We start from the raw sequence: 57671 nt of genomic DNA, 5'->3' as shown, positions 1-57671 counted from the left end.
TACAAAAAGATAGTGTGGTCGAATTAAAAGAAGTAATTGTAACAGCGAAATCTCCTCCATTTGTAATAAAAGAAGACACTGTAAAATTTAATGTTGCAGCCTACCGAGATGGTAGTGAAAGGAAAATAGAAGATGTAATAAAGAAACTTCCTGGCGTTGAAGTAAATGATAAAACTGGCGAAATTACTTACAAGGGAAAGTCAATAGAAACCGTAAAATTAGAAGGAGATGATTTGTTTGGTTTAAATTATTCTATAGGAACTAAAAATATCAATGTTGATATGGTAGAACAAGTGCAAGCAATTGAAAACTATTCTGCTAATCCTTTACTAAAAGGTATTGAAGGGGGAGAAAAAGTTGCACTAAACTTAAAATTGAAAAAAAGTAAATTTGATTTTTCTGGTAATATTGATTTAGGAAATGGCATTACAGAAGGAAGCAAATCTGTATTTAATAGTGCATTCAATATTTTAGGAATTTCAAAAAAGTATAAATCTTTTGGTACACTATCTTTTAATAATGTAGGCGTTAATAATTCTCCTTTTGATTATTTCTCATCCACCCCAAGTGTTGAACAAATTAAAGAAACAGATTTTCTTGCCAAAAAAATCATCCCTGAAACCATCTACGCAAGTTCATTAGATGAAAAAAGGACTAATATAAACAAAGCTTTATTTGGTAGTTACAATAGTGTGTTTAAAATTGGCAAACATATCAGTGTTAAAAGTAATCTTTACTATCTTCATGACAACATATCATCAAACCAAGTATTTGATAATAATAATTTGATAAGCAATCAGCAAATTTTGTCTTCTGATCGTTATGATTCAAGAAAAGTCCCTCAGCAATATCGTAGTGATTTTGAAATTAAAAGTAGCTTCACTGAAAGGTCTCTGTTAGAATACAAGCTAACAATAAGCCGAGAAAACTTAAATACATCTACGAATATTCTACAAAATAATTCAAAAAAATATCAAGCAATACTAAGAACTAATGATTTCGATTTTAAACAATCATTGTTATTTACACAAAGGCTTTCCGATAAAGAAGCTTTCCAAGTATTACTAACTCAATCTTCAAATAATATACCTCAAAATTACTTTTTAAGTCCATCTTTAATGGATTCATTAGTGTACTTTGTTGATAATCAACAAAGTAATGACAAAAAAGATATTGTTGATTTAAAATCTACATTACTTGGTCGAATAGGTAAAAGTAAATATACTTTTAGTGTTGGTAGTAATATTGAAAAAAGTAATTTTCAATCAAATTTAATGAATAATGATAATGCTGATAAGCTAAAAAATGATTTTACCTACAAAAAATATTCTTTAAATAACAAAGTAAGTTTTGAATTCAATTTAGGAAACTTTAAGGTATTACCTTCATACACTTTAAGTTATATGCAGCAGGAATTAACAAATGATTTTAAAAATTCGAGTAAAAATATCGTAATCTTTGAGCCTTCATTTTCACTAAAATACAGATTCAGTAGTTCTTCTGGTATTTTATTCAGAAGTAATTACATTCAAAAACCTTTTTCTGAAGAGTATTTTTTCGACAGACCTATCTATGTGTCCAATCGAATGACCATCAAAAATATTCCTACTTTAGCCCTTCAAAAGACTTCCTTAGTGGGGCTTATCTATTTAATAAATAATTTGTACGAGCAATTTAGATTAAACTTGGGTATTAGCTATTCAAAAAGTGAAGGGAATTATTTGCCTAATATTTTTATCAATGAGAATATTACTCAAATGGAATATTTTTACTCTCCAAAATCAAACCAGAATATAAACTTTAATTTTTTGATTGAAAAATATTTTCCGATACTACAAAGTACAGTAAGATTAAAGTCTAATTACGCAATTGCTTCTTACTACAATATTGTCAATAATTCAGACTTGAGACAAAATGAAAGTCATTTACTTTCCTCAGAGTTATTTATCAAAACAGCTTTTGATACAAAGATTAATTTTGAAAATATATTCACTTTTGGACAAACCACTTCCAAAAGTACCAATAGTCAAAAAAATCGTAATAGTTCGTTCAATAACTCATCCAAAGTAATTATTAAGCCTAATAAACAATGGTTTTTTATAACAAATGTTGATTATTTTCTACCCAACATGAATAATACAACTGAAAGTTTATTTTTTTGGGATACTGCATTAAGATATAGTCCTAAAACCAAGAACATTGAATTTAGTCTAGCGGGGAAAAACATTACTAATAACAAGTATTTTACTCAATTAAGCACTTCAGACTTTTCTATTAATAGTTTTAAGACAAATCTTATTTCAAGATATTTTATTTTAAATGTAACGTATAGTTTTTAACAGGCTGGATTCGAAACCTTCAAAAGCTATGTTATCTGTTGCTCAACCCTTGAAAAGGGATATAAAAGATTTAAGAAGGATTGTTCAAATTTTTCGTGTTCAGAGTGTTACAGTCCACAAAAAATAGTTTAGAAAATAATAGGTTCTCTCAGAGATTACCCCACAGCCCCCTCAAGATTCTTTCATAAAATCCAGTATAAAAATTATCTTACATTCTTTTGTCAATAAATCTAATTTTATAATAAAACGATGAAACAAAAGTTTTTAAGTATTTTCTTTATTATCAGTATTTTATCTTTTTCTTCATTTGGTCAGAAAGAAAAATGGACAAATTTATTTGATGGAAAAACCCTAAAAGGATTCAAACAATTAGGGGGTAAAGCTAAATATACTGTAAGAAATGGTGAAATTGTAGGAACTACAGTAAAGGATACTCCTAATTCATTTTTAGCTACTGAAAAGGATTATGGCGATTTTATCTTGGAACTTGAGCTTAACGTAGCCGATGGGATGAACTCTGGTATTCAGTTCAGAAGTCTTTCAAGTCCAGATTATCAAAATGGTAGAGTACATGGTTATCAAGCAGAAGTTGACCCTTCAGAACGTGCTTGGTCGGGTGGAATTTATGATGAAGCTCGCCGTGACTGGTTGTATATTCCAAACATTAATCCAGAAGCAAAAAAGGCTTTTAAATTACATGGACAATGGAATAAGTATCGTATCGAAGCCATCGGAAATGTAATTCGTACTTGGGTAAATGATGTTCCTGTTTCAAATTTGGTAGATGATATGACAGCCAAAGGTTTTATCGCTTTGCAAGTTCATGCTATCTATGCTGATATGAAAGAAGGCATGGAAATTCGTTGGAGAAATATTAAAATCCAAACAGAAAATCTAACTCCTCGTCCGACAGACAATACGCCTGTTATCAATCTAACCTTGAATACTTTATCTGAACAAGAGAAAGCTCAAGGCGTAAAATTGTTATTCAATGGCAAAGATTTTACAGGCTGGAAAGGCGTTCATCAAGAAAAAATGCCTGATATTCACTGGAAAGTAATTGATGGAACAATCAATGTTAGTCCATCCGACGGTTCTGAAACTGGTAACGATATTGTAACTACCGAACAGTACGGGGCATTTGAATTAACTTTTGAGTTTAAATTGACGGAAGGTGCAAATTCTGGCGTTAAATACTTTGTGAATGAAGCTTTTGATTCAAATGGTAAATCGGGAATTGGTTTAGAATACCAAGTATTAGATGACGAACGCCACCCAGATGCAAAAATGGGGTCGATTGGTAATCGTACTATGAGTAGCTTGTATGATTTAATTCCTTCGTATAAATTAGACAAACGTTTCCAACGCAAAATTGGCGACTGGAATCAAGCAAGAGTAATTGTGTATCCAAACAATATTGTACAACACTGGTTAAATGGTTTCAAAGTAGTAGAATACGAACGCAACAGTAATATTTTCAAAGCTTTAGTAGCAAGAAGTAAATACGAAAAATACAATGGTTTCGGAGCGGGCGAAAAAGGAAATATCCTAATCCAAGACCACGGTAATAATGTGTCGTTTAAGAATATAAAGATTAAAACATTGTAGGGAGTAATTAGTGATTGGTGAATAGAAATTAGTAGTGCATATAAGGGTAAAATTGACTTTAAAACTAAAGGTGTTGGCAAGCCCTTGCGGTTGCCACACTCGAAATGGCAACCGCAAGGGCTTGCAACTACAACAGCTCAATGTTTTGAATAGCGATTAAGTCCTTTGTACAGTACTTACTTATTCTAATCACCAATCACTTGATAAAAACAAAAACAAACTATGGAAAGAAGAGAATTTATCCAAAAAACAACCTTTGCTTCGCTAGGAGCATTAACATTTAGTGCTAAATCTTACGCTAAAATTATCGGTGCAAACGACCGTGTAAGAGTAGGTTGCGTAGGTTTTTCTGACCGTCACAGAGCATCTCATGTAGGACCTTTCAAAGCTTTACAAAAAGAAATGAACTTTGAAATGACGGCTCTTTCAGATTTATGGAACCGACGTAGAGAAGAAGGAAAAGCTTATTTAGACAAGCAATTAGGAAGTGATGTAAAAGTGTTTAGAAATAACGAAGAGCTTTACGATTCTAAAATGGTAGATGCTGTATTTATTTCAACAGCAGATTTCCAACATGCTTTGCATACTGTGGAAGCCGTAAAAGCTGGTTGCGATACTTATACCGAAAAACCATTGGCTGAAACCATGGAGGATGCTCGTGCAGTATTGAAAGCAGTAAAAAATTCAAAACAAATCGTTCAAATTGGTTCGCAACGTAGAAGTGGTGAAAACTACTTTGCCGCAGAAGAATTTATCAAATCAGGTAAATTTGGCCCAATCGTAATGGTAGAATTAATGTGGAACGTTAATCAACCAGAACGCTGGAGAAGACCTGAATTGGTGAAAAACTTAAAAGAAACCGATGTAGATTGGAAACGATATTTGATGAACCGTCCTTTCGAAGCATTCGACCCACGTAAATATTTAGAATATCGTTTATTCTGGCCATATTCTTCTGGAATTCCGGGACAATGGATGTCTCACCAAATTGATACTGTTCACTGGTTTACAGGTTTGCCACACCCAAGAAGCGTAGTAGCTAACGGAGGAATTTATCAGTGGAAAGATGGTCGTTCAAATGCAGATACGTTAACAGTTGTATTTGATTATGGCCCATTAGATGACCCTAAATCTGGTTTCCAAGTACAATTTACGTCTCGTTTCTCAAACTCAGCAGGTGAAACAAAAGAATTGTATTATTCAAATGGTGGTATGATTAACTTAGATACCAACGAGATTTCTTCAACTGGAGGTTTAACAGAAGGTCATGCTAAAACAATGGGTATGAAAGCAAACCTGTTAGCACCAATGAAGCTCGAAGGTCAAAAAGTAGCTTCAGATGCAAACACTGGTGGTGACCCGTTGACGTTTGCCCACATTAAAAACTGGATGGAATGTGTACGTTCACGTAAGCAAAGTCATGCACCAATTGAAGCAGGTTACTCGCACTCAATTGCAACAATCATGTCGAACGCTGCTTACAGAACAGGCTTGAAAGTTATTTTCGATGAGAAAACACAAGAAGTATTAGCAGGAGGAAAAGTATTCAAATACTAGTTGCTGATATTATTGTTGGATATAAAAGCCTACCAGAGTATTGTCTTTGGTAGGCTTTTTAGTTTTTTATTTTGAATCTAAAATCACATTTTGTAGCTCCATTAGCAATAGTTCCTGTTCTTATCAATTCAAGTCCAGCCAATCCAGACGTTACTTTATCTACTTCACAAAGTATTGAAGCATATTTTTGATAATTGTGCTTTTTAAATAGTTTGCAAATACCACATTCCAGAATATCGATGCCGTAGCCAAATCCAAAAGTTTCTTGTTTGTCGGTGATAATATTTGCCAGAAAACCATCTGGATTTGAGTTTACACTTACTTTTTGATGAAATGATTTTATAAAAATTTGCCCAAACCAGGTACTTATTAGTTTCGGTAAAAGTCGTTTAAAGTAAGCTTGAAACTTGTTTTTAGGTGTTACATATTCTGTCACAATTTCGAGACAAATACTTCTTATATTCTCAAATGACTCACCTTTTTCATCTAATGTTTTGATAAAAGCTAAAAAGTAAGCACTAAAGGCAAGTCGTTTATCTATCGGATTGCTTGATGTTGTAGCAAATTTTGTATCAATTGAAATAATTGAATAATAATTATCCGTATCAGCCAATATTTTATCAGATTCTTTCGGATAATTCGCCTTAATAGATTGCGTGAAATATTTTCTGTAATTATCCATTGTAATGTGTAATGTCTGGTTTATTGAACGTAAAAGAAGTTTAGAAAATAGGATAACTACATTTTAATTTTTTTAGTAATAAAGTCGCATATAATTACTAAATTATAGAATGTTTTTTGAAAAATAAAAGACTTTAAAGTTTAACAAATGCAAGATACTATACTTCCTAAATTAGAGGCCTCAAGAAAAGAACTTTTAGATCTTGGGATGCGGAACACCTTACTAAATTACAAAACTCCAAAAGCTAGAGGACTACATATTGTTCAAGAACAATCTAGCAGTATTTTCAATATTCTTGTCAGGCAAAATAAGGGAATGACTTTTTTAGGTCGCCCTGGTAAAGATGATGATGATACTATTTTAGATCTTCCAGAGCTTAGTGAACCAGAACTGCAGGATGCCTATAATGACACTAGGCTTCAAACCAATGAAACGGAGCAAAAATTACAAACTAAAATTCTTAATACTTATTATTTTGCCAAAACAAGTATAGAAGAACAAGGAGTAAATATATTATATCTTTCTCTAGGTATGCTTAGTTGGTATGAGAAAGGCAATATAGAAGAAACTAGATTTGCACCTTTGATTTTAGTGCCAGTGAGTTTAGAACGTTCTAGTGCAAATGAGCGCTTTCGATTGAGATACTCAGGTGCTGAAATTGGAATAAATTTGTCATTGCAAGCTAAGTTGATGGTAGACTTCAATATTACTATTCCTGATTTCCCTGAACAAGAGGAGTTAGATATTGTTAGTTATATTGAAGATATAAAACAGCGTATACTCCATCAGGAGAACTGGAAAGTTGATGCTGATGTAATAGAATTAGGTTTTTTCTCATTTGGGAAATTTATGATATATCATGATTTAGATAGTTCTAAATGGCCAGACAATAAAAAACCTTTTAATAACAAAATTATACAATCTCTTTTTGGAAACGGATTTAATGAACCTCAGCCATCAATAGATGAAAATCATCATCTTGATACTGTAACAAAAGCTAATGAACTATTACATGTAGTTGACGCAGACAGTTCACAGGTTATAGCTATGTTGGCTGTCCACGAAGGACGCAATATGGTGATACAAGGACCTCCCGGTACTGGAAAGTCCCAGACAATAACAAATCTTATTGCGAATGCAGTCGGTAATGGCAAAAAAGTACTTTTTGTCGCAGAAAAGATGGCTGCATTAGAAGTTGTAAAAAGGAGACTAGATAATATTAATCTTGGAGAGGCTTGTTTAGAATTGCATAGCCATAAGGCAAATAAACGAGAACTTCATGAAGGATTAAAAAAAGTATTAGAGTTAGGAAAGCCCACTTTAACTCATTTAGAAGAGGAAATAAGAATTTTGAGTTTTCTAATAAATGAACTGAATGCTTATTGTAACGAGGTGAATTATCAAATAGCAGCGAGTGGACAGTCTGCACAAGAAGTTATTGGTCAACTTCTTAAAATTTCTAAACTAAATAAAGATTATAAATTCCCTAAAATCGTAATTGAAGATTTAGCTTCTTGGAATATTTCAAGTATGAAAACAGCTGAATTGTTAGCTGAACAAATACAAGCAAGATTAACTAAAATAGGACAACCTGAAAAACTATTATTTCATGGGGTAGGTCTAAATATTTTTTTGCCGAGAGATGAAGAAATTACCAAAGAATATTTGGCAAATGCGATACAAATAACGAAAGATATTTTCAAACTAGTGGAAGATGTTTCACAGTTCATGTCTGTATCTAATCCAGTTGATAAAAACTCAACTATAAAGCTAATAGATATAACGATACTTGCATCTAAGAATCCAGGGATTAAAGATATGGTTGTAAATGATTCAGCTTGGCTAAATCATCAAGTTGATATTTCTGAAATATTAGAAGCAGGTTCTAGACTATCAGAACTACATAAAAAATATGATTCTATCTTTATTCCAGAGGCATGGGAACAAAATTTACTAGAAATACGACAGAATTTAATTACTCATGGACATAAATGGTATAAGTTTTTAATTGGTGATTATAAAAAAAGCCTTAAGCAACTAGCCGGTTTGTTGAATACTTCTATGCCAGAAGATTTAGATACTAAGCTTGTTTATATTAATACTTTGATGGAAGGTAAACGCTTAGCTTCTACTGTCCAATCTTTGGAGCCAATTGCAATTAGACTTTTTGGACGTAATTGGCAAAAATTGCGAACAAATTGGTCGTTTGTCATAAATGCTTCAAGCTACTTACAATCTGTTCATCGGGCTATTCAGGAGGAGAAAGTACCCGCTACGTTTCTTTCATTTCTTGAAAGAAATGAGTCACCTGAAATTTCAACAACGCATGAAATTTCCTTAAAAGAAGCTTTAAATAAACAGGAAGAAGCTATTTCAGCACTTTTTACTAAAATAGATTATGACGACAACACGCTGATAGGAAAAACATTTACAGCACAACTAAATATATTAGGAAAATGGCATTATAATCTTCCTGAAATACATCAGGTAGTTTCTTGGAATGTACTTAAGGAAAATATAGAAGAACAAGGTGCTGGTTATTTATTAAGTGTAGTAGAAGGCTGGGAAGATGCTCATTTACAATTAAAAACAGCCCTTCAAAAGACTTGGTATGATTTTCTTATTGAACAAGTAATGATAAATAGTCCAGCAATTAGAAAGTTTGAACGAGCAAGCCATGAAGAAGTTATTGAAAAATTCAAAAAGCTTGATATTCTTAATCAGTTTTACAACAGAGCAAAAGTAGCTCTTAGACATTGGGAAGGAGTACCTAAACAAGAGGGCGGCGGACAGATTAATATCCTTAGAAATGAATTTAATCGTAAATCTAGACACATGCCTATACGTAAGTTAATGCAGGAGGCAGGTTTAGCTATACAGGCTATTAAACCTGTAATTATGATGAGTCCTATGTCTATTGCTAACTTCTTATCGTCAGATAGTATAGAGTTTGATTTAGTTATATTCGATGAAGCTAGTCAGGTAAGACCAGTTGATGCATTAGGAGCAATTCTAAGAGGAAAGCAATTAGTTGTAGTAGGAGATACAAGACAAATGCCACCAACTAGTTTCTTTGATAAGATGAATACTGAAACCGATGATGAAGAAAATGTTACTGCCGATATGCAAAGTATATTAGGAATGTGCGATGCTCAAAGTGCACCACAACGTATGTTGCGTTGGCATTACCGAAGCAGACACGAATCATTGATTAGTTTATCAAATCAAGAATTTTATGAGAATAAGCTGGTGATTTTCCCAAGCCCAGGGTCTAAATATAGAATGGGATTAGTTTTTCATCATTTAAGTGATACTTATTATGATAAAGGAAAAACAAGGACTAACCCTAAAGAAGCTGAAAAAGTAGCTGATGCAGTTATTGAGCATGCTCTTCAACACCCTAAGTTAAGTTTAGGTGTAGTAGCTTTTAGTACTGCTCAAATGCAAGCTATACAGAATGCTTTGGAAATTAGACGTAGAAAAAATCTTGATGTAGAGAGTTTTTTTAGAAGTCATAACGATGAACCATTTTTTGTTAAAAATCTTGAAAATGTTCAAGGAGATGAAAGAGATGTTATTTTTATTAGTATAGGCTATGGAAGATTAGAAGATGGTAAAGTGCCTATGAGTTTTGGACCTTTAAATAATGAAGGAGGAGAACGTAGGCTAAATGTATTAATAACCAGAGCCAAAAGTCGTTGCGAAATATTTACTAACATTACTTCTAATGATATTAATCCTGGACCTAATGCCAAGTTTGGGATAAGGGCTTTAAAAAGCTTTCTATACTTTGCTCAACATGGAAAGTTTGAAAGAGATACAGAAGAAATTGCTGTAAAACAGCAACCCTTTGAAGAAGTAGTGGCAGAAAGTCTAAGAAATGAAGGATATGTAATAAGAGAAAAAGTAGGTTCAGCTGGGTTTTATATAGATTTAGCTGTTGTTGATATTGATAATCCAGGAAGATATCTCTTAGGTATAAACTGTGATGGTAAGTCTTATGCAGGTGCAAAATCTGCTCGTGACCGTAATCGTTTAAGAAATACCGTATTGGAAGGTATGGGTTGGAAACTGTATAATGTTTGGAGTACAGATTGGTTTCGAAATCCAGTTAAAGAAATAGGTTTACTGCTAGAAGCAATTGAAAAAGCAAAGATTGAAATTGAGCATAGTGATTCTATTGAAGAAGAATTACAAGAGGAGTTAAAAAAGCTTATTCGTGAAGAACCTAAAGAAATAGAGATTCTGTTGCCAGCTTATACTTCTGCTATATTACCCGAAGAAATTACTAAGCTAGAACTGCATTTATTTTCTTTGGGTCAATTGAGTAAGTGGATTGAGCAAGTTGTTGAAGTGGAAACTCCAGTACATTTTGAAGAAATGGCGAGAAGAGTTGCTGATGCGAACGGTATTTCAAAAATAGGAAGTCGTGTAAGAGCTAAACTTATAGAAGCAACTGAATATGCTGTAAGAAATAATACAATTAAGATGAAAGGTGATTTTTTATGGCATCCTGAAATGGAAACCCCTTACATTAGAGAAAGGAGTTTACTCTCATCTAGTTCACGTAAATTAAGCTTTATTTCTCCTGAAGAAATTAATATTGCTATAAAAAAAGTTGTAGTAAATTCTATTGCTATTCAACCTGATAATGCTGTTCCTTTGATTGCTAAACTTTTTGGCTTTGGAAGAGTAACGGAGGAAATGCGCAAACTTCTTTTAAATGCGATAGATTTTGCAGTATTAAGCGGTGTTGTATCCAAAGAAGGGGATTTATTAAAGTAAATCGAAATTTAAAGGACTATAGAAATGAGAAAAGAAGTGCTGAGACTGCTTCTTTTCTCATTTTTATATCTGTAATTAGGTTAATTTTTTTCGACAATTACTATTTTGCTCAATTATCATTCATATAGAAATAATTTCCTTAATTTTTCCTTCCCACAAATCTAATCACAGAACCTTGTCCATTATGAAATACTCCTTCGTTTAATTCGATGACAGTTTCTACTAATTCAACGATTTCATAATTTTCAAAATCAGCTTGTATTTCTTCAATAGAAAACAACATCGCTAACTCTTTTGGTCCACCGACTTTTTCATTTTTTGCAATATAATCAAGATGGTTTTTACTAAAGGCTTCAAAAATAATGATTCCATCTTTGCGTAAATACTTATCTAATGTCTGATGGATTGATGATTTAATCTCCGCAGGAAAATGTGCGTAAATCAAAGCAATAACATCAAACTGTTCTGCTTGAAAATTTAAAGTTTGTAATTCCCCAACCTGATAATCTATACTTACTTGGTTAGTCTCTGCCAATCGCAAGGCTTTGTTTTTCCCTTCAATGCTAATATCAAATGCTGAAACATCCCAACCCATTTTGGCAGCATAAACGGCATTTCTTCCTTCGCCTTCTGCTGGAAAAAGGATAGAACCTATACTCAGTTTTGCTAATTGTTCTTTTAAATAATTATTAGGTTGCTCGCCATAAGCAAACTCCTCTTTACTGTATCTATCGTTCCATCTGTCAGTCCAAGATGCATCCATATTTTGCGTGGTTTTGTTTTTTTGTTAAAGCTTTGTTAGAATAAGTATTAAGAATAAATAAATTGAGAATATAAACCTATAAGGATTTGAGGTTAAAGCTCTTATTTCTAGTTAATTATATAAATCCTTATAGGTTTAACTAAATACTAATTAAAGCTTTTTCCTGACAAAATGTGTTTGTACCAAATTGCCTAAAAGGATTTGAGAAGATTGTACTTCAAAAGCTAAGGGCTGTGCTAATGCTCCAAAGAGTGAAAAACCTCCGCCAAGTAAGAGAGGGAAAGTAGTAATAATCATCTCATCTATTAAATCCTCTTTCAAGAACTGTTGAATGGTTTTTCCACCATCAATATACAAATGAGTGTAGCCCTTTTGATGTATTTGTGAAAGAATCTCGGATAATGTTCCTTTTACAAGAAAAGCTTTGTCTTGATGACTTTCAGGAATTTCGTTGAGCGTATTGCTCAACACAAAAACAGGTTTTTGGTAAGGCCATTCGCAATCAAAACCACAGACAGTTTCAAAAGTAATGCGACCCATCACAAGGGCATCCATTCGATTTAGAAAAGTATAATAACCCATATCATCACCATCAGGATTAGGGATTGAATCTAACCAAGCGATGCCACCATTTTTGTCGGCAATATAACCATCAAGACTTTGAGCAATATATACAGCATTTTGTGTTTGCATAGATTTAGTATGTTAAATAAGTTCTTGGCAAAAATACTCATAAGCCCCTCGCTATTCCAAGTTTTTAAACTTGGAACGCTCAATAAAAAGCAGTCTCCGACTGCAACCTATATATCAAACAAAATCAATCTCTAATAATCCTTTTCTATTAGTCATATAATCTCTTGCAGACGAGAGTAAATATTCCCAAGGTTCTTCTACTAAGCCAGCTTTTACAGGATTATTATGAATGTAGTCTAATTTACTATCCATAAATTTTGCTGAGAAAATCTCTTCTGGATGATTGTCTTGTCGCCAGAATTGGAAAAATGTGTTGTTTGGATTACGCTCTCCTGCACTTCTAAATAACCATAACATCCAACCTTTTCTACTTTCTATTTCTTGTTCATCCTGAATAGCTTCTAAGATTTTATTGGAAGTAAATTTTTTAAGATCTCTTAAAATATCGGATAAAGTAGGTTTTGGATGAAGCGTTGAAGCAATCAAATGGACATGATTCGACATAATACACCAAGCATGAATTCTTAACCCTTTTTCTTTTTGGCAATACTTTATGCTTTCTAACACAATATCAACATAACGTTTTCTGGTAAAGGCATCAACCCATTGAACTTGGCAAAGGTGATAAAGTATGTTCCTCTAGGATTATTTATTTTATAGGCGAAACCCATTGTTGGAGTTTTTTATTTTGCTTGTATTGCAGTCAGAGACTGCATTTCATTTTTGTTCCAAGTTCTTAAACTTGGAACAGCGAGCGCAGGTGTTGTTTCTGTCACTAAATTTTCAACCAAATAAACCTGGCTGAAAAGCGTTTTTTTTATTATTAATTTCGTTTTTTGATTTTACCTTGTTAATTAAGTCGTCCAAACTTTTTTGTGTCAGAATTGTAATGTCTTTTTGTTCAGCAATTAATTGTCTATTCAGGTCAAACATTGGATTTTCAACATCAAGTTTTTGGTCATACATAACAGCTCTTGGAATATTATAATCTTTTGCAAATCCCATTGCCAATCTTGCTCCACTATCTAATTTTTGTCCAAACATTTTCCATCTTTCTGCTGTGTCTTGTGCGTAACTTGCCGCTAAAATAATTGCATCGCAAAATAACGCTTGTAATCTATCTCGGTCTTTATATCTACTGCTTAAATCCATCGCAGATTTATGTTCGTCATAGTATTCAGTTATTAAAAGTCCACCTTCTTCAACTATCTCAAATGCTAAACTTTTATTTTTTGCTGGCATTATATTATTTAGCGGACTTGGTAAAACTGCTATTGTTTTTCCTCCATTTAGTGCTTGTTTATGTGCAATACTGTCGCAACCAAATGCTAAACCGCTTACAATTATTACATCCTTTTTTATGATTTCTGCAACAATTTTTTGTTCTCTGATTTCGATTTTTTCATCTGGATTAAGAAGACCAATAACTGTAATGCAAGAATTTTCAATATCAAGAAGACTAATGTCGCCTTTGTAAAAAAGAAAAATTGGACGTTCACTTTCCTTTACATTTCCTCTGTATTTTGGAAAATTTTTATCGCCAATTGCTACAAGTCCATCGCAACTTTCTTGAAATATTTCTATTTGGTTTGTAATTTGATTTTTGTCAAACTCAAAATCTTCAATTGTTATTAATTTCTCTTGTTTTGAATTATTATTTAACAATGATACTATTGCTTCAACGGTTTCATTGCCTTTTAACATTTTATTTATCCAAGCTCTGCCAATACCTTTATAGGTCTTAGCTGTTATGATGTTAATTGCGTTGTCTGTGTACTTCATCTTAATACTATTTAATGGTTGTAAACAGTTTTGCCTATTGCATAGAACGAAACTGAATTTGCACCTTTATCTATTAATGATTGAATTGCGTCCTCATCAATATTTACAGTTCTGGTGTAAATATCGTCAATTAACAAAATATCTTTACCAATAACATCATTTGAAATATTACAGGTTGCATTTGTAATTCCAACATATGGAACCGAACCATCATTTATGTATCCTTCCATTGGCTGTCTAATATGTGTTGTCTTTGTATTCATATGTCTTTCAATATAATTTGTGCCATCGATGAAATTATTTCCTAATCGATTAATTGCAATTCTGACTGTAGCTTTAAAAAGCAATTGATTTGGATTATAACTATTTTCAGCTTTGGCTCGTGGAACAACACAAACTGTTAATGGAGTTTTATTGATTTGCCGTAAAACTTCAGGAAGGTCATTGAGTAAAACTCTTAAAAATTCTTGTTGTGCTTCTTGAAGCCGGTAATCTGTCCAATTATGGTGAGGGTCATTTTTTAATTTATAGAGAAAATTTGGGTTGTTCGGCAGTTGTGCTCCGCCAAAATCTGTATGATAAAATGCTTGAATGTCCTGTGTCAAGTAATTGTTTTGTTCAATTGTGAATGGTGTCATAATTTATAAACTTATAATGTTATCAATAGGAATTCCTGCAAGTTTTGCATCTTCAATTTCAATTTTCTCATTTTCAAAAGCAATAACAATTTTAGCCGATAGGCTCAAATTGTTTAGTGCATTTTTATATTTGTTTACACGATTGTCTTTGTCGTCAGTTTGCTTAAAAAATAAATGACTGAATTTGTCAATAAGTTTGTGGTATTCTAATGTTAAAACTGCTCTGTCTTCTCGGCAATTTGTTACCAATACAGTTTTGTTAGTTTTTGAATAGCGATTAAGGATTTCGGAAACAGATTTATTCAGTTTTGTTTGAGATAAATATTTATTGTAGTTTATTTCCTTTTGTTTGATAATGTCTAATAATTTTTCTTCTGTCAGATTTGGAACTACTTTGTTTAAAGTGGTTCGATTAAATCTTTCATTCGGAATATATTGAATTTCAGTTTCGCTCTGAATAATAGATTTTATCGCTTCTTGATAAGATAAGAAGTTTGCAAAGTCTGTGTCAATCAAAGTTCCGTCCATATCGAACAATAAAACAGTGTCAGAATTTATATTTAGGTTAATGTCCGTTGAGTTTCCCATTCACGCTTTTTTTGTCCGTTAATTGTTGTGCAGTACGGTTGTCATACACTTGCTCGCTAATATGCGAAAGTTTTGTAGTACTTTTTGTATTGTTTTGTGTTATTTCTATTTTTCGTTGTATTATCGATGTCGTAATTTTGTATTGTTACTGATTTCAAACACCAATCTACCAATTCCAAAAACCAATCAAAAACATTCAATTCACTAATTACAAAAAACTTATTATACGGTAAGTTTTCATGGTATAATGCAAATCACAAAAGTAGCATCTTGATTATTGCTCAAAGTGATTTGTGCATAAGCATTTGCAAAGTGAGAATAGCAGTGGCGTTTTGTGCATAAGCACCTGCAAAGTGAGAATAGCCAGTAGCGTTTTGTGCATAAGCACCTGCAAAGTGAGAATAGCCAGTAGCGTTTTGTGCATAGGCGTTTGCAAAGTGAGAATAGCCAGTAGCATTTTGTGCATAGGCGGTTGCAAAGTGTGCATAGCCAGTGGCGTTTTGTGCATAAGCAGTAGCAAAGTGTGCATAGCCAGTGGCGTTTTGTGCATAAGCAGTAGCAAAGTGAGAATAGCCAGTAGCGTTTTGTGCATAAGCAATTGCAAAGTGTGTATAGGTAATGGAGACTTGAAAATTAAGACCTTCAAGATGAAATGTCTTAAAGGTCAATTTGATAGTTGCTTAGTTAATTGGTAGAAGTCTTACAGAAATGTTGTTTTTGTTTTAATTTAATAAGCCTTTCAACTGAACGTACTGTAAAAGCATTATGGTTTTTGCGTCTCTTATTTCACCTGTTTCTATCATGTCAAGGGCTTTTTTAAAAGGCAATTCTAATACTTCAATGTTTTCGTGTTCGCTTTCTACTCCGCCACCTTCGCTTACTTGTTGGCTTTTGTCGTACTCGGCTACAAAGAAATATAATATCTCAGTCACCGAACCGGGCGACATATACGCTTCATAAATCTTTTTTACTTCGGTAATTCTAAAGCCAGTTTCTTCTTCGGTTTCTCTTTTGATACAATCTTCTGCGTTATCTTGGTCGAGTAAACCTGCACAAGCTTCAATCATCATCCCTGTCGGATTTCCATTATGATAAGTCGGCATTCTAAATTGCTCGGTCAGTATCACTGTTTTGTTAGCAACATTGTATAATAAAATTACCGCACCATTGCCACGGTCGTAGGCTTCACGAGATTGTGTAATCCAAGAACCATCTTTTTGTTGGATGTCGAAAGTGATTTTTCGCAAAGTGTACCAATTGTTAGAAAGTACTTCGGTTTTATTAATTTTGATGTTTGGCGTCATTTTATGATTATATTTGATAATTATTGATTATTTTTGAACAAATTAATCATGTTTTTATGAGTTTTCAAAATAGAAAGCAGATTATTCTAAAAATTTTAGAAGAAAAGGGCGAAGCCGAAGTAAAAGATTTTGCTCAAGCTTTAGATATTTCAGAAATTACCATCCGCAGAGATTTACAACAAATGGCGACGGATGGCTTATTGTTCCGCACGCATGGCGGAGCGATGAAATTGTCTTTGGCACAAATGCCTTTTACCTTTGCCAACAAAACGGCGGTAAATGCCAAAGAGAAAGATAAGATTTGTAAGTTGGCAGCACAGCAAATACAGGAGGGCGAAAGTATTTTAATGGACTGTGGCAGTACGGTGTTTAGAATGTGCCAGTTTATCAAAAACAAGCGGATAAAAGTGATTACGAATTCGTTGCCTGTGGTATATGAATTGATGAACAGTCAAGTATCAATTAACCTGATTGGGGGAGAAATTGACCAAGAACGTCAAGCAGTACACGGCAAAATTGCGGAGGAACATATTGCTCGTTATAAGGTAGATAAGGCTTTTTTGGGTGTAGATGGCATTTCGCCTGAAAATGGATTAAGTGCTTTTGGCGAAGACGAAGCCAGTATTACGTTGGCGATGGCAAAGGCTTCGGCAAAAAACTATTTCCTTTGCGATGCCTCAAAATTGGGAAAAGACAAGTACTTAACTTTCGCACCGATTACTTTGGTAGATGTTTTGGTAACGAATGCTTTGGAGGAGGATGTTGTGGTTTATCGGGAGAAGGGAATAAGTGTTTTGATTTGAGGATTTTGTGTTGATTTGAAGATTTGGAAATTTGAAGATTTGAAGATGAGGTTTAATTTTCAAATCTTCAAATTCTCAAATCTAAGAGTAGAATCATTTTCAAATTTTCAAATCACCAAACTTTCAAATTAAAGAGTAAATCATCTTCAAATTTCCAAATCTTCAAATTTTCAAATTGAGTGGAAGATATATACAAAACCATAAAAACACCCTCAGAAGGACTGTTTAAAGATAAAGGGAGTAAATTTTTTGCCTTTGCTTATCCGATAGAACAAGAATCGGAAGTAAAGACTTTGATAGAACCGCTTAGAAAAGAACATTTCAAGGCGGTACATTTTTGTTATGCTTATCGTTTGGGCTTGGATAGAACAAATTTCAGAGTAAACGATGATGGAGAACCATCAGGTTCGGCTGGTCGCCCAATATTGAATGTGCTTCTGTCAAAAGATATTACCAATATTTTAGTGGTCGTAGTACGTTATTGGGGCGGCACTTTACTGGGCGTTCCGGGACTTATCAATGCTTATAAATCTGCAACAGAAGAAGCTTTGGCGGAGGCTGATGTAATTGAAAAAACCATAAATGAAGTCTATCAAGTACAGTTTGAATATATTCAAATGAACGATGTGATGAAAGTGGTGAAGGATTTTGATTTAAAAATCAAGAATCAACAATTTGATAATCAGTGTAGTATTGAAATAGATTTTCGTCAATCGCTATCAAATCAGATTTTGGGTAAATTAGAGAAAATAGAAGGTATTTCAGTAGCATATTTACGAACAGTATAAAAGCTTTATCAGGATTCAGCCAAAACATAGGATAGAATGTTTTACCTTTGTGCTGAAATAAAATAATTAATAATGGATATTTATGTAGGAAGTATTCCTTTCAAGTGGAAGGATGCAAGACTGAAAGAGATTTTTGAAGTATATGGAGAAGTAACTTCAGCTAAAATAGTGATTGACAAAATTACTCGTCAGAACAAAGGCTTTGCTTTTGTACAAATGCCTAATGATGCGGAAGCTAAACTAGCGATAGAGTCATTGAATGGTGCAGAAATCGACGAAAGAAAAATTATAGTGAATGAATCTATTCCAAATAATGCTGGAAGTTTAGATAAAAACAAGAAGAAAAAACCATACGTTAAGCCCGAAAATAAAGAGTGGAAACCTTTTAGAGGGAATAATAAAGGTAGAAGAGATTAGTTTGAAGCGGTCGAAATTTGATTTTCGACCGCTTTTTATTTTAATAGAAACCAAGTAAAATCAAAAAAGCTTCTTATTTGAATACAAATAGGAAAGGAATATTTACTTACTATTTTCTTTCACCTCTCCAAAACTAATTTCTTTCAAAATTTCTCCGTTTTCAAATACTGTTTCCAAAATGTCTTCTCCACTTTCGTCAAGACTTTTCGTTTGATAAGTATTGTTTTCAAAGACTAATTTCATTCTGCCTTTTTTACTTAATTTACCGTGATCGGTGATGGGGTCTTTAAAAACTTCTTGTTCTTTTCCGTTAATGGTTGCAGCACTGCATTTAAAAGCAAACTTTTGTGTATCACGATTTACTTTTTGTAACAAAGCTCCGCCCATGCCAAAAGCTACATTGTCGGCACTCCAGCCATGATTTTTTAAATGAGCTAAAATTTCGCCGATACTTTCATAATTCACACCATCACCTTGAATAATTCTGATATTTGGATGTAATACTTTGTAACCTTTTTGGTTAGTGGTAAAACCAATCTTTTCACCCAGAATTTCAGCAACTTTCAGCACGACATCTTTCGGCTCTCCACTATCTGGTCGAACGACTAAAGTACCTTTTCGGGCTAAAATTTGTTCTTTTAATAATCCTCCCCACAGTTTTTCGCAAGCATTATAAATATCATAACTATCACTAACAACTGCTACCAAACCTTCTGGATATTGTGTCAACATATTTTCGTAAGCATCTACTTCATGGTCTTTTCCCCAACTCGTGATAGTGCTATGTTCAGCCGCAGGAATGCTAAAACCAAACATATCATTTTCATTTCCATAATAATTCTGGATAAAAGTCAAGGCAGCTACAGTATCAGTTCCCATAAAATTGATTAAATGTGCCGCTCCACCAATACTTGCACTATCAACACTACTTACTCCTCTGAAACCAAAATCATGTAGTTTAAAATCAATCGTATTGGGGTCGCCTGTTTCTTCAAGGTAAGTAATAATAAGTTTTTTTACTTCTCTGCTAATCGTAGCAACCGTACTTGGATACCACAATTGTAATAATAATGTCTCCAGAAAATTGGTCAACCAAAAGCAATTTGGGTCGGTATTTTCTACCGTCATCATTACATTGTGCGTCGGAATTACCTTTCCTTCTGGAACAGCTTTGATACGAATTGGTAATTTTCCTGCATGATTATTCAGAATATATTCCCAGCCTGCTTTGTTGAATAAAGTTGCATTGCCAAAATGAGCTTCATACAATTTGGCAGCTTGGTCAATTTTACTTTGCGTGATTACTTGTCCGACTAAAAATTCTTTCAACAAATATTGTAATCCGAAGAAAGTAATTTCTTCAAATTTACCACCACGACTTTCGAAGTAGCTGTAAATTTGCGCTGTGCCTTCGGGATATTGTTTGTAATGACTTACTTTGTAACTATCGGTTAGTAAAATAATATTGTTTTCCATCGTAAAATCTTAAATCCTTAAATATGATGCAATATGTTAAAATATTACGAAATCTATTCTTCCCAAATGAATATCTTGTAAATTGCAACATAAATATGCTTTGTCCGTTGGTAAATATCTTTAATCTTTGAAAGATTAGCCATTTTATTCCATAAAATTGAAAAATACTAACTGATAAGTGTTAATATTTCCCTAAAAAATTAATGATGAAAATTTCCACCAATTCAAAAAAAGACGTTTATCTCCATGCTGCCATCATTACACTTTTGTTAATGGTGTTATTTTTTGGTTTTTTCTTCGTGTATTTGCCTTGGAGTACCAATCACGGCGATGCTATTACTGTTCCTAGTTTAAAAGGATTAACGATGGAAGAAGCAGAAGACCTTTTGGACGAAAGAAATCTTGATTTTGAAGTAACAGATAGCACTTTCACGGCTGGTTTAAAACCACTTACGGTACTTTCTCAATATCCTTTAGAAAACTCTAAAGTAAAACAAGGAAGAAAAATTTATTTGACAATCAATACCGAAACGGCTCCGATGATTAAGTTGCCGAAACTTACGGAAATGTCTGTAAGAAGTGCAGAACAACAGTTATTGGTTTCGGGTTTATTGAAACCAGATTTGGAGTATCAAAACGATAGCCGACAAAATGAAGTATTAGAAGTGAAGTTCGGAGGTACGAAAATCGAAGCGGGAGCGTTAATTGCAAAAGGCTCTAAAGTTACTTTGGTTGTCGGTAATGGAACTGATTCTGTTGAAATAGATGTACCTTGTGTAGTTGGACAATTGTATGATGAAGCACAAATCGTTATCAAAGGTTCTAGTTTACAAATTGGTACTGTTATTTACGACCCAACTTCTACCGAACCAGCAGGAACGATTATCAAACAAAATCCTGAATGCGAAAACGGAAATAAAGTTCGTTCAGGAGATATGATAGACCTTTGGGTTGCGGGTAATCCACCGAATTGATATTTTACTTTTAAACGATTTCATGAAAAAAATATCCTCTGATTTAATCAAATCAAAAAATATAGTGTTGTGTGGTTTCACGCAACACTTCTTTATTTTTCTACTCTTTCTATTGATTCATCAAGTTTCGTATGCACAATTTTTAACAGTTCCAATTCAGCGAAATTTACCCAAAAGTCAAGCAAATAATAGAATAAATGCTGTGACACTTCCATTTTTTGATGATTTTTCGACTGCCAAAAATGGACAAGTAATACCTTCACTTTGGCAAACAAACGGAGGCGTTTTTGTTAATAATACTTTAGCTGTCAATCAGCCAACGGTAAATGTAGCAACTTTTGATGGACTACAAGCCAATGGTTTTCCTTATGATTTTACCAATCAACTCACGCAAGGAGCAACAGATACTTTAACGTCACTTCCCATCAATTTATCTGCGAATACTGCTGCTGATTCATTATATTTTAGTTTTTTTTGGCAAGGAAAAGGCTTGGGCGAACAGCCAGATTTATCAGATTCGCTACAATTACAATTTTTAACGAATGGCAATATTTGGAATACTGTTTGGGTACAAAAAGGTGTAAATCTTCCCTCAAATTTCAGTCAAGTAATTTTGCCAATTCGTGCGAGTTTGTACTTCCATGGAAATTTTCAATTTCGTTTTCAGAGTTTTGGAAGAAAATCAGGACAATTTGATGTTTGGCATTTAGATTATGTTTGTTTGGCAAAAAAGAGTGATAATTCTGTAAATGGCTATATTTTAGGAAGTGTGCTGAATAACCAAACGAATAAATTTGAAAGAGTTTCTTATTTGAAAGATATTGCTTGTAGCGATAATATAGAACCAGTATTAAAGCGTTATCGGTCGATGCCATTGGTCCAATTTTTAGCTGGAAAACCTTCGCCTTTGGCAGAAATCAACGATTCTACAGGTGTGAAAGTGAATAATTTATACAGTAATAATAACGATGTTAATATTTATTATTCTGTCAGAAATACCAATCTTTCAGCTGGAAACGATACTTTGCAAAAAGCCCAAAGAGTGGGAAGAGATGCTTTGTCGGTTGGAGCTTCAAAAGTATTCAAGTTCAAAAATGATTTTGCGAGTAAAATTACTGGCGACAAAGCTTACTTAAATTTTAAATTCCTTTTGGGGACACAAGATGCTAGTAATATTTCTTTCAAAAACAGTATTCTTACTCAAAATGATACGATTTCAACTACAGTAGCTTTAGATAATTTTTATGCTTATGACGACGGAACAGCAGAAACTGGAGCTTATCTGAAAAAGGGTTTTGGAAGAGTAGCTGTACAATTTGTCAATAATAAACCAGATGTTGTAAACGCTATTCGAATCAATCTTCAACCTTCATTAACAAGTATTGTTGGCAATGCCATTACCTTACAAGTAATGGGAAATGACCACGGAAAACCGGGGCAAATCTTGAGAGGACTTTATACAAAAGTACAGTACTCGGATGTTCAAAATGGTTTCATTGAATATACTATCGACCCCGTTGCCGTTACAGATACTTTTTATGTGGGTTACTTACAACTGACCGACGATGAACCAATTATTGTTGGTTTAGATAAAAATTCGCCTCAATTCACCAATAAGCACTTTTTCAACATCAGTAATTCGTGGACGAATGTAGCCAATGCTGATACAAGTATTTATAAAGCAATTAGAGGAAGTATGATGATTCGCCCAGTGATGGGAGGGAAGACTTTGGATATTGTACTAGAAAATGAGACTGAAATTCAAGATAAAAATTTGGTAGTTTCGCCCAATCCAAGTCCTGATATTATTCATTGGAACGATAGTTCTTTGAAAAATGTAGAAGTATTAGATGTTTACGGAAGAAGTATTTTGAAAGAAAATGTTGACAGTCAGTCGATTAATTTACAGCATCTAAATTCAGGAATGTATCTTTTGCGACTTTCAAATGAACGTAATACATTTGTCAGAAAAATATGGATTAGTCATTAATATTAACAATCAATAAAATACCAACACAATGGATATTACTGTAGAAGAACTTAAAGAAAGAATTGACAAAGGTGAGAATTTTAATTTTCTTGATGTAAGAGAAGATTATGAATACGAAGAACAAAATCTTGGTGCAAAATTGATTCCATTAGGAGAATTACCAGACCGTTTGGATGAAATTGAAGCTTGGAAAAATGAAGAAGTGATTGTTCATTGTCGTTCGGGAGCTCGTTCAGGAAACGCTAAAGCATTTTTAACTGCACAAGGATATACCAACGTCAGAAATGTATTAGGTGGCATTTTAGCTTATAATAAATTAGATTAATTTGGTTTTGCTTTAAAATAATTTCGGGTGGTCTGTCGAAAGGCAGACCACTTTTATTTAACATGAATTCATCCAGTATTACTCCAACTGAGTTTAAAGAGCGTTTGGCAACACTTCGTATTTTAGACATCCGAACGCCTTACGAAATTGAAGATTTTGATATTGGGGGAATGCAAATTCCTTTAGACGAACTCTTACTTTCTGTTGAAAAAATAGCTCATTTGAAAGAGGAAGAAATTATAATTGTTTGTTATTCAGGTTTGCAAAGCGAAATAGCCAGAAAAATTTTAGCAAAAAAAGGCTTTCAGCATTTAAGAAATTTAGAAGGAGGTTTAGAAGCTTACTTAAGTTTATAAAGAAAATACGGAATGATTTTCACGGCATTTTAATAAAGTAAAAGAAAGTCTTTCGATATAAAAGCAGTATTTTTGAAAAATATTTTTATTCTAAAATCAACATATTCAAATGTTATTAACATATATTGACTGGCATACTTCTCCAGAAATTTTTGAAATTTTCGGTTTCCCAATTCGTTGGTACGGACTAATGTTTGCAATGGCCTTTTTAGCAGGTTATCAAGTACTTAGCTATATCTTCAAAAAAGAAGGTAGATCACTTGAAGAAGCTGATGAATTATTACTTTATGCCATGATTGCCACCGTTGTAGGTGCTAGAATGGGACATTACTTTTTTTATGAATATCCGTTATTATTAAGTGATCCTGTTAAGTTTTTTATCTCAATGATTAAACCTCCTTATGCAGGTTTAGCATCGCACGGAGCAGTAATTGGGATGTTAATTGCCTTTTATCTGTACTCAAAAAAGAGAAATGTTCCTTATTTATATGTGACAGACAGAGTAGTGCCAACGGCAGCTTTGGGCGGAGCATTTATACGTTTTGGAAATTTGATGAATTCTGAAATCGTAGGAAAACAAACCGATGTACCTTGGGCTTTTAACTTTTTTAATGATCCATCGCTCGGACATGATTATTTTGAAGTAGTGCCACGTCATCCATCTCAATTATACGAATGTCTTTCTTGTTTGGTACTTTTTGTAATCTTGATGTGGTTTTGGTCGAAGAAAAAGCAAAATACAACGAATGGATTTATGACAGCCATCTTTTTATTGTACGTATTCATTCTTCGCTTTTTCTATGAATTCCTTAAAGAAAATCAAGTATCTTTTGAAAATGATATGGCTTTTAATATGGGTCAATGGCTAAGTGTGCCTGTAGTGCTGTTTGCGACTGGCGTTTTAGTATATGCTTTTCGTAATCCTAAAAAAGAACTTTAGTAAGTTTATTTAATGATAACTTATTGTGTTGATTATTAGGGAGTTTTGTTAAAATTAATCATATTTGTGTAATGTCACTTTAACAACATAAATAATGGAAAATAAAGAAACTCAAACCGACGAACAATTAGAAGATAAGCAAGCAACACTTGTTGACAAACTTGAAGATTTAGGGAAAACCGCCACAGATAAAATTAGTGAAATTACTGGTACTGATGTTGTTGCGAAAGCTCAGGAATTAAAAGCAGAAGCTAGCGAAAAACTTGAAGAAGTAAAAACAGCACTAACAGAAAAAATCACTGAATTGAAAAGTGTTGATGTTGCAGCAAAAACTGCTGATTTGAAAGCTGAGGCGACAGAGAAACTTGAAGCATTAAAAACAGCGACAGCAGAAGAAGTTTCCGAACTAAAAGTTGATGCAACAGAAAAACTCGATGCAGTAAAAGAAGCATTAACTGAAAAAATCACTGAATTAAAAAGTATTGATATTTCAGGAAAAGCAGAAGAATTGAAAGTGGAAGCAACAGCAAAATTTGAGGAAATAAAAGCCGAAGCTACCGAAAAATTTGAAGAAGCCAAGGTAACAGCTACAGAGAAAATCACAGAACTGAAAGCAGAAGCTACTGAAAAATTTGAAGATGTAAAAGAAGCCGTCAATGAAAAAATTACGGAATTAAAAAACATAGATATTGCTGCAAAAGCAGAAGAGTTGAAAGCCGAAGCTACTGAGGAATTCAATGATTTGAAAGAAGAAGTAAGCGAAGGGATTGAAGACTTAAAAGAAGTTGCCACTGAAAAAATAGAGGAAGCCAAAGAAGCATCAAAAGGACTTTGGGGGAAAATAAAAGGTGTTTTTGGAGCGTAAGTATTCAATTTTGAATTATGAGATATTAACAGTTAAGCCCCGCTTAATAATTAATAGCTCATAATTCATAATTTGTTAATAAACTTTATCAGTCTTTAACTTATCAATTCCTTCCATTCCCGTTTTTAAAATACGTTTTGCTCGTAAATATCTTTTGAAATTGTAAGCATCATAATTTGGAGCTGATGAAATCATACTGTTAATGCTTACTTTATCAGAGGCATGAACAAATTCACCATTTCCCAACCACATCGCTACGTGAACTACTCTTTCAGAACCATCCTCACGTTTTTCTCCGAAAAATAGCAAATCTCCAGTTTTCAAGTTTGCCCAATTGCCTGTTCTATCAACTGTTTCGCCAACCATTACTTGCTGAGAAGCATCACGGGGGAGCATAATTCCATTCAAGAAATAAACTGTTTTAGTAAAACCACTGCAATCAACGCCTTTGAAAGAAGTACCGCCCCATAAGTAAGGAACGCCCATTAAACGTTTTGAAGTTTTATCAAGATTCTCTTCATTAGCATTAATTCCTGAAAGCCATTTATTGTAAATATTGGCTTCATTTTTGGCAACAAACCCTTTTCTATGATCAGGAAAAAGTACTTCGTAGAAGCCGTCTTTTTCGGCTTTCAATTCAATAATACAGCCCGCTACCAAATCAGAAACAGTTTCTGAATTAATATTCGCTTCAGAATAAGCCGAACCATACGAACGAGTATAAATAAGTTTTGGCGAATTTTGCCATTGCTTTAATTGTTCTTTTTTGATAGTGGTAATAGCACCTCTGTCCACCCAAGCAATATAATTATCTGGTGTTTGAATCAGTAGCCAACCATTATCTTCTCTTTCTAAAATCTTTATAGGTGTTCCCATTAAAGCTTGCGAAGCCAATTCGCCACTATGGCGAGGCGAGTAACGAATATTACAAACAGATACTTCAACCAAACCATAAATTTTATCTTCTAATTCGGTTTCTGGCAAAGTTTTAATTTCATCAACAACGATGGTATTTCCTACTTTCAGCCGACTGATTAAAGCATTTTTAGCTTCAATCAAATTCGTTTTCCCTGTCAGAACCAATTGATTATCTTTTCGATAAGCATCAATTTGAAAAATAGCAGTGCGTTTATCTGGAGCAAACCGTTGAGTAAAACTATCTATAATTTGTGACACAGAAGAATCGGAAATACTTTGTTTGGATAAAGTATATTTTACAGGTTTCGCAAAAGCGATAAAGCTAGTGAGGAAGAATAGAAGGAAATGTTTTTTCATATTGTTGATGAAGGAAGTTATTGCCTATTAACGAGTTGAATATTTTTATTAATAGAATCTTTAAAAAAAGAACTCCTTTCAAATTTAACACTTGAAAGGAGTTTCTTACATATAAAACTAAAGTTTTTGGATTTTGTAAACTACTCGTTTATTATCTCGATTGAATTGCAGAAAGTAAACGCCTGTAGTAAAATTAGTGAAATCTAAAACAGTTTCAGATTTGACTAAATCTTGTTCTGAAATATCTTTTCCTAAAGAATCAATAATTTTCAATTTTGTATTTTTAAAATAGTCACTTCTAATCGTTACAAAGTCAGGTGTTGGATTTGGGAATAGTGTAATATTCAAATCTCTAGGGTCTTCATTGGCTGTGACAAGCTCAATTTTAGCAATTCCTGTTCCTAATACTTTCCCAGGGCAATATGCGTCACTTATCGCAAAGATTTTGTAGGAAGTAGGCATCGTTGGAGTAATTGTTCTTATATAAGGCGATGAATAAATTGCTTGAGAATAAGATGTTAATAATTCGTCAGAACCAAATTTTACATACCAAGGAGGAGTTCCTGTTAAATTAATTTTCAGGTTTACAGGTTTCCCTTCTTTAAAAAGGTAAGTTGTTGAATCCAATTCTGCCGTTGAGATAGTTCTTAAACCTAATGGGTAAATATTAGATGCACTACTGACATTAGGATCTGATGCTATTACTCTTACCCTGTAATTATCACCAATTGGTAAGTCTTCTGGGACTTTAAATTTCAGAGGAGAACCGTTTCCTTCAGAAGTTACAGTTTTATAATTATCACCATTTTTATCTGAAATTTGAACTGAGAATTTATTGTTTGCTGTAAAGCTTCCTTGATAAGTAAACGTTAATTCTTGAGTAGCTCCTAAACATAAATAACGTACATTACTAGGGAGGCTAGTACTAATCGTTTTGTCAGAAGCAGGGTTTACTGTAACCGTTGCACTCCCTGATATTTTACCAAGACCACATATATTTGAAACTGACTTCAGTGTATATGTAGTTGTTTCGTAGGGGCTGACAAAGATTGAAGCCTTCTTATTTGGAGTATAAATAGACCTTGCTATGTTATCCGAAAGTGTGAAATCTAAGTTTGAACTAATATCAGGTATAGCTTCATTATTGATAAGGTTTATGTATGTTACTTGCCCTTGATTAATAATAGTGTTTCCCGAAAGTGTAACGTCAGGCAGATTCGATACACCTAGATAAGAAACCAATTCTTTTGATGTTACAGGGTTAGTCGAACTAACTTCCATTTTATAAGTTGAAGATGCAAAGGTCTTAGGCATTTTTAACTTCAATGTTCCTTGTAACTTATTAATTTGACCAATTTCTATTTTGTTGTTCTTATCATCTACTAACGAAAATTTAAAAATATTGTCATTAGCAAATTCACCGAAAGTAGAATAGTTAAGAAGAATATCTTTTTCAGGACATAAAGTATAACTTTCTAAACTATTCAGCTTTACAGAAGGCTTGACTGTTATTTTAACACTTCCAGAAACCTTTCCATAACCACAAATTGAACTTGAAACAGATTTTAATGTATATGTGATTGATTTGGTTGGATTGACTTTTTGGATTATCTCGTCTTTATCAAAAGGGAAGAGAAAAGTTTTTGCAAAAGTTTGATTGTAATTGTCACTAGTAATAAAAGTCCCCCAAGCCCCTTCCTTTATCTTATAAATTAAATCAGTACTATTTTCTCCGTCAGTTGTTACAGTGTTTGAACCATCTTTGGTCAATAATTCTATCACTGCAGGAGAGTATAAATTAAACCATTGCCAAGCTGAATTGTATTTGGTAGCTTTATTGACTAATCGGACAAAGTAATAGCCGTCTTTAAGACCTGAAGGAAACTTGAATTTAATAGGATTATCAGGAGTATCTACGACAGCATCTCTAAAAATAGAATCTTTAGCTGAAGCAATTTGGAGGGTGAATGTTGTTCCACTTTTCATTTCTCCTTCAACATCGTATGAGTAAGAAATTAATTTATCAAGACATTCCTCTCTTGTGAAATTAATATTATGGTTAGTAATGTATGGAAAAACGTTGATTTCAAAGCTGTTTTTAGCATCAGTATTTATGCCACACTCATTTTTAACAGAAACTAAAGAAAATGTATTACTTTTTGAGAAGATTTTGCGAATAAACTGATTACCAGTTGCAGTTGAGCCATCTGAAAATGTAAAAATATTTGAGGCTGATAATCCCCCCGAACTCTCAATATTGAAAGTTAATTCTGTACTTGGAAGAATACCTTTAGTGTAATCATCTGTCAAGATAGATAACTTTCCAGAAGGCTTTTTATTAATAATGATTCTCTGTGTTTCAGTGCTTATTGTAGGCTTTGTTGCAACTACTCTAATAAAGTAAAAATTATTATCTTCAATCACTAAATTTTCAGGTATTTTAATGTCAATGGGTGAAGTTTTTGCAGTTCCTAAAACAATAGGGATGTTATTTTGAAAGGAAGTTAGTTCTACTTTGAAATCGTTATCACTAGTGAAATTTCCAGTTGTTTTGAAATAGACTTTTGCATTAGCACCTACACAAATCCTTTGCGGAAATGCTTTTAGAATTAAACCATTAGTTGGCGGCGTGGTTATTATAACATTAACCCAGCGATTATCCGTAGAAATACCTTTACCACAAAAATTGCTATAAGATGCTATTTTAAACGTAGTGGTTTCGTTTACTTTTAAAGGGAAGTAAACTTTATTGATACCATTAAATTCAGAGTGAAATGCGTATGAACTAGAATCGTCCAACGTTACAATTGTGGTTCCAACCCCTCTAATACTGATAGGTAGTTTTACTTCACTGCTGCTAGGGATTGTAATAGTAGAAGTTTCATTAAAAAATGATACTTCTGGGAAACTATTCACATATAAAATGAACGGACTGTAAGCTATTTTTTCATTTTTAGAAATAATGCCTAAATAAAAATCTTTTGTATATATTTTATCTAATAAATCTTTAGGAATCGTAATTTTCAATTTCCCCTCTTTGAATGTAGCAGGAACTGTAATTTTAGGATAGCTCTCACCTGCACCAATTGATAAAAATGCAGAAAGGCTTTCGTCATTACCCCAATCTCCAAATGTTGAATAAGTTGCTTCAAAAGTTTGCCCAAGGCATACACTTAGGCTTTCTTGTTTAACAGGATTAATGACAATGTTTGGACTATTCAGTACCGTTATGTTAACACCTTTAGAGCCACTTGTACCTACCCCACAAGCACTTGTTACGGAGGATACTTTAATTTCTAAACTTCTTGAGGGAGTAATATCAGTATTGATAGTATAATCATTGCTATTATAATTTAGTGGAGAGTATTTGAGTTGAATTCCGTTACTTAGTATAACATTCCATGGACCTACCCCTTTTAACCCAATATTTAAAGTAACTCTCTCCCCACTTGTAATCGTAGAGTTTGATGAGAGTATTTCAGCTGAAGGAGCGGCACCAATAATGATTGTGTACTGATTTCCAGTTGAGGGTGAGATAGCCTTCGGGCTAGTACTGGAAATTCTGGCTTCATACTTCATCCCTGTAGTAATATAATCTGGAATAGTGGCTTCTAAAAATCCCCCTCTGTCAATAGCATCAAGCTCATATTCTTTTTTTTCTGACCAAAGTTGTTTTAAAATGATTTTAAATTTATTGTCTTGATTGAAACTGTTATTTGCTGAATAGGATAATTTTAATTTTCCACCAATACATATCTTTTCGTCAAAATTAAGTATCGGTAATAAACCGATTTCATTGACAGTTACTTTTGCACTACCACTTGCTGTACTTCTACCACAAACATTTTCTGCATAGACAATCTTATATTCTTTAGAGGCTGTTGGATATGCCGGAAACGCTTTCCCATACTCAAAATAATCTATATTAATGCTTGAGCTATCATCTAAAACTACTTTAATCGGTAATGTGCCACTACCATTTATTAATAAACCTGCTGGACTATTTGGATTAACGACTGGGTCAAAAATACCCGCTAAATTAACCAAAGGCTTATTCAACACTTGGCTAATGAAATATGTATCACTCGTTATTTGTGGCTTAGAAGAAATAATTCTAATAGAATAATTGCTGTATTGGTCAACTGCGAAGGAGTCTTGAATCGTAAATTTTAAAGGACTAGCAGTGCCAGAAGTAACAAGATCTGTCCAACTATTATCATAGGTTCCTTTAATTTGAACTTTAAAAGTATTATCTGGATCAAAGCTACCAGTAGAAGTAAATGGCAGTTCCATGATTGCACCTCTACAAACATTAGAAAATGTAGGTTTTAATGTTATTTGGGCTTGAACAAGGGTAATGAATGAAAATAGGATTACGGTTGTAAAAAGAATTTTTTTCATAGAAAGGTTTGTAAAAATATGGACGTGTATTGATTTCAATTTGTGTAGCTCAAAGATAGTAACATTTACTTATCATAACGCATCTTAAACTTACTTAAATCTGCTTTATATTTTCTTGGACGAGTACTTTCGTAGTTGTAAATCAATTGTCCCAAATTCTTCATAAAGGGAAAGCCTACGGTTTCATAATCATAATGGTCGTCGTTAAAAACTTCATCATTATTACAAAGTAAAACTGTTGTTAACAGAAACTCTATGCCCGTTGAAAAATCAATGATGTAAGCATTATCCAACAAAAAACCATAGGCATCGCCCACTTTATTAAAAATCCGAATATTCGGATTTACCACATCGTCTTTATGGCTTCCATACATCAAAAATTTACAATAGGTCGGATAGAAATCGGGGGCTTCATACTTCGGATAAGTACTTTCAGTAGGCATTTGTGACATATACTTGTACAAAAACTGATAGTCGGAATCTGTCAATTGAAAGCGTTGTTTAGCAGGAACTGCTTCTGGGAAAAGTACAGCTTTCAGAATCCCTTGTTGCTCTAATAATGGGAAAAAGTTTTTGTCTGTAAAAGCATAAGGTTCTTTCACTAACGAATCTCCTTTCATATAACCTTTACCGATTAAAATTGGCGTTGGAGAAACATAATTTTTCTCAGAAGTAATCATCGGCTGTTCGTACAAAATCTTATCATCTACTTTAAATTGAATAGGGTTTGTCCTGCGGTTTTGTTCAGCGTTCATTCCCACTTGTAAGCGGTGATAAATACGACTATTCTCGTAGCCTTTTTGATGAAGTGTTTTGTTAAAAGCTTCTTGTCCTAAGAATTCATACAGCCGATTAAAAGCATCGTTATTCGAAACCATCAATATTTTTTTGATATAATGTGCTACTGAAGGTAAGCCATTTTCTGCCGTTGAATCTTTCGTAACAGGTGTATGTCGTTCATATTCTGCACCAGTAAACATTGGAGTTCCTTTGCTTAATCCTTTGATATTAAGTTTGTTGATTTTCTCCAAAGCCATCACGCAGGCTGGGAACTTTACCGTACTGGCTGGATAGAAGTACTCTGAATTGTTGATTCTGAAACCATAACTTTTAAAAGTCGGACGGTTCTTTTTATCTCTATCAATCTGAGTATAAAGAATTTGCACCCGATACTTGTCGGCATTATCCAAAATATCCTTGAACTGTTCGGGATTAGTCGCCATTAATTTGGGGAGGAAATCAGTTTCAATATTCTGAGCTTGAGTTATCGCAGAAGTTATCATCAGTAAAGCTATTAGCCTTAAAATTTTAGTTCTTTTTTGTTTTTTCATTTGGCTATTTGTTGATGTATTTCCGTAGCACGAGTTTCCAACTCGTGTAGTAGTTGCTTTACGAGTTAGAAACTCGTGCTACCTAATTTTACTTCCAAATATTCAAAACCTCTGCCAATTTATCTAAATCTTCTTTTGTATGCAAGGCACTAATTACCAGACGAGTAACGGGCAAATCGGTGGCGGTGGGGTAGGGGAAGCAGGCTGTCATGATGTTGTGTTTTTTGAGGTGTTCGTGAAGTCCTACTTGATGGGTACAATAAGCAGGATAGTTTTCGATACAGTCTAAAATTGAATTGGGAATCTGTTGGTTGAAGTATTGAATATTATTCAAGAGTTTTGTTTTTTGTTCTTGAAAAATATCAGTTGAATTGACAAAAGCTTCTAACAATGCTGGCATCATGGGCGATGCTCCTGAGAACATCGGAAAATGTTTGAGCCTTTCGATAAAATCTTTTTCTGCAAAAATTACTCCACCCGTCATACCCATTGCTTTGTTGAGTGAAGAAGTAATAATCAGGTGAATATTTGAAGCCGTAATTGTAGGTAATTCAATCCCAAAACTATGCGAAGCGTCGATAACAACGGTAATATTTTTATGAGTAGGAAGTGTATTAATCCATTCAAAATCAAAGTATTCTACATAAGGAGAACCCACAGAATCGGCACAGATGACAATTCTGTCGGCTAAAGTATTTTGTACTTTTTCGGCAATGGATAATGTCCATTCCTGATAACTTTCTGATGAAAATGGAATTGTTCCATTCCATAAAGCAGGATGCGTTTTCGGAGCAAAAAAGAAAGTAGCACCTTCGTGTTTTAAGAAATTTACGACCAATTGCCCCGCCCACATTCCTGAAGAAACCGTCAGAGCGGCTGGCATTTCAGCAAAATCAGCTAAAGCTTTTTCAGCCTTTTCATAGATATTTAATTGAACAGTATTATTTCTTGAACTTCCCCACGAAGTACCATAATTGGCAACAGCTTTAATGAAATTTTCCTTAAAAACAGGATGATGTGGAATGCCCAAATACGAAGTACCACTAAACCAAAGATATGTCTGGTCGTCACTGACTAAAGTACTGCTTGGGAGTTGATTGGTAAAATATTTCATGTTTTTAATGCTTTAGGCTGTAAGCTGTAGGCTATAACAGCTTAAAGCTTATCGCCTACTGCCTACAGCAAATTAGCTCCCGTTCCATTTTCGTTTGAATAAATTACTTTTCCGTAGTCGATGGTTACGCCTGTTGAGATTTTATCGTCAACCAGTAAAATGCCATCCATATCTACATAGTCCAAAAGTGGTAAAAGTTGTGCGATAGCAGAACATCCAACGTTAGATTCCGTCATGCAACCAACCATTACTTTTAAACCTAAAGTATGAGCTTGGGCAATCATTCTTCGGGCAGGAGTAAGTCCTCCGCATTTCATCAATTTCACATTTACACCATGAAAAAAGCCAAAACAACGAGCAACATCTTCTTCCACAATACAACTTTCATCGGCAATAATGGGCAAAGCTGATTCAGCAAATACTTTTTTCATGCCTTCCCAATTATCAGCTTTCATTGGTTGTTCGATAAATTCTACGCCCAATTCTTTTAAGGCAAAAGAATTTTTTATGGTTTCTTCTACATCCCAAGCCGTATTGGCATCTACTCTGAAAACGGCATCAGTATGTTTTCTAAGTTCTTGTACAATTTTAATGTCGTCTTTCGTTCCTAATTTGATTTTATATAATGGGAAAGGTACTTCTTGCATTTTTTCGACCATTTTTTCAATGGTATCAATGCCAATGGTATAATCAGTAATAGGATTTTTAGCAGTATCCAAACCCCAAAGTTTGTGTAAAGGCTGTCCTTTTTTCTTTGCCCAAAGGTCGTTAGCGGCAATGTCTAAAGCACACAAAGCAAAAGGATGTTCATCTTTCAAGAAAGGATATACATCATTCCAAAATTGTTCTGGATTTTGTAAATCATAATTTTCAATCAGCGAGCGAATGCCTTCTAATTGAGCGGACATTTTTTCCATCGTCACGCCATAATAAGGGGTTTCGGTAGCTTCGCCAAAACCACTGAATTCGCCATCTCGAAGTTCAACAATCAAAGTAGGTTGTACATCACGTGATTCATGCGTAATGGTAAAAGTATGACGTAATTGTAATTCAAAGGAGTGAAGGATTAGTTGCATTGATGATTGATTGGTTTTTTGAAATATCAAGTTACTAAAAAAGGAGGAGAATTTCTAAGTCGATTTTGCGTTGAAAAGAATAACAATGGCATACAAAAACACTTGTTTATTCTTTTTTATTTTATTTCACGAAAAAAGAAAATTTTCAAAAAAGCTTCATAAAGCTGTTTTTTTTGACGTAATTAATGAAAAATAGTCCATTTTTTGCTTAAAAAGCTGTAATTTTGAAAAAAAATAGAAATTTATTGACAACATAAATTTTCATCTCAAACACACTTTTACAAGAGATTTAGGTTGAAAAATGCCGACAATTTTTGTAAAAGTGTTTTTGTTTTGAAACGACGAAATAACTTTAAAACAGTGTAGTAAATCAATAGATTTGAGATGTTAGAAACCTTAAAAAAATATAAATTTCAACCAGTTGTTCCTTTTGATTTTCAACATGAAACCGTTTACGAAATTGATTTAACTGAAAATAATTCTGAATTGGCGGAATTAAATTTGTCGGATACTGCTTTATTTGATGAGTACGTTACTCAAAAAATTAAGCAAGCCAATGCCGTTTGTGCGATTGGAGGTTACCTCGAAAATCGTTATATTTATCGTAGAAGTGAACATTTTCAACAAAATGATGAAGCTCGTTCCATTCATTTAGGTATCGATATTTGGGCTGCGGCGGGAACACCAGTATTTGCTCCTCTTACTGGAAAAGTACATAGTTTTCAAAATAACAAAGGTTTTGGTGACTATGGACCAACCATAATTCTTGAACATCAATTAGAAGAAAAGACTTTTTATACCTTGTACGGACATTTGAATGAAGAATGTCTTGTAAATCTTTTTGAAGGAAAAGTATTTGAAGCAGGAGAACAAATTGCGGAGTTTGGTGATTTCCCGATTAATGGTGACTGGCCACCACATTTACATTTTCAAGTAATTACTGATATGTTGGGACGTAAGGGCGATTTTGCAGGTGTTTGCGAACCATCAAAAGCAGAGGAGTATGCAACGATATGTTTGGACGGAGCAACAATATTGGGTATTGCAAGATAGTTAATGAAATGTGCTGTGATAAAATTTAAAACCTCTTTTTAAAATAAAATATACACTATGCGAATAGGCTTTTTAACAATTGATTGGATTGATATTTTAGATATTTTATTGGTAGCTTATATGTTGTATCAGATTTATAAACTGATACAAGGAAGTATTGCTAATAAAATTTTCTTTGGTTATATACTTATCTATGGCGTTTACTTGGTGTCAAAAGCATTGGGAATGGAATTTATGTCCACTATCTTAGGACAATTCATGAACATGGGTGTTTTGGCTTTATTGATTATTTTTCAACAAGAAATTCGCCGTTTTTTAATGGTACTTGGTCGTTCTACTTCTTTTCGTGAAAGTGCTTTGCTCAAAAGATTTTATTCTCCTAAAGTATCTAATGAAAATCTTTCTACTTTACAATCCATTGTAGAAGCTGTAAAAGTAATGTCAAGCACTTACACTGGTGCTTTGATTGTGATTGAAAAAGAAGATGATTTGAAGAAATTTATTGAGTCGGGCGATGTGTTGGATGCAGAAGTATCAAAAAGATTATTGCTTACAATCTTTCATAAAAATAGTCCTTTGCACGATGGTGCTGTTATTATCAAAGGCGGAAGACTCGCTGCGGCTCGTTGTATGCTTCCCGTTTCAGAAAGTGGTACAATTTCACCAGCTTTAGGTTTCAGGCACCGTGCAGCCTTTGGTATGAGTGAACAAACCGATGCAGCCATCATCGTAGTGTCGGAAGAAAAAGCAGAAATTTCATTCGTGAACCACGGAGGAATTTTTAGAAATATGTCAGTCCAAGATTTAGAAGTAAAATTGAAGGATTATATTTTGAAGGATTGAGATAAAGACTTTAGGATTTTGGACTAAAGGACTTAAAGAAGATTTGTTATTAAATAAATGTCCTGTAGTCTTAAAGTCCAAAATCTTCAAGTCTTAGAGTCCCTTCAACGCTTCCTGATAAACCGGTAAAACTCTTTTCCTTGCCACATCGTGATTCACAATTGGCTGAGGGTACTCAAAACTATTTAATTCTGGAACCCATTTTTTGATGTATTCAAGATTTTTATCAAACTTCTGAGTTTGTAATGTTGGATTAAATACTCTAAAATACGGAGCCGCATCGCAACCACTTCCAGATGCCCATTGCCAGCCACCATTATTAGCCGCAAAATCAAAATCTAATAGTTTTTTGGCAAAATAAGCTTCTCCCCAACGCCAGTCAATCAATAAATGTTTTGTTAAAAAACTCGCAACAATCATTCTTACACGGTTGTGCATAAAACCCGTAGCATTCAATTCCCGCATTCCCGCATCTACAATCGGATAGCCTGTTTTGCCTTCGCACCAAGCTTTAAATTCTGTTTCATTGTTTCTCCAAACAATTTTATCGTATTCTTTTCTAAAGGCTTGTCCCTGCGAAATGTGTGGAAAATTGTATAAAATATTGAAGTAAAAATCTCGCCAGATTAATTCATTCAGCCAAGTTTCGGAAAGTGAAATTGCTTTACGAGCCAATTCACGAATACTTAGTGTACCAAAACGAAGGTGAACAGATAATCTTGAAGTACCTACAATCGCTGGGAAATCTCGTTTTTCAGCATAATTTTTTACGATAGAGTCTCTCACTACTTTAAGAGGAAAATTTGTACCAATTGTCTCAAAACCCATTGATGCTAAAGTTGGAATTTCAAAAGGTTGTGTCTGAAAAAAGTACTTAAAATACTTTTCTGTAGGATATGATTTTAAATAAAATTCATTGAGTTTTTCTTTCCACTTTCTGCTGTAAGGCGTAAAAACTGTGTAAGGAGTGCCTGTACCAGAGAGTATTTCTTTTTTCTCAAAAATTACTTGATCTTTATAAGTATTAAATTCAATGTTTTCGCTTGTTACGAATTCTCGAACATTCTCATCTCTTTCATTGGCATATAATTCGTAATCGTGATTGGTGAAAATACTTTCTATTTCATATTGATTGAGTAATTCAGGAAATACTTCTTCAGGTGTTCCGTATTTTACCAATAGCGAAGAGCCTAATTCTTGAAGAGATACTTGGATTTCAGTTAAAGCTTGATGAATAAATTCAACTCTTCTGTCACGTTTATCTTCTAATTTATCTAAAATATTTTTGTCGAAAATAAAGATTGGTAATACTGGCATGCCTTTTTTGAGTGCATGATACAAACCTGCATTATCATGCAAACGGAGGTCACGGCGGAACCAGAAAATTGAAATTTTAGACATTTGACAATTGTTAAAAATAATAATATACTCAGATACTTTCTTTTAACCGTTTATGACTCTTTTTGTTCGATTTAAGGTTTTGCTTCTCGAAAATATTTTAGTGAAAATGATTAACGAAACTGAAAACCTCCTGAAAATCAGCAATTTTAATTTATCCGATAAAATATTTTTTTTATTTTAATTTTTTGAGATAAATACAATTGCCTAGTAATGAGCTTGTTTGCTTTTTTGTTTTGTGTATAATCGCTAAATAATTTCGAATAATCAACTAAAAGACTAATTTATTATCATTTTGTATTGACAAGCCCTATCTCGAAATTGTATATTTGCAAGAATCGTATTGAAGTCATTTAGCTATAGGGCGTAAGACTTTGGTATAAAATCAGGATAGCTGTTTTGGTTTTATACGATAAAAACCCATAGACCAATCATTTTATCAAACAAAATCCAAGTTTAAAAACCGTAAGAAATGACTCCAGGCGAAAAAACCGCAAACATTATTAGAATGAAATTATCTGAGTTCAGATTCGACCTCCCTAATAACCTCATTGCCTTGTACCCACCAGAAAACAGAGGTGAATCACGATTAATGGTCGTAAATAGAAAAACCAAAACAATTGAACACCGTATGTTTTCGGACATATTAGAATATTTTGACGATGGCGATGTAATGGTTACCAATGATACTAAAGTTTTTCCTGCTCGTTTGTTTGGACAAAAAGAAAAAACTGGTGCAAAAATTGAAGTATTTTTATTGCGTGAATTAAATAGAGAACACCGTCTTTGGGATGTATTAGTAGATCCTGCTCGTAAAATCAGAGTAGGAAATAAATTATATTTTGGTGATAGTGATTTAGTAGCAGAAGTAATTGACAATACGACTTCACGTGGACGTACTATCCGTTTCTTGTATGATGGTGACCACAAAGCTTTAATGAAGGCAATTCACCAATTAGGCGAAACGCCACTACCAGACGAAATCCGTTTTAAACGTAAAGTAGAGCCTGCTGATGAGGATCGTTATCAAACAATTTATGCAGAACACGTAGGTGCTGTGGCGGCTCCAACGGCTGGTTTACACTTCTCGAAAATCATCATGAAACGTTTGGAGCTGAAAGGAATCAACTTTACTCCATTAACATTACACGTTGGTTTAGGAACTTTCCGTCAGGTGGACGTTGAAGATTTAACAAAACATAAAACAGATTCTGAAAATTTCAATATCACAGAAAGAACTTGCGATGTTGTAAATGAAGGAATTGATGGGAAAAAGAAAATCTGTGCCATCGGAACTACTGTTTTGAAAGCTTTAGAATCTTCGGTTTCAGCAGATGGACATTTAAAACCGATTGAAGGTTGGACAGATAAGTTTATTTTCCCTCCTTACGATTTCAGAATTCCTAACGCATTATTAACCAATATGCACTTGCCAGAATCTATTTTATTGATGATGACTTCTGCTTTTGGTGGTTATGATTTGATTAAGGAAGCATATCAAATCGCTATCAAAGAAAAATATAAATTCTTTAGTTATGGCGATGCCATGTTGATTATTTAAGATGAATAATCTCTAAGAATCAGGCGAAAGACATTAAGCATAAACATGGCTTAGGTCTTTCGCCTAATTGTTTTATAGGATTTTACAGATTCTTTCTAAGTATTCATGAAAAAATATGCCATCATCGTAGCGGGCGGAAGTGGAAGCCGAATGAGAAGTAATTTGCCAAAGCAATTTATTGAAATTGGCGGATTACCTGTTTTAATGCACACTTTAAACCGTTTTAAAGAAGCTTTTGCAGACATTAATTTAATTTTAGTATTACCCGAAAGTCAATTTGATTTTTGGGAAGAATTATGTCAAAAGCATCATTTTACTGTAGCACATCAATTAGTAAAAGGTGGAAATTCAAGATTTCAATCTGGAAAAAATGGATTGGCTGTGATAGAAACAGATGGAATTGTAGCTGTTCATGATGGCGTTCGTCCATTTGTAAGTACAGATATTATTCGAGAAAGTTTTGAAGTAGCACAAGTAAAAGGAACGGCTGTAGTAAGTGTGGCATCTAAAGATTCTGTACGAGTAAACGGACAAGCAATTGACCGCCAAACAGTTCGTTTAATTCAGACACCACAAACTTTTCAGGCTTCAATTATTAAAAAAGCATTTGAGACGGAAGAATTAAGTACTTTTACCGATGATGCTAGTGTGGTAGAATTTGCAGGTTTAGAGATTAATCTGATTGAAGGTTCTTACGAAAACATTAAAATTACCACACCAGAAGATTTAGAATGGGCAGAAATTATTTTAAAGCGAAATGCTTAAACGCTTAACAACCAAAGAATATATCGACGGCATTTTAGCTGCGAACAGAATGATTCTCAGCAGAGCAATCACGCTGACAGAAAGCAACTTGCCCACTGATAAAATATTGGCTCGTGAAGTGCTGAATGCAGTTTTACCCAAAACTGGTAATTCAATCAGAATTGGTATTACTGGTGTGCCTGGCGTTGGCAAAAGTACTTTTATTGAAGCTTTTGGTCAGTTTTTAACCAAACAGGGGAAAAGGGTTGCCGTTTTAGCCATCGACCCAAGTTCACAAATTAGTAAAGGAAGTATTCTTGGGGATAAAACCAGAATGGAAAAATTAGTCAACGAGCCACTGGCTTATATTCGCCCTTCGCCAACAAGTGGAGGTTTGGGCGGAGTAGCCAATAAAACTCGTGAAGCCATGTTACTTTGTGAAGCCGCAGGTTTTGAAGTAATTATTATTGAAACAGTTGGTGTTGGTCAGTCAGAAACATTGGTTCATGGCATGGTGGATTTCTTTTTATTATTGATGTTGGCTGGTGCTGGAGATGAATTACAAGGCATCAAAAAAGGAATTATGGAAATGGCTGATTTGATTGCCATTACTAAAACAGATTCAGGAAATGAATTGCAATCAGATTTGGCTAAAGTAGCCTATCAAAATGCTTTACATTTATTCCCGCCCAATCAAACAGGTTGGTATCCAGAAGTACTTACTTGCTCTGCGATTACTGAAAAAGGGATTAGTGAAATTTGGCAATCCATCGAAAAACATCATTTACTTTTTACTGAAAATGGTTTTTTTCAACAAAAGCGTAGTGAGCAAAATCTTGCTTGGATGTATGATTTTATTAAACAATCCTTAGAAGAAAAATTTTATCAACATCCCAATGTGAGCCTTCATCTCAAAAATATTCAGCAAGAAGTAAGTGAAGGCAAAAAGTTGCCCATCAATGCGGCTATTGAAATGTTGAATCTATTTTATCAAACATAAAAAATGAAAAACTTTTGGCATAATTTAGCCCTTTCAATTCTTAAATATCGACTTTCTTATTTGTCGGCAGTAATTGTACTCGCAATTTTCATGACGATAATGGCTGCTAAAACACAAGTTTCTAGCGAATTGCCTAAAATTCTACCTAAGTCGGACGAGCGTTTTCAGTTGTATGAATCTTTCAAAAAGAGATTTGGAGAAGATGGTTCTGTAATGGTAATTGGTGTTGAAACGGATAAGATGTTTCAATTGGCTTTTTTTCAGCAATGGCAAGATTTAGCGACAGAAATCAAAGCAGTAAAAGGCATCAAAACCGTAGTTTTTGCGGGTAATATTCCAAGAGTTGAAAAAGATGATTCTTTAAAACGTTTTATCACGAAAAATCTTATTACTCAAAGAGCTACTTCACAAATTGAAGTCGATTCTGTAAAAGCTAAATTAGATAAACTCCCATTTTACAAAGGATTTATCATCAACGAAGCAGGAAATGTACATTTGATGATGATTACTTTCGACCAAAGTGCTATCAATGATAAAAGTAGAGTAGAGGCTGTAAAAAAGATAAAATTAATTGCTCAGAATTTTGAAGAAAAAGAAAAAACTGAGCTACATCTTTCTGGAATGCCTTTTATTCGTACAGAAATGACGGCTCAGATTACCAATGAATTAGGTGTTTTTCTAATTTTAGCCATTGTTGTTACTTCATTGATTTTATTGGTATTTTTTAGAAATATCAAAGTGATGTTGGTGGCTTTGGCAGTTGTGTTGATTGGCATTGTTTCAGCTTTGGGAATTATCGTGCTTTTTGGTTTTAAGATTTCGATTATTTCAGGATTAATTCCACCTTTGGTGGTTGTAATTGGTGTACCAAATGCCATTTTTATCGTCAATAAATATCATGAGGAATACGCTGCTCACGGAGACCAACAATTAGCCTTAAAAGTAACAATTGAGAAAATTGGTCAGACTTTAGTACTTTCTAATCTAACTACAGCCATTGGTTTTGGCGTTTTTGCTTTTACAGGAAGTATTTTTCTAATGGAATTTGGTATTGTAGCTGCCATCAATGTCATGTTAACGTATGCCGTTTCGTTGATTTTGATTCCGATTATGTTTAGTTATTTAGCACCGCCTTCACGCAAAAATACTTCACGTTTAGAATCTGGTAGAATTGCAAAATTTTTGATTGGTATCGACCGTTGGGTGAATCATCGTAGAACGGTTATTTATTTAGTCATTCTTACCATTATTGGTATTTCTGTTTATGGTACTTCCAAAATAAAATCAATTGGATATATCGTTGATGATTTAACGAAAGACAATCCGATTTATACAGATTTGAAATTTATCGAGAAGAACTTCAAAGGAATTATGCCTTTTGAAGTAGCCATTGATACTTATGAGGCTGGAAGAGTAATGAATTCCCCAGAACTTTTTACGAAAATAAAAAGAATGGAAAAGGAATTTGCCAAGTATCCAGAATTTACAAAACCAGTTTCATTGGTTACAGCGGCTAAATTTATTTATCAAGCTTATCGTGGTGGCGACCCAAAATACTTTGTTTTGCCGGGTATCGATGAACTCGCAAAACTAAAAGAGTATAATTCAAGTCTTACTGGAAAACAGAACTTAGCCAAAGGATTTATTGATTCTACGAAACGATATACTCGTGTTAGTTTCCAAATTGCCGACTGTGGAACGGTTCGTACCAATGAAATTATTAGAGAATTACAACCGAAAATTGATACAATTTTTAATTATAATGCCGAAACAAATGAGTTTTATAAGAAAGGCGACAAGCGAGGTTATGATGCCGAAATCACAGGAAACAGTGTGATTTATGCTTGGCAAAATGATTATTTACAAGGTAATTTGGTAGAAAGTACATTACAAGCTATTTTCTTGATTTGTATCATTATGGCATTGCTTTTCCGTTCTTGGAAAATGGTTTTTATCTCTACTTTGCCAAGTTTAATTCCTCTTTTAATTACAGCAGGGTTGATGGGTTTCTTTGATATTCACTTGAAATACTCCACTATTTTGATTTTTTCAATCGCTTTCGGAATTTCATCAGACGGTACGATTTATTTTTTGACACGCTACAAAGATGAATTATTGAATAAAAACAGAACGATAAAAGAAGCCATTACAGAAACCATTTTGAATACTGGTGTTTCGATGTTTTATACAGCGATTGTCTTGTTTACAGGCTTTTTTATTTTTACAGCTTCAACTTTTAAAGGGACACAATCCTTAGGAATATTGATTTCTATCACATTGTTGATGGCGATGATTTGCAATTTGGTATTACTTCCTGCTTTCTTGATGACGCTCAATAAGCGTGAAAGTAAAAAACTCCTTCAATAATGAGGAGTTATTAAATATGAATTATGAGATTTTAATTTAGTTAGTGGCTGAAGCTTAATGCTTACAGCTACTAATTATCTTTGCGAATGGAAAAACAACCTTCAATATATACTACTCAGTTTTGGTTACTTTGCTTCAGTAATTTTCTTTTTTCTGCTAGTTTTCAAATGATGATTCCAGAATTGCCTGACTATTTGGGTTCGATGGGTGGAAAAGAATACATTGGTTACATCATTGCTTTATTTACGCTTACAGCAGGTTTTGCTCGTCCTTTTTCTGGAAAATTGACGGACACCATCGGTAGAGTACCCGTTATGGCATTGGGTTCAATCGTTTGTTTTGTTTGCGGAGGATTGTATCCTTTTGTGCATACCATTGCGGGATTTTTATTACTTCGTTTCTTACATGGTTTTTCTACGGGTACAAAACCAACCGCAACTGCTGCTTATGTAGCTGATATTATTCCAGAGGATAGGAGAGGTGAAGCACAAGGAATGCTAGGGATTTTTACAGCAACGGGCATGTCAATCGGACCAAGTATTGGAAGTTATTTAACCGATTGGACTTCTATCAATGTGATGTTTTTTACTTCTTCAGCTTTCGCATTGTTGTCGATTTTGATTTTAATTAATATGCGAGAAACACTTCCTACAAGTCAGAAAGAAGCTTTTTCGCTGAAATTATTTAAAATTGGTTGGAAAGATGTTTTTGAGCCTAGAGTAATTCCCGCTTTTACCGTAATGATTTTGGTATCTTTTTCTTCAGGTGTTTTATTGACACTTGTGCCAGACCAAACCAAATTATTGGGTATTAGCAACAAAGGACTTTTCTTTACAATTTATACGATTTCTTCATTGACGGTCAGATTATTTTTTGCAAAATCGTCTGATAAATATGGACGAATTCCAATCTTAATGATTTCGTCGGGTATTTTGGTAATTTCAATGATACTCTGTGCATCAACTAGCTCGTTTTGGATATTTATACTTGCATCCATCTTATTTGGTTTCTCGTGGGGATTCAATACGCCAACTTTAATGGCTTGGACAGTAGATTTATCTGACGAACATTATCGAGGAAGAGCAGTTGCTACAACGTATATCGCTTTGGAGGCAGGAATTGGTTTAGGTGCATTATTTGCAGGACAAATTTACCAAGGAAAAGTAGAGAACATTATTATTCCATATTTTCTGGCTGCTTTTTTTGCATTTACTTCTTTGGTATATTTATTTTTTAAACAAAAAAGAGCAATCGTTTTACTTGAATCTTAGTATTCAATGAACCAATTTTTCATAAATATTCAATACAATCATGATGGTTTTTGAACAGTATCTCGAACAAAAAAATATAGATTCAGAAAAATTTCTTTGGGATAATCCAGAGGAATTTCAAGACCTTAAAGTGATTTTTAATCAGGTAAATCCTGAGAGTTTTACAGCTCAAAAGAAGTTTTTAATTAACAAACTTCGTCGAAAATATCAGTTGAAAACCTTTTGACAAGTCATTTTTTTTCTCTTAAAGAAGTATCAAGCACTTTTAACTACAAAACAATAATTAGAACTATTTTTAGTATATTTATAATTATTAAAATAAAACGGTAGTATTCTACTTGTTGAAATTCCTTTCTTTTAAACTTTGCCAAGACGAAAATCTAAATCATTGTACTTTTTTAAGAAGAAAAATTCATGTCATCTGTAAAAAACTTAGAAACATTATTTCCAACCGAAGCTCAGATTCCAGCGGAATATAACCTCACTGAGCCGATTGAGCAAAGAGAGTATTTAGTAAACGGTGAGATGCGCCAATGGGCTGGAAAAACCCAAGACGTTTGGTCTCCGATTTATGTTCAAACGCCAAGCGGTTTAGAACAAAAAAGAATCGGTTCGTACCCAATCACCAATCCAGAGGATGCGATGGAGATTTTGGATGCTGCCGTAAAAGCTTTCGACCACGGTCGTGGCGAGTGGCCTTCAATGTCTGTAGCTCATCGTATTGAATGCGTTGAGAAATTCACGCAGCAAATGATTACGAAACGTGATGAAGTTGTAAAATTATTGATGTGGGAAATCGGGAAATCTTTAGGTGATTCACAAAAAGAATTCGACCGTACCGTTCAATACATTTATGATACAATTGGTGCTTTGAAAGACATCGACCGTAACTCTTCAAGATTTATGATTGAAGAAGGAATTATCGGACAAGTTCGTCGTTCGCCACTTGGTATTGTTTTGTGTATGGGACCATTCAATTATCCATTGAATGAAACATTTACTACATTAATTCCTGCTTTGATTATGGGAAATATCGTGATGTTCAAACCACCAAAACATGGTACTTTATTGCATTATCCATTGTTAGAGGCTTTCCGCACTTCGTTTCCAGCGGGTGTAATTAACACTATTTATGGTCGTGGAAATTCGGTAGTTCCACAATTAATGGAATCAGGTAGAATTGATGCTTTGACTTTGATTGGTTCGTCGAAAGTAGCGGATAAATTGAAAAAAATGCACCCGAAAGTAAACCGTTTGAGAGCAATTTTAGGACTAGATGCTAAAAATGCTGCCATCGTTACTGAAAGTGCAGATTTAGAATTAGCCGTGAAAGAATGTATGTTAGGTTCATTGTCATTCAACGGTCAGCGTTGTACAGCTTTGAAAATGATGTGGGTTCACGAATCGTTGGTTGATGCTTTCAATAAACGCATGTCTGAAGAAATTGGCAAATTGAAATTGGGAATGATGTGGGAAAAAGGAGTAAACATTACGCCACTTCCAGAACCAAACAAACCAGCATATTTAAAAGAATTGATTGAAGATGCCATTGCTCACGGTGCTAAAGTAGTTAACGAAGGTGGTGGGGAATCGTTCAAATCAATTGTTTACCCAGCATTGGTATATCCTGTGAATAAAGAAATGAAAGTATGGCATGAAGAGCAATTTGGTCCATTAGTTCCAGTTGTAGCATTCAGCGATATTCAAGAGCCAATTAATTATTTAATTGAATCATCTCATGGACAACAAGTATCCATATTCAGCAAAGATGTTCACCAAATTTCTGAATTAATGGATGTAGCTGTTCACCAAGTTTCTCGTGTAAATATTAACTCACAATGTCAGCGTGGACCAGACGGTTTCCCTTTCACTGGTCGTAAAGATTCAGCAGAAGGAACACTCTCAGTAACAGCTGCTTTGCGTTCATTCTCAATCAGAACGGTAGTAGCAACAAAAGAGACTACAGAGAATAAAGCAATCATTAACCAAATTGTAGAAAACCAAGAATCAACATTCCTTTCTACTCGTTTTATTTGGTAGTTGACAGCTTTGAGATTATATCAATAAAAAACCTGCAAGGATTTACTTCTTTGCAGGTTTTTTATTTTTTTTGAATAAGACTTTAATGCTTTACTTTCTTTTTACAATGGGAATTAATGGTCAAGTATTTACCAACGAATCAAAGCTGAACCCCAAGTAAATCCGCTACCAAAAGCGGCTAAACAGATTAAATCCCCATCTTTTATTCTACCAGTTTCCCATGCTTCGCAAAGAGCTATTGGAATAGAAGCTGCCGTTGTATTGCCATACTTTTGAATATTGTTCATGACCTTTTCTTCTGGTAATCCCATTTGTTGGCGAACATATTCTGAAATTCTTAAGTTAGCTTGATGAGGAACCAATAAATCTATATCTTCCGCTTGTAAACCATTTTTATCTAAAGCTTCACGAATTACTTCTGGAAAACGCACTACTGCATGTTTAAAAACAGCATTTCCATTCATAATTACATCTCCACTTGTTTTATCTTCTATTAAATTGTCATAAAACCTACCTGAACTACTACTGCTTGGTTCTTTAACATAAAGATCTTCTGCATATCTGCCATCTGCGTGTAAATGGGTTGAAAGTATTCTGTGGTTTTCATCTTCCGTTGCTTGAACAACCACAGCACCTGCACCATCTCCAAAAATTACAGCAACGCCTCTTCCTTCATTACTTGGATTCAGGAAAGTAGATTGTATTTCAGCACCAATCACCAAAATGTTTTTATACATTCCAGAACGAATAAATTGGTCTGCTGTAGATAAAGCATAAATAAATCCAGAACATTGGTCTCGAATATCAAGTACTCCAGCATTTTGAATCCCTAAATTTCTTTGCATCACAAAACCAGGCCCTGGGAAGTAATAATCAGGAGTGATGGTAGCATACACAATAAAGTCAACGTCATCTGCACTAATTCCAGCTCTTTCAATGGCTATTTTGGCAGCTTCCGTAGCCATCGAAGCGTTGGTATCTTTACCCAAAGTAAAGTATCTTCTCTCTTTGATTCCCGTTCGTTCAGTTATCCAAGCATCCGAAGTATCCATTAATGTTTCTAAATGTTGATTGCTGATGATGTTTTCAGGTACGTAATGTCCGATACCTGCAATTCTTGAGTAAAGCATAACTGAATGTTTAAATACGAGTCAAAATTATGAATATTCGTGAAAATATTAGATTATATTAATAAAATAAAGAGATGATACTTGCTAGGGTTATTTTGGAGACTAATAAAAATTGATTGAAACGCCACTACTTTTTGTTAATCATTGACTGATTTTTAATGAAGTGTCATCATTTTTGTTCATTAATGACCAATTTTTAATAAGATGCTACCATTATTTGTTAATTATTGACCAATTTTTAATGAGATGTCACCATTATTTGTTTATTCTTAACCAATTTTTATTGAGATGCTACCATTATTTGTACATACTTGACCAATTTTTAATGAGATGCTACCATTATTTGTACATACTTGACCAATTTTTAATGAGATGCCATCATTATTTGTTCATGCTTGACCAATTTTTATTACGACGTCACTATTTTTTGTTCATGCTTGACCAATTTTTAATGAGATGCCACCATTATTTGTTCATGCTCAACCAATTTTTATTGAGATGAGACTAATCTTCTTTATCCGAAAAAGTGATAAATGTTGTAGGAATCAAATTTATTGACTTGTTACTTTAGCAGAAGGAGAGGAGAGTTTTCTGAAATGACTTGTAGCTCAAAAAAAAATTGTCATCTAAGCTTTGCTTAAATGACAACCTTTATGAATCGTAATGATTTTTAAACCGAGAAACTTTCGCCACATCCACAAGTACGAGTAGCATTTGGATTTTTGAATTGAAAGCCTTTTCCATTTAAACCGTCTGAGAAATCAAGTTCTGTACCTGCTAAATATAGAATTGATTTTTTATCAACCATAATCTTTACGCCTTTATCTTCAAAAACCATGTCAGTAGCTTGTGGCTGAGAAGCAAAATCAAGATTATACATCAAGCCTGAACATCCTCCTCCTTCAACGGCTACTCTAACATTAAAGTCGCTAGTAAGTCCTTCTTTTTGACGTAGTTCTATGATTTTATTGGCTGCTATTTCTGTGATCGTTACCATATCGTTATTAAAATTTATATCATGTTGTTGTTTTTCAAACGACAAAGTTAATCTGAAAGTTCATTGAAAACATTGTTGAGGAATTCAATTTGAAATTATTTCAGGGGTAAATGTACTTCTGCCATCATACAACGAGCAGAACCGCCACCATTTCCCTCTATCATCGAAAGGTCGAAATGGTGAATTGTGCAGTAATCTTCAAGAATTTTTATTTGTGAAGAAGTTAATGAAAAATAAGCTGCATCAGACATCACTAATATTTTATCGCCTTTTTCGCTTCTTACTTCTAGCATGTTGCCAGCGAATTGATTCATTTGTGCCAGCGTAATTTCAATAATTCTTTTACCATTTGATTCTAAAGAATGTCTCAATTGCAAGCGTTCATCCAAATCTGGAACAGCTTCCAAACAAACTACAGAAAACATATCGCCAACACACATCAATACATTGGTATGGTAAATTTGTTTGCCATTGCCATCTACTGCTTCAAAAGAAACAATTTGATAATTCGTTTTCAAGGCGAATTCAGCCAATACTTCTTGATGCGTTCTTGGTGAAATACAAGCGTAGGCAATTTTATTTTTTCGGTCTAACACCATTGAACCTGTACCTTCCAAGAATTTATCTTCTTGTTCGAAAGACGACAAATCAATGACTTTATTGACATAAAATTTCTCTTGAAGGCTATCTACAATATCTTCTCTACGTTCCAATCGTCTATTTTCTGCTTGCATTGGATACAGCATTACTGTGCCATCGTTATGAAACGATATCCAGTTGTTCGGAAAAATAGAATCTGGAGTATGTGGGTTTGGAGTATCCTCAATAACGATAATATCAACGCCCGCTTTGCGGAGTTGAGCCACCATTTCATCAAATTCCTTTAAAGCAATTTCTTGTGAACTAGCTTGCGTTTCTTTACCAAAAGCTTGATTTTGAAAAGCATTCGAAGTAGCAGTTTGTTCATTGAAACCAAAACGAACTGGACGAATCATTAAAATATGAGCAGTAGTTTGATTTTGCATGGCTTTTGAAATTGTTAATTAAATGCTTGTTTTGATTATAGTTCACTTCTTAAAATGGGCATCGACATACAGTGCGAGCCACCTCTTGCTCTTGAAAGTTCTGCCGAAGGAAGCATAATAAAAGTGTTTTGAATGGTTTCAGGCGAACGTTTTTCCGATTCAAAATCATTTAATAAATCTTCCATTTTAATGGTTTCAAATCCTACTTCTTTGAAAGCCTCAAGTGTTTTATCGTTTCTATCGTAACCGATAACCACACCTTCTTTCACTGCCAACAAATTACAAGAATCTGTCCACTGTTCTCTGGCTCCATAAGGAAATTCATTATTCCCTGAATAAATAAATTTAACATCCAATGGTTGGCAACCAAGGTCGTAAATTGAAATTTCTGTTAATAATTCTTCCAAACTAGCAATTTCACGAGGTTCATGTGCTTGTCCACGACGAAACTGAACGATATGTACTTGTTCCGCTTTTTTGGATGGAAGCAAACCCGCTTTGATTAATACTTCATCTTCTGCCTTCAATTGTGGTTTTGCCAAAGAACCCAACAAAACCCAAACATTGCGTTTTACTTGTGTAAAAACCGTGTCAATGTGCATGTAATCACGTTTGTTCGGAATTTTCACCAAAGTAATTTTGTCAACAATTTTCTTTTCAAACAAGATTTTAATCACTTGTTTCGCTGCATTTACGGTTGTTCTTTCAGAAATGCCAATCAATAAATGGTTTTTAGCAACCATCATTACATCGCCACCTTCCAAAGTTGTTTGGGCTTCGTTGGCTTCGTATTCTGGTAACAAGAAAAGCGTTTCATTGTCTGGAATTTCAATCAAATTTTTACGAACGGCATCAAAAATTGGGTGATTAAAGAAAATATATTGTACCAATAAAGCTTCACGAGTACGAGCCTGTTTTTTGGGACGATTCAGTAAAATATGGTCGTTGATGGTAATGCCAATATCACGAGTAAAAATGAAATTTGGAATAGGTGGAAAAAGCATTTCGCCAGAAGGAGTACTTCCAGAAATTAAGGTTTTAGCTAATTCGATGGGTGGCAGATTGAACAATTCATCATGGGTTGAATACCATTCTTTTTCAATGGCACAAGCCGCCGCAACGAGTTTCATTCTCACTAAATCGTTTTCAAGAATATCAGAAAGTAATTTTTGAAGTTCTATTACTTTGTCTGAATTGAAATATTCTGGATGGTCTGGCTTGAAAAAATTACGTTCTTTATCGGCATTAATAGTTGCCAATTTGCCTTTTATCTTATCGGGGTCGAGAAAGTAAAGTAAAGTTTTTACGTAAAAATCATATTCTTGGCGACGCATTGTATCTAAATGAACGATGTCTTCAAAAAGCCAATCTTGTGCTTTTGAAGGAACAACTTTGCCTAAACCACTATCGGGACTATGAATGAGCAATCGCCTAAGCGTGCCTACTTCTGAAGAAACTTGGATGAGATTTTCCATAAAAATGATTGATGAAATCTGATTTCTCGCAAGTACTCATAATTTTTCAGCATTGTCAAGCCTGTTTTAAAAGGTAATTTTGAAAACATTGCCTATTGAATTTAAACCATGTTTTCAAACAATAATTTTTTGAGAAAATAATTTTGCCCATCCAGTTTTTAATTATTTTGGCTTTAATCATGTCGTTTTCCCCTTCGCAAATCGCTAAATATATAAGAATGACCAAACTTTTTTCATTTACTTAGAGTTGTTCTAAATAAAGTATAGTATTTAAAAAATACAATATTTAATTTTGTATCATGATTGAGAAGTTTACAATTGAGTAATCATTTTGAAATACATCAATAGGTAAATGTTAATCTCCATCAATCAAGGTTTAGAAATTAATAGATAAAATGCTCAAAATAGACAATTTACAGGCGAAGATTGGGGAGAAGCAAATCCTCAGAGGAATTAATCTTGAAGTTAAGGCAGGTGAAGTACACGCAATCATGGGACCAAATGGTTCTGGGAAAAGTACTTTAGCTTCTGTATTAGCAGGACGTGAAGACTATGAAGTAACTGGTGGAAGCGTAGATTTTAACGGAACAGATTTATTAGAATTAGCTGCTGAAGAACGTGCTGCTGAAGGTATTTTCTTAGCGTTTCAATATCCAGTTGAAATTCCAGGAGTTTCAACAACTAACTTTTTGAAAACTGCTGTTAACGAAATCCGTAAGTACCGTGGCGAAGAGCCAATGGATGCTGTTCAGTTCTTGAAAATGTTCAAGCAGAAAATGGCTTATGTGAATATCGACCAATCTCTTTTGAACCGTGCTTTGAACGAAGGTTTTTCTGGCGGTGAGAAAAAGAAAAATGAGATTTTCCAAATGGCTGTACTTGAACCAAAATTAGCTATTTTGGATGAAACAGATTCAGGACTTGATATTGATGCCCTTCGTATTGTAGCTGAAGGCGTAAATAAATTGAAATCTCCTGATAATGCTGTGATTGTGGTTACTCACTACCAACGTTTGTTAGATTATATCGTACCTGATTTTGTTCACGTTTTATACAAAGGACGTATCGTGAAATCTGGTACTAAAGAATTAGCCTTAGAATTAGAAGAAAGAGGTTACGACTGGATTAAAGCAGAAGTAGATGCTGAAGAATTGGGCGAAACAATCGCTTAATTCAATTTAGAGTTTTATTGTGTATTGGTCATTCTGATAACACAGCAATATCAATTATTAACATGGATAATAAAGATTCATTAAAGGCTCAATTAATTTCAGATTTTCAAACGATTGAAGGACGTATGAATGGTGCAGCAAAATCTGCTGTTCACCAAGTTCGTCAAGAAGCGTTGAAAACATTCGAAACCTTGGGCTTTCCGACGATAAAACACGAGGAATGGAAGTATTCTAACGTCAAAAACTTGGTTAATCAAGCTTTTGAATTTAATGCAGCTTCTGATTTTTCAGCACAAGACGTAGCAGAATCGTCAATCCCAAACCTTGAAGGAAATATCCTTTATTTTGTGAATGGCGTTTACAATGCAGAACTTTCTTCTATTGTAAGTCCAGCTTCAGAACTTCAAATTTTAACTTTTTCTGATGCAGTTAAGCAAGAACCAGCTTTAGTTGAGAAGTATTTTAACCAATATGCTGATTCAAAAATTAATGCTTTTACGGCATTAAATACTGCATTTGCTCATGACGGAATTTTCGTACATGTACCAGCGAATAAAGTAGTTACTCAGCCAGTTATTTTAAGATTCATTGCTGATGCAAGAAAAGTAAATGTAGCATGTCAGCCAAGAAATTTAATTGTTGTTGGCAAACGTTCAGAAGTACAGATTGCAGAAGCATTTCGTTCTTTAGGAGAAAACGCTTCATTTACCAATGCAGTAACTGAATTCTTTGTTGAAGAAGAAGCAAATGTACATTATTACAAAGTTCAGAACGAATCAGACAAAGCTTATCATATTGGTACAACATCGGTGCTACAAGCTGGTAAATCAGTTTTTACTGCCAATACTGTAACAGCTAATGGCGGTTTTGTACGTAATAACCTCAATATTAAAATTGATGGCGAGTACGCAGAAGCGAATATGTTTGGCTTATATATTCCAAACAAAAAACAGCATATTGATAACCATACTGCTGTTGATCACGCCAAACCAAACTCAGAATCGAACGAATTATATAAAGGTATTTTGAAAGATAATGCTGTTGGAGTATTCAACGGTAAAATCTTTGTTCGTGAAGATGCACAGAAAACAAACGCTTTTCAATCTTGTAAAAACGTATTGATGTCTGAAAATGCTTCTATGAATACCAAACCACAATTGGAAATTTGGGCAGATGATGTTAAGTGTTCGCACGGTACAACTACTGGACAATTGAACGAAGACGCTTTGTTTTATATGCAAGCTCGTGGTATTTCAAAAGAATCAGCAAGAGCTTTATTGATGTTGGCATTCGCACAAGAAGTAATTGACAAGATGAAAATTCCTGCCATTAAAGAATATTTACAGGAGTTAGTTGTTGATAAGATATATCAGGGATAATTGCTCACAGTAAAAAGCACCATTGAAACCATGATAACGACCGATATTTTAGATATACAAAAAATAAGAGCTGATTTTCCTATTCTTGATCAAGAAATCAATGGAAAAAAATTGGTTTACTTTGATAACGCCGCTACGACTCAAAAGCCGACAGCTGTTATCAATGCCATTGCTCATTATTATAATTTCGATAATGCCAATATTCACAGAGGAATTCACACTTTAGCCGAAAGAGCTACTCGTGATTTTGAAGCTTCGAGAGAAGCCGTTCGTGAATTTTTGGGAGCATCTTCTACAGAAGAAATTATTTTCACTTCTGGTACTACCCAAGGCATTAACTTGGTGGCAAGTACTTTTGGTAGAAAATTCATCAAAGAAGGAGATGAAATCATCGTGTCGGGGATGGAACACCATTCTAACATTGTGCCTTGGCAAATGCTTTGTGAAGAAAAAGGAATTACCTTAAAAGTAATTCCTGTAACTGAACAAGGAGAATTAGATATGGAAGCTTACGAAAACTTACTTTCAGAAAAAGTAAAGTTAGTAGCGGTAAACCATGTGTCTAATTCATTAGGTACAATCAATCCAGTAAAAGAAATTATTGCTTTGGCACATGAATATGGTGCAAAAGTATTGATTGACGGAGCTCAGGCTACTTCACATTTTAATATTGATGTGCAAGATTTAGATGCTGATTTTTATGCTTTTTCGGCTCATAAATTGTATGGACCAACGGGTATGGGAGCTTTGTATGGCAAAAAAGAAATCTTGAATGCCATGCCTCCGTATATGGGTGGTGGCGAAATGATTAAGGATGTTACTTTCGAAAAAACTACTTATAATGAATTGCCATACAAGTTTGAAGCAGGTACGCCAAATATTGCAGATGTTGTAGCGTTAAAAACAGCTTTGGAGTACGCAAATGCACTTGGAAGAGAAAATATCGCTGCCCATGAAGATATGCTTTTAGGTTATGCTACTGAACAATTATCTGAAATTGAAGGACTAAGAATAATTGGTCAAGCAAAGAAAAAAGTATCAGTATTGAGTTTCGTAATTGATGGGATTCATCATCAAGATATTGGAGTTTTGCTTGATAATCAAGGGATTGCTGTAAGAACGGGACATCACTGTACACAGCCTTTGATGCAAAGATTTAATTTACTTGGAACTTCAAGAGCTTCTTTTGCCGTTTATAACACGATTGAGGAAGTAGATAGATTAGTAGCGGGTATTCATCGAGTAAAGAAAATGTTATTGTAGTTTTGAAAATAGTGTAATTACTATTTTCAAAACTATTCAAAAGAATTTATGACTATCAACGAAACACAAGACGAAATCATTGATGAATTTGCACTTTTTGACGATTGGGCAGATAAATATGAATACATCATCGATTTAGGTAAAAAATTAAAAGGCTTACCAGAAGAGCAAAAGACCGAAGATAATATCATTAAGGGTTGCCAAAGTAGAGTTTGGCTGAATGCTCGTTTTGAAAATGGCAAACTATTTTTTGAAGCAGATTCAGAAGCGATTATTGTAAAAGGATTGGTGAATATGTTAATCAGAGTATTATCTGGACATACGCCTGATGAAATTACTGCTGCTAATTTGTATTTTATTGATAAAATTGGAATGACTTCACATTTAGCTCAAACTCGTTCAAATGGTTTGGCTTCGATGGTAAAGCAAATGAAAAATTATGCTATCGCTTATGGCTTAAAAGCTTAATTATTTACTAAATATAATCCTAGAAATTCATTATTATTGATAGAAATCATGTCGGAAGTTGAATTAAAAGAAGAAGTAATCAGAGCATTAAAAGGCGTATATGATCCAGAAATTCCTGTGGATGTATATGAACTTGGCTTGATTTACGATATTAAAATTTTTCCTGTAAACAATGTTTATGTATTGATGACTTTAACTTCACCTTCATGCCCATCTGCTGAAGCTATTCCTGTTGAGGTTGAACAAAAAATACGTGAAATAGAAGGTGTAAGCGAAGTGAGTGTAGAATTAACTTTCGACCCACCGTATTCACAAGACATGATGTCTGAGGCTGCCAAATTGGAACTCGGTTTTATGTAATTGTGTTTTGAATCAAGTTGTGCTAATAGCGTTTTTTTATTAGCTTTTTATTACAAGATAAAATCATATTTGAAGTGTTTCTTTGAAGAACAATTTTCAAATTGACTATTTTTCAAATTTTCAAACTTTATATCATGTACCCAGAACATTTAGTAGCTCCGATGCGTGCTGACATCGTAGAAGGAGGATTCAAAGAATTAAAATCAGCTTCAGAAGTTGATCAAGTATTGGCTGAAAAAGGAACAACTTTAGTGTTTATCAACTCTGTTTGTGGTTGTTCTGCTCGTACTGCTCGTCCAGGTGTAAAAGAAGCTGTTTGGAACGCTGCAAAAAAACCAGAACATTTAGTAACGGTTTTTGCAGGGGTTGACCAAGAGGCGACTCAAAAAGTTCGTGAATATCATTTACCATATCCTCCATCGTCGCCATCTGTGGCATTGTTTAAAGATGGTGAATTGGTTCATTTTGTAGAGCGTCATCACATCGAAGGTCGTTCGGCAGAAATGATTGCTGGACACTTAGAAATGGTTTTTGATGAATTCTGTGCTTAGTCACAAAATATTCCCCATAACAAAAGCGGCTTCCGATTTCGGAAGCCGCTTTTGTTATGGGGAATACCAGTGATTTGAATTATCATCAAAAACCATTTAGCCTTCGTTAGAGTTTTTCTCGGGGTCGCCAAGACCAACGAATTGAGCGTCAGCAACAAAAAAATGTAGTAGAATGCAAAGTAACGAGTTGCTTACGCTCGTGTTGTTGGTCTTGGCGACCCCGTGAAAACAGCAACAACGGCGAAGACCACCAGTTATTTTATCCGTTATTTTTATTGAACAATTTTCGACCGTTTAAACCTATTAGTATAATTGTAACGATTAGAGGCCAAACCCAAATAATCCACCCGTCAAATTCTTCTATACTTAAAACCCAAGTCCACGCTCGTTTTCCGCCTGTGATTGTTGTAAATGTCACAGAACCAATAATCCCAAGAACCAATAATATAAATTTCAACTGGTACTTGTTTTCAAGTTTAGGTAGCAATGAAAATAATAAACCAAGATAGCCACAAATACCAAATATCATTGATAAAACCATGAAGATTTCAACTAATTCTAAGGACAAGTTTTTTATTAGGTCAGGTAGGCTTCCCTTGAAAATTGTTTTTCGATATTGCTTTACGATAAAATCCACTCATGTTCTGGGTGGATTTTTGCTTTCATCTGAGGTGCTTTATTTAAAAAATACAATTTTGTTTGAT

Annotated in this window: 49 protein-coding genes (1 of these 49 running past the window's edge); 28 read left to right on the top strand and 21 right to left on the bottom strand. The window is 34.0% G+C overall.

All coding sequences use genetic code 11. The features are described 5' to 3' along the window. The 3 genes from VB776_RS21210 to VB776_RS21200 form a co-directional block, all read left to right on the top strand. Positions 1–2339 carry the 3' portion of a hypothetical protein gene (locus tag VB776_RS21210; protein WP_323698874.1) on the top strand. 115 nt of this gene lie to the left of the window's left edge, so the window shows 2339 of its 2454 coding nt (coding positions 116–2454); its start codon lies off the left edge, out of view; it ends in the stop codon at positions 2337–2339. 249 nt (positions 2340–2588) lie between these two features. Beyond that, positions 2589–3947 (top strand): 3-keto-disaccharide hydrolase, encoded by a 1359-nt coding sequence (locus VB776_RS21205; protein WP_323698873.1) that lies wholly within the window; start codon positions 2589–2591, stop codon positions 3945–3947. A 222-nt stretch (positions 3948–4169) separates the two neighbouring features. Beyond that, a complete protein-coding gene (locus tag VB776_RS21200) occupies positions 4170–5504 on the top strand; it encodes a Gfo/Idh/MocA family protein (protein WP_323698872.1) in 1335 nt (444 codons plus the stop codon). A gap of 58 nt (positions 5505–5562) precedes the next feature. Here the strand turns inward: VB776_RS21200 and VB776_RS21195 are convergent, their stop codons facing one another. Continuing rightward, positions 5563–6186, bottom strand: a complete 624-nt coding sequence (locus tag VB776_RS21195) for an L-2-amino-thiazoline-4-carboxylic acid hydrolase (protein ID WP_323698871.1) — start codon at positions 6184–6186, stop codon at positions 5563–5565. A gap of 147 nt (positions 6187–6333) precedes the next feature. On the opposite strand from VB776_RS21195, the gene VB776_RS21190 reads away from it, so the two are divergent. Further along, positions 6334–10971 carry a DUF3320 domain-containing protein gene (locus tag VB776_RS21190; protein WP_323698870.1) on the top strand — a complete coding sequence of 1546 codons (4638 nt, stop codon included), beginning with the start codon at positions 6334–6336 and terminating at the stop codon, positions 10969–10971. A gap of 139 nt (positions 10972–11110) precedes the next feature. On the opposite strand, the gene VB776_RS21185 is transcribed toward VB776_RS21190, so the two are convergent. The 8 genes from VB776_RS21185 to nudK all read right to left on the bottom strand — a co-directional run bounded on the left by VB776_RS21185 (position 11111) and on the right by nudK (position 16739). Beyond that, a complete protein-coding gene (locus VB776_RS21185) occupies positions 11111–11734 on the bottom strand; it encodes a class I SAM-dependent methyltransferase (protein ID WP_323698869.1) in 624 nt (207 codons plus the stop codon). 150 nt (positions 11735–11884) lie between these two features. Further along, complete coding sequence (locus VB776_RS21180; RefSeq protein WP_323698868.1) at positions 11885–12427, bottom strand: dihydrofolate reductase family protein; 543 nt, start codon at positions 12425–12427, stop codon at positions 11885–11887. Positions 12428–12541: 114 nt separating this feature from the next. Continuing rightward, a complete protein-coding gene (locus VB776_RS21175) occupies positions 12542–12994 on the bottom strand; it encodes a transposase (protein WP_323698867.1) in 453 nt (150 codons plus the stop codon). Between the two features lie 216 nt (positions 12995–13210). Continuing rightward, positions 13211–14209: a DNA-processing protein DprA gene (locus VB776_RS21170; RefSeq protein WP_323698866.1), complete on the bottom strand. Its 999-nt coding sequence runs from the start codon at positions 14207–14209 to the stop codon at positions 13211–13213. A gap of 11 nt (positions 14210–14220) precedes the next feature. Then, positions 14221–14847, bottom strand: a complete 627-nt coding sequence (locus tag VB776_RS21165; protein ID WP_323698865.1) for a phosphoribosyltransferase — start codon at positions 14845–14847, stop codon at positions 14221–14223. Positions 14848–14850: 3 nt separating this feature from the next. Further along, complete coding sequence (locus VB776_RS21160) at positions 14851–15435, bottom strand: HAD family hydrolase (protein ID WP_323698864.1); 585 nt, start codon at positions 15433–15435, stop codon at positions 14851–14853. Between the two features lie 281 nt (positions 15436–15716). Beyond that, a complete protein-coding gene (locus VB776_RS21155) occupies positions 15717–16103 on the bottom strand; it encodes a hypothetical protein (protein ID WP_323698863.1) in 387 nt (128 codons plus the stop codon). 54 nt (positions 16104–16157) lie between these two features. Next, positions 16158–16739 carry a GDP-mannose pyrophosphatase NudK gene (gene nudK, locus VB776_RS21150; protein ID WP_323698862.1) on the bottom strand — a complete coding sequence of 194 codons (582 nt, stop codon included), beginning with the start codon at positions 16737–16739 and terminating at the stop codon, positions 16158–16160. A gap of 56 nt (positions 16740–16795) precedes the next feature. On the opposite strand from nudK, the gene VB776_RS21145 reads away from it, so the two are divergent. The 3 genes from VB776_RS21145 (at position 16796) to VB776_RS21135 (ending at position 18747) form a co-directional block, all read left to right on the top strand. Beyond that, the gene (locus VB776_RS21145) at positions 16796–17542 is read left to right on the top strand and encodes a DeoR/GlpR family DNA-binding transcription regulator (protein ID WP_323698861.1); all 747 of its coding nucleotides are present in this window, start codon (positions 16796–16798) and stop codon (positions 17540–17542) included. Between the two features lie 179 nt (positions 17543–17721). Next, a complete protein-coding gene (locus tag VB776_RS21140; protein ID WP_323698860.1) occupies positions 17722–18330 on the top strand; it encodes an IMPACT family protein in 609 nt (202 codons plus the stop codon). Positions 18331–18402: 72 nt separating this feature from the next. Further along, positions 18403–18747: an RNA recognition motif domain-containing protein gene (locus VB776_RS21135; RefSeq protein WP_323698859.1), complete on the top strand. Its 345-nt coding sequence runs from the start codon at positions 18403–18405 to the stop codon at positions 18745–18747. 102 nt (positions 18748–18849) lie between these two features. Here VB776_RS21135 and VB776_RS21130 read toward each other — a convergent pair whose 3' ends face one another. Then, the gene (locus VB776_RS21130) at positions 18850–20223 is read right to left on the bottom strand and encodes a nicotinate phosphoribosyltransferase (protein ID WP_323698858.1); all 1374 of its coding nucleotides are present in this window, start codon (positions 20221–20223) and stop codon (positions 18850–18852) included. A gap of 203 nt (positions 20224–20426) precedes the next feature. Here VB776_RS21130 and VB776_RS21125 point away from each other — a divergent pair, with 203 nt between their 5' ends. The 6 genes from VB776_RS21125 to VB776_RS21100 all read left to right on the top strand — a co-directional run bounded on the left by VB776_RS21125 (position 20427) and on the right by VB776_RS21100 (position 25673). Further along, positions 20427–21197 carry a PASTA domain-containing protein gene (locus VB776_RS21125; RefSeq protein WP_323698857.1) on the top strand — a complete coding sequence of 257 codons (771 nt, stop codon included), beginning with the start codon at positions 20427–20429 and terminating at the stop codon, positions 21195–21197. A 22-nt stretch (positions 21198–21219) separates the two neighbouring features. Then, a complete protein-coding gene (locus VB776_RS21120) occupies positions 21220–23187 on the top strand; it encodes a T9SS type A sorting domain-containing protein (protein ID WP_323698856.1) in 1968 nt (655 codons plus the stop codon). Positions 23188–23215: 28 nt separating this feature from the next. Continuing rightward, positions 23216–23512: a rhodanese-like domain-containing protein gene (locus VB776_RS21115; RefSeq protein WP_323698855.1), complete on the top strand. Its 297-nt coding sequence runs from the start codon at positions 23216–23218 to the stop codon at positions 23510–23512. Positions 23513–23574: 62 nt separating this feature from the next. Next, complete coding sequence (locus VB776_RS21110; RefSeq protein ID WP_323698854.1) at positions 23575–23868, top strand: rhodanese-like domain-containing protein; 294 nt, start codon at positions 23575–23577, stop codon at positions 23866–23868. 109 nt (positions 23869–23977) lie between these two features. After that, positions 23978–24808: a prolipoprotein diacylglyceryl transferase gene (gene lgt, locus VB776_RS21105; protein WP_323698853.1), complete on the top strand. Its 831-nt coding sequence runs from the start codon at positions 23978–23980 to the stop codon at positions 24806–24808. Positions 24809–24902: 94 nt separating this feature from the next. Then, complete coding sequence (locus tag VB776_RS21100; protein ID WP_323698852.1) at positions 24903–25673, top strand: V-type ATP synthase subunit I domain-containing protein; 771 nt, start codon at positions 24903–24905, stop codon at positions 25671–25673. 75 nt (positions 25674–25748) lie between these two features. On the opposite strand, the gene VB776_RS21095 is transcribed toward VB776_RS21100, so the two are convergent. The 5 genes from VB776_RS21095 to VB776_RS21075 form a co-directional block, all read right to left on the bottom strand. Beyond that, the gene (locus VB776_RS21095) at positions 25749–26948 is read right to left on the bottom strand and encodes a C40 family peptidase (protein ID WP_323698851.1); all 1200 of its coding nucleotides are present in this window, start codon (positions 26946–26948) and stop codon (positions 25749–25751) included. A gap of 117 nt (positions 26949–27065) precedes the next feature. After that, on the bottom strand, positions 27066–31349 hold the full coding sequence (locus VB776_RS21090; RefSeq protein ID WP_323698850.1) for a T9SS type A sorting domain-containing protein: 4284 nt from the start codon (positions 31347–31349) through the stop codon (positions 27066–27068). Positions 31350–31414: 65 nt separating this feature from the next. Continuing rightward, the gene (locus tag VB776_RS21085) at positions 31415–32680 is read right to left on the bottom strand and encodes a serine hydrolase (protein ID WP_323698849.1); all 1266 of its coding nucleotides are present in this window, start codon (positions 32678–32680) and stop codon (positions 31415–31417) included. 88 nt (positions 32681–32768) lie between these two features. Next, the gene (locus VB776_RS21080; RefSeq protein ID WP_323698848.1) at positions 32769–33794 is read right to left on the bottom strand and encodes an aminotransferase class I/II-fold pyridoxal phosphate-dependent enzyme; all 1026 of its coding nucleotides are present in this window, start codon (positions 33792–33794) and stop codon (positions 32769–32771) included. Between the two features lie 62 nt (positions 33795–33856). After that, positions 33857–34870: a dipeptide epimerase gene (locus VB776_RS21075; RefSeq protein ID WP_323698847.1), complete on the bottom strand. Its 1014-nt coding sequence runs from the start codon at positions 34868–34870 to the stop codon at positions 33857–33859. 384 nt (positions 34871–35254) lie between these two features. On the opposite strand from VB776_RS21075, the gene VB776_RS21070 reads away from it, so the two are divergent. Both VB776_RS21070 and cdaA read left to right on the top strand, forming a co-directional pair. Further along, positions 35255–35923 carry a peptidoglycan DD-metalloendopeptidase family protein gene (locus VB776_RS21070; protein ID WP_323698846.1) on the top strand — a complete coding sequence of 223 codons (669 nt, stop codon included), beginning with the start codon at positions 35255–35257 and terminating at the stop codon, positions 35921–35923. 57 nt (positions 35924–35980) lie between these two features. Next, positions 35981–36766: a diadenylate cyclase CdaA gene (gene cdaA / locus VB776_RS21065; protein WP_323698845.1), complete on the top strand. Its 786-nt coding sequence runs from the start codon at positions 35981–35983 to the stop codon at positions 36764–36766. Between the two features lie 93 nt (positions 36767–36859). Here cdaA and VB776_RS21060 read toward each other — a convergent pair whose 3' ends face one another. Then, entirely contained in the window at positions 36860–38167 is a 1308-nt protein-coding gene (locus VB776_RS21060) for a cryptochrome/photolyase family protein (protein ID WP_323698844.1), read from the bottom strand. Between the two features lie 505 nt (positions 38168–38672). Here VB776_RS21060 and queA point away from each other — a divergent pair. From queA to VB776_RS21025, 7 genes are all read left to right on the top strand, one after another. Beyond that, a complete protein-coding gene (gene queA / locus VB776_RS21055) occupies positions 38673–39725 on the top strand; it encodes a tRNA preQ1(34) S-adenosylmethionine ribosyltransferase-isomerase QueA (RefSeq protein ID WP_323698882.1) in 1053 nt (350 codons plus the stop codon). A 105-nt stretch (positions 39726–39830) separates the two neighbouring features. Then, positions 39831–40490, top strand: a complete 660-nt coding sequence (locus VB776_RS21050) for a 2-C-methyl-D-erythritol 4-phosphate cytidylyltransferase (RefSeq protein ID WP_323698843.1) — start codon at positions 39831–39833, stop codon at positions 40488–40490. Continuing rightward, positions 40483–41469 carry a methylmalonyl Co-A mutase-associated GTPase MeaB gene (gene meaB / locus VB776_RS21045; RefSeq protein WP_323698842.1) on the top strand — a complete coding sequence of 329 codons (987 nt, stop codon included), beginning with the start codon at positions 40483–40485 and terminating at the stop codon, positions 41467–41469. Before VB776_RS21050 ends, meaB begins: the two co-directional genes overlap by 8 nt. A gap of 3 nt (positions 41470–41472) precedes the next feature. Next, entirely contained in the window at positions 41473–43836 is a 2364-nt protein-coding gene (locus VB776_RS21040) for an efflux RND transporter permease subunit (protein WP_323698841.1), read from the top strand. An 86-nt stretch (positions 43837–43922) separates the two neighbouring features. After that, positions 43923–45107, top strand: coding sequence for an MFS transporter (locus VB776_RS21035; RefSeq protein WP_323698840.1), 1185 nt, complete (start codon positions 43923–43925; stop codon positions 45105–45107). A 40-nt stretch (positions 45108–45147) separates the two neighbouring features. Then, entirely contained in the window at positions 45148–45333 is a 186-nt protein-coding gene (locus tag VB776_RS21030; protein ID WP_323698839.1) for a hypothetical protein, read from the top strand. A 188-nt stretch (positions 45334–45521) separates the two neighbouring features. Beyond that, a complete protein-coding gene (locus VB776_RS21025; protein ID WP_323698838.1) occupies positions 45522–47147 on the top strand; it encodes an NADP-dependent glyceraldehyde-3-phosphate dehydrogenase in 1626 nt (541 codons plus the stop codon). Positions 47148–47275: 128 nt separating this feature from the next. Here VB776_RS21025 and VB776_RS21020 read toward each other — a convergent pair whose 3' ends face one another. The 4 genes from VB776_RS21020 to VB776_RS21005 all read right to left on the bottom strand — a co-directional run bounded on the left by VB776_RS21020 (position 47276) and on the right by VB776_RS21005 (position 51774). Further along, positions 47276–48277: a beta-ketoacyl-ACP synthase III gene (locus VB776_RS21020; RefSeq protein WP_323698837.1), complete on the bottom strand. Its 1002-nt coding sequence runs from the start codon at positions 48275–48277 to the stop codon at positions 47276–47278. A gap of 670 nt (positions 48278–48947) precedes the next feature. Further along, entirely contained in the window at positions 48948–49274 is a 327-nt protein-coding gene (locus VB776_RS21015; RefSeq protein ID WP_323689013.1) for a HesB/IscA family protein, read from the bottom strand. A 95-nt stretch (positions 49275–49369) separates the two neighbouring features. Further along, the gene (gene ctlX, locus VB776_RS21010; protein WP_323698836.1) at positions 49370–50299 is read right to left on the bottom strand and encodes a citrulline utilization hydrolase CtlX; all 930 of its coding nucleotides are present in this window, start codon (positions 50297–50299) and stop codon (positions 49370–49372) included. A gap of 35 nt (positions 50300–50334) precedes the next feature. Then, positions 50335–51774: an arginine deiminase family protein gene (locus tag VB776_RS21005; RefSeq protein ID WP_323698835.1), complete on the bottom strand. Its 1440-nt coding sequence runs from the start codon at positions 51772–51774 to the stop codon at positions 50335–50337. Positions 51775–52169: 395 nt separating this feature from the next. Between VB776_RS21005 and sufC the strand changes: the two genes are divergently transcribed. From sufC to VB776_RS20975, 6 genes are all read left to right on the top strand, one after another. Then, positions 52170–52946, top strand: coding sequence for a Fe-S cluster assembly ATPase SufC (gene sufC, locus VB776_RS21000; RefSeq protein ID WP_184131087.1), 777 nt, complete (start codon positions 52170–52172; stop codon positions 52944–52946). 62 nt (positions 52947–53008) lie between these two features. Then, entirely contained in the window at positions 53009–54325 is a 1317-nt protein-coding gene (sufD, locus tag VB776_RS20995; RefSeq protein WP_323698834.1) for a Fe-S cluster assembly protein SufD, read from the top strand. A 30-nt stretch (positions 54326–54355) separates the two neighbouring features. Then, a complete protein-coding gene (locus tag VB776_RS20990) occupies positions 54356–55588 on the top strand; it encodes a cysteine desulfurase (RefSeq protein WP_323698833.1) in 1233 nt (410 codons plus the stop codon). A 48-nt stretch (positions 55589–55636) separates the two neighbouring features. Beyond that, on the top strand, positions 55637–56056 hold the full coding sequence (locus VB776_RS20985; RefSeq protein WP_323698832.1) for a SufE family protein: 420 nt from the start codon (positions 55637–55639) through the stop codon (positions 56054–56056). Between the two features lie 48 nt (positions 56057–56104). Then, positions 56105–56416: an SUF system Fe-S cluster assembly protein gene (locus VB776_RS20980; RefSeq protein ID WP_184131099.1), complete on the top strand. Its 312-nt coding sequence runs from the start codon at positions 56105–56107 to the stop codon at positions 56414–56416. A gap of 134 nt (positions 56417–56550) precedes the next feature. Next, a complete protein-coding gene (locus VB776_RS20975) occupies positions 56551–56967 on the top strand; it encodes a BrxA/BrxB family bacilliredoxin (protein ID WP_323698831.1) in 417 nt (138 codons plus the stop codon). 259 nt (positions 56968–57226) lie between these two features. Here the strand turns inward: VB776_RS20975 and VB776_RS20970 are convergent, their stop codons facing one another. Beyond that, positions 57227–57604 (bottom strand): hypothetical protein, encoded by a 378-nt coding sequence (locus VB776_RS20970; RefSeq protein WP_323698830.1) that lies wholly within the window; start codon positions 57602–57604, stop codon positions 57227–57229. Positions 57605–57671: the final 67 nt, after the last annotated feature.

This window comes from Arcicella gelida (genome assembly GCF_034931025.1).
GTDB lineage: Bacteria > Bacteroidota > Bacteroidia > Cytophagales > Spirosomataceae > Arcicella > Arcicella gelida.
This window is presented reverse-complemented; position numbering and strand designations above follow the sequence as displayed.

Excerpts from the sequence above, each read along its gene's own strand:
- VB776_RS21050 (WP_323698843.1), top strand. The coding sequence starts at position 39,831 with ATGAAAAAATATGCCATCATCGTAGCGGGCGGAAGTGGAAGCCGAATG.
- VB776_RS21110 (WP_323698854.1), top strand. The coding sequence starts at position 23,575 with ATGAATTCATCCAGTATTACTCCAACTGAGTTTAAAGAGCGTTTGGCA.
- VB776_RS20985 (WP_323698832.1), top strand. The coding sequence starts at position 55,637 with ATGACTATCAACGAAACACAAGACGAAATCATTGATGAATTTGCACTT.
- VB776_RS20975 (WP_323698831.1), top strand. The coding sequence starts at position 56,551 with ATGTACCCAGAACATTTAGTAGCTCCGATGCGTGCTGACATCGTAGAA.
- VB776_RS21170 (WP_323698866.1), bottom strand. The coding sequence starts at position 14,209 with ATGAAGTACACAGACAACGCAATTAACATCATAACAGCTAAGACCTAT.
- lgt (WP_323698853.1), top strand. The coding sequence starts at position 23,978 with ATGTTATTAACATATATTGACTGGCATACTTCTCCAGAAATTTTTGAA.
- VB776_RS20990 (WP_323698833.1), top strand. The coding sequence starts at position 54,356 with ATGATAACGACCGATATTTTAGATATACAAAAAATAAGAGCTGATTTT.
- sufC (WP_184131087.1), top strand. The coding sequence starts at position 52,170 with ATGCTCAAAATAGACAATTTACAGGCGAAGATTGGGGAGAAGCAAATC.
- meaB (WP_323698842.1), top strand. The coding sequence starts at position 40,483 with ATGCTTAAACGCTTAACAACCAAAGAATATATCGACGGCATTTTAGCT.
- VB776_RS21165 (WP_323698865.1), bottom strand. The coding sequence starts at position 14,847 with ATGACACCATTCACAATTGAACAAAACAATTACTTGACACAGGACATT.
- VB776_RS21080 (WP_323698848.1), bottom strand. The coding sequence starts at position 33,794 with ATGAAATATTTTACCAATCAACTCCCAAGCAGTACTTTAGTCAGTGAC.
- VB776_RS21100 (WP_323698852.1), top strand. The coding sequence starts at position 24,903 with ATGGAAAATAAAGAAACTCAAACCGACGAACAATTAGAAGATAAGCAA.
- VB776_RS21025 (WP_323698838.1), top strand. The coding sequence starts at position 45,522 with ATGTCATCTGTAAAAAACTTAGAAACATTATTTCCAACCGAAGCTCAG.
- sufD (WP_323698834.1), top strand. The coding sequence starts at position 53,009 with ATGGATAATAAAGATTCATTAAAGGCTCAATTAATTTCAGATTTTCAA.
- VB776_RS21135 (WP_323698859.1), top strand. The coding sequence starts at position 18,403 with ATGGATATTTATGTAGGAAGTATTCCTTTCAAGTGGAAGGATGCAAGA.
- VB776_RS21060 (WP_323698844.1), bottom strand. The coding sequence starts at position 38,167 with ATGTCTAAAATTTCAATTTTCTGGTTCCGCCGTGACCTCCGTTTGCAT.
- VB776_RS21035 (WP_323698840.1), top strand. The coding sequence starts at position 43,923 with ATGGAAAAACAACCTTCAATATATACTACTCAGTTTTGGTTACTTTGC.
- VB776_RS21040 (WP_323698841.1), top strand. The coding sequence starts at position 41,473 with ATGAAAAACTTTTGGCATAATTTAGCCCTTTCAATTCTTAAATATCGA.
- VB776_RS21020 (WP_323698837.1), bottom strand. The coding sequence starts at position 48,277 with ATGCTTTACTCAAGAATTGCAGGTATCGGACATTACGTACCTGAAAAC.
- VB776_RS21070 (WP_323698846.1), top strand. The coding sequence starts at position 35,255 with ATGTTAGAAACCTTAAAAAAATATAAATTTCAACCAGTTGTTCCTTTT.
- VB776_RS21005 (WP_323698835.1), bottom strand. The coding sequence starts at position 51,774 with ATGGAAAATCTCATCCAAGTTTCTTCAGAAGTAGGCACGCTTAGGCGA.
- VB776_RS21195 (WP_323698871.1), bottom strand. The coding sequence starts at position 6,186 with ATGGATAATTACAGAAAATATTTCACGCAATCTATTAAGGCGAATTAT.
- ctlX (WP_323698836.1), bottom strand. The coding sequence starts at position 50,299 with ATGCAAAATCAAACTACTGCTCATATTTTAATGATTCGTCCAGTTCGT.
- VB776_RS21030 (WP_323698839.1), top strand. The coding sequence starts at position 45,148 with ATGATGGTTTTTGAACAGTATCTCGAACAAAAAAATATAGATTCAGAA.
- VB776_RS21125 (WP_323698857.1), top strand. The coding sequence starts at position 20,427 with ATGATGAAAATTTCCACCAATTCAAAAAAAGACGTTTATCTCCATGCT.
- VB776_RS21145 (WP_323698861.1), top strand. The coding sequence starts at position 16,796 with ATGAGTTTTCAAAATAGAAAGCAGATTATTCTAAAAATTTTAGAAGAA.
- VB776_RS21085 (WP_323698849.1), bottom strand. The coding sequence starts at position 32,680 with ATGAAAAAACAAAAAAGAACTAAAATTTTAAGGCTAATAGCTTTACTG.
- VB776_RS21190 (WP_323698870.1), top strand. The coding sequence starts at position 6,334 with ATGCAAGATACTATACTTCCTAAATTAGAGGCCTCAAGAAAAGAACTT.
- VB776_RS21075 (WP_323698847.1), bottom strand. The coding sequence starts at position 34,870 with ATGCAACTAATCCTTCACTCCTTTGAATTACAATTACGTCATACTTTT.
- VB776_RS21130 (WP_323698858.1), bottom strand. The coding sequence starts at position 20,223 with ATGGAAAACAATATTATTTTACTAACCGATAGTTACAAAGTAAGTCAT.
- cdaA (WP_323698845.1), top strand. The coding sequence starts at position 35,981 with ATGCGAATAGGCTTTTTAACAATTGATTGGATTGATATTTTAGATATT.
- VB776_RS21120 (WP_323698856.1), top strand. The coding sequence starts at position 21,220 with ATGAAAAAAATATCCTCTGATTTAATCAAATCAAAAAATATAGTGTTG.
- VB776_RS21200 (WP_323698872.1), top strand. The coding sequence starts at position 4,170 with ATGGAAAGAAGAGAATTTATCCAAAAAACAACCTTTGCTTCGCTAGGA.
- VB776_RS21015 (WP_323689013.1), bottom strand. The coding sequence starts at position 49,274 with ATGGTAACGATCACAGAAATAGCAGCCAATAAAATCATAGAACTACGT.
- VB776_RS21185 (WP_323698869.1), bottom strand. The coding sequence starts at position 11,734 with ATGGATGCATCTTGGACTGACAGATGGAACGATAGATACAGTAAAGAG.
- nudK (WP_323698862.1), bottom strand. The coding sequence starts at position 16,739 with ATGACGCCAAACATCAAAATTAATAAAACCGAAGTACTTTCTAACAAT.
- VB776_RS21095 (WP_323698851.1), bottom strand. The coding sequence starts at position 26,948 with ATGAAAAAACATTTCCTTCTATTCTTCCTCACTAGCTTTATCGCTTTT.
- queA (WP_323698882.1), top strand. The coding sequence starts at position 38,673 with ATGAAATTATCTGAGTTCAGATTCGACCTCCCTAATAACCTCATTGCC.
- VB776_RS21115 (WP_323698855.1), top strand. The coding sequence starts at position 23,216 with ATGGATATTACTGTAGAAGAACTTAAAGAAAGAATTGACAAAGGTGAG.
- VB776_RS21160 (WP_323698864.1), bottom strand. The coding sequence starts at position 15,435 with ATGGGAAACTCAACGGACATTAACCTAAATATAAATTCTGACACTGTT.
- VB776_RS21180 (WP_323698868.1), bottom strand. The coding sequence starts at position 12,427 with ATGCAAACACAAAATGCTGTATATATTGCTCAAAGTCTTGATGGTTAT.
- VB776_RS20980 (WP_184131099.1), top strand. The coding sequence starts at position 56,105 with ATGTCGGAAGTTGAATTAAAAGAAGAAGTAATCAGAGCATTAAAAGGC.
- VB776_RS21090 (WP_323698850.1), bottom strand. The coding sequence starts at position 31,349 with ATGAAAAAAATTCTTTTTACAACCGTAATCCTATTTTCATTCATTACC.
- VB776_RS21205 (WP_323698873.1), top strand. The coding sequence starts at position 2,589 with ATGAAACAAAAGTTTTTAAGTATTTTCTTTATTATCAGTATTTTATCT.